Origin of the sequence: Lentzea flaviverrucosa, assembly GCF_003350445.1 — a bacterium.
In the GTDB taxonomy this organism is placed as follows: Bacteria; Actinomycetota; Actinomycetes; order Mycobacteriales; family Pseudonocardiaceae; genus Lentzea; species Lentzea californiensis.
Window position 1 is genome coordinate 115,343 of sequence record NZ_QQAU01000007.1, and the last position, 57,671, is coordinate 173,013.

General features: G+C 70.4%; 39 protein-coding genes (2 of these 39 running past the window's edge). 26 read left to right on the forward strand and 13 right to left on the reverse strand.

Annotated features, from left to right (window positions below; all coding sequences use genetic code 11):
- The 9 genes from DFR72_RS22760 to DFR72_RS22800 form a co-directional block, all read left to right on the forward strand.
- Positions 1-23 carry the final stretch of a FecCD family ABC transporter permease gene (locus tag DFR72_RS22760; RefSeq protein ID WP_090065219.1) on the forward strand. It extends 1,033 nt beyond the left edge of the window, so only the last 23 of its 1,056 coding nucleotides appear in the window; its start codon lies off the left edge, out of view; its stop codon occupies positions 21-23.
- A complete protein-coding gene (locus tag DFR72_RS22765; protein ID WP_090064764.1) occupies positions 20-1,084 on the forward strand; it encodes a FecCD family ABC transporter permease in 1,065 nt (354 codons plus the stop codon). The genes DFR72_RS22760 and DFR72_RS22765 overlap by 4 nt, the downstream gene beginning before the upstream one ends.
- A 29-nt stretch (positions 1,085-1,113) precedes the next feature.
- Positions 1,114-1,947, forward strand: a complete 834-nt coding sequence (locus DFR72_RS22770) for an ABC transporter ATP-binding protein (protein WP_090064765.1) — start codon at positions 1,114-1,116, stop codon at positions 1,945-1,947.
- A gap of 93 nt (positions 1,948-2,040) precedes the next feature.
- Complete coding sequence (locus DFR72_RS22775; RefSeq protein ID WP_211335492.1) at positions 2,041-3,069, forward strand: iron-siderophore ABC transporter substrate-binding protein; 1,029 nt, start codon at positions 2,041-2,043, stop codon at positions 3,067-3,069.
- 38 nt (positions 3,070-3,107) lie between these two features.
- Positions 3,108-4,904 carry an ABC transporter ATP-binding protein gene (locus tag DFR72_RS22780; protein ID WP_090064767.1) on the forward strand — a complete coding sequence of 599 codons (1,797 nt, stop codon included), beginning with the start codon at positions 3,108-3,110 and terminating at the stop codon, positions 4,902-4,904.
- Between the two features lie 29 nt (positions 4,905-4,933).
- Entirely contained in the window at positions 4,934-15,736 is a 10,803-nt protein-coding gene (locus DFR72_RS22785) for a non-ribosomal peptide synthetase (protein ID WP_211335493.1), read from the forward strand.
- Positions 15,723-17,414, forward strand: a complete 1,692-nt coding sequence (locus DFR72_RS22790) for an ABC transporter ATP-binding protein (protein WP_211335494.1) — start codon at positions 15,723-15,725, stop codon at positions 17,412-17,414. The genes DFR72_RS22785 and DFR72_RS22790 overlap by 14 nt, the downstream gene beginning before the upstream one ends.
- Positions 17,411-18,373 carry an alpha/beta hydrolase-fold protein gene (locus DFR72_RS22795; protein ID WP_090064768.1) on the forward strand — a complete coding sequence of 321 codons (963 nt, stop codon included), beginning with the start codon at positions 17,411-17,413 and terminating at the stop codon, positions 18,371-18,373. The genes DFR72_RS22790 and DFR72_RS22795 overlap by 4 nt, the downstream gene beginning before the upstream one ends.
- Positions 18,374-18,417: 44 nt before the next feature.
- Positions 18,418-18,801: a VOC family protein gene (locus tag DFR72_RS22800; RefSeq protein ID WP_090064769.1), complete on the forward strand. Its 384-nt coding sequence runs from the start codon at positions 18,418-18,420 to the stop codon at positions 18,799-18,801.
- On the opposite strand, the gene DFR72_RS22805 is transcribed toward DFR72_RS22800, so the two are convergent.
- Positions 18,787-19,119, reverse strand: a complete 333-nt coding sequence (locus DFR72_RS22805; protein WP_090064770.1) for a YciI family protein — start codon at positions 19,117-19,119, stop codon at positions 18,787-18,789. The genes DFR72_RS22800 and DFR72_RS22805 overlap by 15 nt on opposite strands.
- 170 nt (positions 19,120-19,289) lie before the next feature.
- Between DFR72_RS22805 and DFR72_RS22810 the strand changes: the two genes are divergently transcribed.
- The 5 genes from DFR72_RS22810 to DFR72_RS22830 all read left to right on the forward strand — a co-directional run bounded on the left by DFR72_RS22810 (position 19,290) and on the right by DFR72_RS22830 (position 26,126).
- On the forward strand, positions 19,290-20,363 hold the full coding sequence (locus DFR72_RS22810; RefSeq protein WP_090064771.1) for a hypothetical protein: 1,074 nt from the start codon (positions 19,290-19,292) through the stop codon (positions 20,361-20,363).
- 1 nt (position 20,364) lies between these two features.
- Positions 20,365-21,501 carry a toxic anion resistance protein gene (locus tag DFR72_RS22815; RefSeq protein WP_090064772.1) on the forward strand — a complete coding sequence of 379 codons (1,137 nt, stop codon included), beginning with the start codon at positions 20,365-20,367 and terminating at the stop codon, positions 21,499-21,501.
- A gap of 85 nt (positions 21,502-21,586) precedes the next feature.
- Positions 21,587-23,182, forward strand: coding sequence for a VWA domain-containing protein (locus DFR72_RS22820; RefSeq protein WP_090064773.1), 1,596 nt, complete (start codon positions 21,587-21,589; stop codon positions 23,180-23,182).
- Positions 23,169-23,741 (forward strand): hypothetical protein, encoded by a 573-nt coding sequence (locus DFR72_RS22825; RefSeq protein ID WP_342768666.1) that lies wholly within the window; start codon positions 23,169-23,171, stop codon positions 23,739-23,741. The genes DFR72_RS22820 and DFR72_RS22825 overlap by 14 nt, the downstream gene beginning before the upstream one ends.
- A 132-nt stretch (positions 23,742-23,873) precedes the next feature.
- Complete coding sequence (locus DFR72_RS22830; RefSeq protein WP_090064774.1) at positions 23,874-26,126, forward strand: hypothetical protein; 2,253 nt, start codon at positions 23,874-23,876, stop codon at positions 26,124-26,126.
- 199 nt (positions 26,127-26,325) lie between these two features.
- Here DFR72_RS22830 and DFR72_RS22835 read toward each other — a convergent pair whose 3' ends face one another.
- A complete protein-coding gene (locus DFR72_RS22835) occupies positions 26,326-27,027 on the reverse strand; it encodes an AfsR/SARP family transcriptional regulator (protein ID WP_143086676.1) in 702 nt (233 codons plus the stop codon).
- 142 nt (positions 27,028-27,169) lie between these two features.
- On the opposite strand from DFR72_RS22835, the gene DFR72_RS22840 reads away from it, so the two are divergent.
- The 9 genes from DFR72_RS22840 (at position 27,170) to DFR72_RS22875 (ending at position 41,411) form a co-directional block, all read left to right on the forward strand.
- The gene (locus DFR72_RS22840) at positions 27,170-29,497 is read left to right on the forward strand and encodes a glycoside hydrolase family 3 protein (RefSeq protein WP_090064776.1); all 2,328 of its coding nucleotides are present in this window, start codon (positions 27,170-27,172) and stop codon (positions 29,495-29,497) included.
- Positions 29,498-29,506: 9 nt separating this feature from the next.
- Positions 29,507-30,130 (forward strand): TetR/AcrR family transcriptional regulator, encoded by a 624-nt coding sequence (locus tag DFR72_RS22845; RefSeq protein ID WP_090064777.1) that lies wholly within the window; start codon positions 29,507-29,509, stop codon positions 30,128-30,130.
- A gap of 311 nt (positions 30,131-30,441) precedes the next feature.
- The gene (locus DFR72_RS22850; protein WP_090064778.1) at positions 30,442-33,126 is read left to right on the forward strand and encodes an AfsR/SARP family transcriptional regulator; all 2,685 of its coding nucleotides are present in this window, start codon (positions 30,442-30,444) and stop codon (positions 33,124-33,126) included.
- 105 nt (positions 33,127-33,231) lie between these two features.
- Positions 33,232-33,405, forward strand: a complete 174-nt coding sequence (locus tag DFR72_RS22855) for a thiazolylpeptide-type bacteriocin (protein WP_094030699.1) — start codon at positions 33,232-33,234, stop codon at positions 33,403-33,405.
- The gene (locus DFR72_RS22860; protein ID WP_090064779.1) at positions 33,402-35,819 is read left to right on the forward strand and encodes a lantibiotic dehydratase; all 2,418 of its coding nucleotides are present in this window, start codon (positions 33,402-33,404) and stop codon (positions 35,817-35,819) included. Before DFR72_RS22855 ends, DFR72_RS22860 begins: the two co-directional genes overlap by 4 nt.
- Positions 35,816-36,895 (forward strand): lantibiotic dehydratase C-terminal domain-containing protein, encoded by a 1,080-nt coding sequence (locus DFR72_RS22865; protein ID WP_090064780.1) that lies wholly within the window; start codon positions 35,816-35,818, stop codon positions 36,893-36,895. The genes DFR72_RS22860 and DFR72_RS22865 overlap by 4 nt, the downstream gene beginning before the upstream one ends.
- Before the next feature lie 5 nt (positions 36,896-36,900).
- Positions 36,901-38,382, forward strand: a complete 1,482-nt coding sequence (locus tag DFR72_RS45645) for a hypothetical protein (protein WP_170176356.1) — start codon at positions 36,901-36,903, stop codon at positions 38,380-38,382.
- Positions 38,379-39,893, forward strand: coding sequence for a YcaO-like family protein (locus tag DFR72_RS22870; RefSeq protein WP_170176357.1), 1,515 nt, complete (start codon positions 38,379-38,381; stop codon positions 39,891-39,893). Before DFR72_RS45645 ends, DFR72_RS22870 begins: the two co-directional genes overlap by 4 nt.
- Positions 39,894-39,911: 18 nt before the next feature.
- The gene (locus DFR72_RS22875; protein ID WP_090064782.1) at positions 39,912-41,411 is read left to right on the forward strand and encodes a thiopeptide-type bacteriocin biosynthesis protein; all 1,500 of its coding nucleotides are present in this window, start codon (positions 39,912-39,914) and stop codon (positions 41,409-41,411) included.
- On the opposite strand, the gene DFR72_RS22880 is transcribed toward DFR72_RS22875, so the two are convergent.
- Genes DFR72_RS22880 through DFR72_RS22900 form a run of 5 tightly spaced genes read right to left on the reverse strand, consistent with a single transcriptional unit; the run spans position 41,397 to position 48,561 of the window.
- The gene (locus DFR72_RS22880; protein WP_090064783.1) at positions 41,397-42,383 is read right to left on the reverse strand and encodes an acyl-CoA dehydrogenase family protein; all 987 of its coding nucleotides are present in this window, start codon (positions 42,381-42,383) and stop codon (positions 41,397-41,399) included. The genes DFR72_RS22875 and DFR72_RS22880 overlap by 15 nt on opposite strands.
- Positions 42,380-43,921, reverse strand: a complete 1,542-nt coding sequence (locus DFR72_RS22885) for an aldehyde dehydrogenase family protein (RefSeq protein WP_090064784.1) — start codon at positions 43,919-43,921, stop codon at positions 42,380-42,382. Before DFR72_RS22885 ends, DFR72_RS22880 begins: the two co-directional genes overlap by 4 nt.
- Positions 43,922-43,945: 24 nt before the next feature.
- Positions 43,946-44,869, reverse strand: a complete 924-nt coding sequence (locus tag DFR72_RS22890) for a 2Fe-2S iron-sulfur cluster-binding protein (RefSeq protein WP_090064785.1) — start codon at positions 44,867-44,869, stop codon at positions 43,946-43,948.
- Positions 44,866-46,635 carry an NAD(P)H-dependent oxidoreductase subunit E gene (locus tag DFR72_RS22895; protein ID WP_090064786.1) on the reverse strand — a complete coding sequence of 590 codons (1,770 nt, stop codon included), beginning with the start codon at positions 46,633-46,635 and terminating at the stop codon, positions 44,866-44,868. The genes DFR72_RS22890 and DFR72_RS22895 overlap by 4 nt, the downstream gene beginning before the upstream one ends.
- Complete coding sequence (locus DFR72_RS22900; protein WP_090065223.1) at positions 46,636-48,561, reverse strand: molybdopterin oxidoreductase family protein; 1,926 nt, start codon at positions 48,559-48,561, stop codon at positions 46,636-46,638.
- 145 nt (positions 48,562-48,706) lie between these two features.
- On the opposite strand from DFR72_RS22900, the gene DFR72_RS22905 reads away from it, so the two are divergent.
- Positions 48,707-49,366, forward strand: coding sequence for a hypothetical protein (locus tag DFR72_RS22905; RefSeq protein WP_090064787.1), 660 nt, complete (start codon positions 48,707-48,709; stop codon positions 49,364-49,366).
- A gap of 43 nt (positions 49,367-49,409) precedes the next feature.
- Here the strand turns inward: DFR72_RS22905 and DFR72_RS22910 are convergent, their stop codons facing one another.
- On the reverse strand, positions 49,410-50,060 hold the full coding sequence (locus tag DFR72_RS22910; protein ID WP_143086677.1) for a hypothetical protein: 651 nt from the start codon (positions 50,058-50,060) through the stop codon (positions 49,410-49,412).
- 126 nt (positions 50,061-50,186) lie between these two features.
- A complete protein-coding gene (locus DFR72_RS22915; RefSeq protein ID WP_090064789.1) occupies positions 50,187-51,164 on the reverse strand; it encodes a 2-dehydropantoate 2-reductase in 978 nt (325 codons plus the stop codon).
- 98 nt (positions 51,165-51,262) lie between these two features.
- Here DFR72_RS22915 and DFR72_RS22920 point away from each other — a divergent pair, with 98 nt between their 5' ends.
- Positions 51,263-51,988, forward strand: coding sequence for a GntR family transcriptional regulator (locus DFR72_RS22920; protein WP_090064790.1), 726 nt, complete (start codon positions 51,263-51,265; stop codon positions 51,986-51,988).
- Positions 51,989-52,254: 266 nt separating this feature from the next.
- Entirely contained in the window at positions 52,255-52,455 is a 201-nt protein-coding gene (locus DFR72_RS22925; RefSeq protein WP_090064791.1) for a hypothetical protein, read from the forward strand.
- On the opposite strand, the gene DFR72_RS22930 is transcribed toward DFR72_RS22925, so the two are convergent.
- The 4 genes from DFR72_RS22930 to DFR72_RS22945 all read right to left on the reverse strand — a co-directional run.
- Positions 52,446-53,471 (reverse strand): TerC family protein, encoded by a 1,026-nt coding sequence (locus tag DFR72_RS22930; protein WP_170176374.1) that lies wholly within the window; start codon positions 53,469-53,471, stop codon positions 52,446-52,448. The genes DFR72_RS22925 and DFR72_RS22930 overlap by 10 nt on opposite strands.
- A gap of 25 nt (positions 53,472-53,496) precedes the next feature.
- Positions 53,497-53,937 carry a hypothetical protein gene (locus DFR72_RS22935; RefSeq protein ID WP_090064793.1) on the reverse strand — a complete coding sequence of 147 codons (441 nt, stop codon included), beginning with the start codon at positions 53,935-53,937 and terminating at the stop codon, positions 53,497-53,499.
- Position 53,938: 1 nt separating this feature from the next.
- Positions 53,939-55,432 carry an Nramp family divalent metal transporter gene (locus tag DFR72_RS22940; RefSeq protein ID WP_245983373.1) on the reverse strand — a complete coding sequence of 498 codons (1,494 nt, stop codon included), beginning with the start codon at positions 55,430-55,432 and terminating at the stop codon, positions 53,939-53,941.
- A 154-nt stretch (positions 55,433-55,586) separates the two neighbouring features.
- Positions 55,587-57,671 carry the 3' portion of an acetate--CoA ligase family protein gene (locus DFR72_RS22945; RefSeq protein ID WP_090064795.1) on the reverse strand. 63 nt of this gene lie beyond the right edge of the window, so 2,085 of the gene's 2,148 nt are visible here — the last part of the coding sequence; its start codon lies beyond the right edge, outside the window; the stop codon is at positions 55,587-55,589.

A 57,671-nucleotide genomic window follows, 5' to 3' on the forward strand; every position in this document is an offset into this window, starting at 1 on the left:
TCGGGAAGTTCAGGCAGGCATGACCACCGCACCGGAAGCACCCGAAATGCACCGCGGCGTCCGCGTCGGCGCCTGGTCCTGGGTCTGGCGGCCGTGGACCGTGCTCGTCACGGTCGTGCTGGCGGCGCTGACGTTCCTGATCTTCTGCGTGTCGATCGCGGTCGGCGACTTCACCATCGAACTGCCCGCGGTGTTCAGGACGCTCATCGGGCAGGGCGAGCGGGTCGACGAGTTCGTGGTCATGGACCTGCGGATGCCGCGGGCCCTGGTCGGGGTCATCGCCGGCGTCGCGCTCGGCATCTCGGGAGCGCTGACCCAGTCGATCGCCCGCAACGCGCTGGCCAGCCCGGACGTCCTCGGCATCACCGGCGGCGCCAGCGCAACGGCGGTCTTCGTCGTGACGGCCAGCGGCGGCTCGGCGATCGGCAGCGCCTTCGGGCTCTCCACGGCCGCGCTCACCGGCGGGCTGGTGACCGGCCTGCTCGTCTACTTCATGGCGTGGAAGAAGGGCATCGACGGGTTCCGGCTGATCCTCATCGGTGTCTCGGTCAGCGCGGTCATGCAGGCGCTCACGACGTGGCTGCTGGTGCTCGCGGACATCCGCGACGTCGCCCGCGCGCAGCGGTGGCTCGTCGGGTCGCTCGACTCGCGGTCGTGGACCGAGGTGTGGGCGTCGCTCTGGATCATGGCGGTGCTGGTCGTCGTCGTGTTGGTGGTCGCGTTCCAGATGCAGCCCATGCACTTCGGTGACGACGTCGCCGCGGGGCTCGGCGTGCGCTACTCGGCCGTGCGCGCGGTGCTCCTGCTCTGCGCGGTGCTGCTGGCCGGTGTCGCGGTCTCCGCCGCAGGTCCGGTGCCTTTCGTGGCACTGGTCGCGCCGCAGATCGCCATGCGGCTGGTGCGCTCCCCCGTGCCTCCGGTGGTCGCGTCGGGGTTGTTCGGCGCGGTGCTGCTGATCGGGTCGGACCTGATCGCGCGGACGGTCCTGCCGAACGACCTGCCGGTCGGCATCGTCACGGCGATCATCGGCGGTCCGTTCCTCGTCTACCTGCTGGTGCGCTCGAACCTCAGACGCGCGGCCTGAGGTAAGCCTGCATTAAGTAAGGTTGACCTATGACCGCGCTGCGCAACGATGCCGCCCGACTGGGGGCCGAGGGCGTCACGGTCGGGTACGCCGACCGGGTCGTGCTCGACAACCTGGACGTCGCCATCCCGACCGGGGTGATCACCACGGTCATCGGGCCGAACGGCTGCGGCAAGTCGACGCTGCTGCGGACGCTGGCGCGGTTGCTCAAACCGCGCCAGGGCACGGTGCTGCTCGACGGCGGCGACATCGCGCGGCTGAGGACCAAGGACGTCGCGAAGAGGATGGGCCTGCTCCCGCAGACCCCGATCGCGCCGGAAGGACTGACGGTCGCCGACCTGGTCGCCCGCGGCCGGCACCCGCACCAGAGCTGGGTGCGCCAGTGGTCGAGCGACGACGCGGACGTCGTCGCCAAGGCGCTGCACATGACCGGCGTGGCCGATCTCGCCCACCGCCCCGTCGACTCGCTCTCGGGCGGCCAGCGGCAGCGGGTGTGGATCTCCATGACCCTCGCGCAGGGCACCGACCTGCTGCTGCTGGACGAACCGACGACCTATCTCGACCTCGCGCACGCGATCGACGTGATCGACCTCGTCGACGACCTGCACGAGGGCGGCTGCACGATCGTCATGGTCCTGCACGACCTGAACCTGGCCGTTCGGTACAGCGACAACCTGATCGTGATGAAGTCGGGATCGATCGTCGCGCAGGGACATCCGAGCCAGGTGATCACGAGCGAGTTGTTGCTGGACACGTTCGGCCTGCAGGCGAAGGTGATCGACGACCCCGTCAGCGAGCGTCCGCTGATCGTGCCCATCGGCCGGACCCACGTGGTATCGAAGAGTGACCAAGAACCAAGTTAGCCTGCCCTAACCGGTGATAAGGTTCGCCTGTCCTAATTTCCCCCGCCGCGTGGGCAGCGAAGAACGAGGTGCCGAATGGGCCAGAGAACGACCATGACCTGGAAGCGACTGACCGCTGTGGCAGCAGCCGCGGTGGTCGGTGCCAGCGTCCTCGCCGGGTGCGGTTCTTCCACGCCTGCCACGACCCCGGACGCGGGCAACGCCTCCGGTGGCTCGTTCCCGACCAAGGTCGAGCACTTCTTCGGCACGACGGAGATCAAGGAAGCGCCCAAGCGCGTCGTCTCCCTCGGCTACACCGACGAACAGACCCTGCTCGCGCTGGGCGTCGTCCCGGTCGGCATGGTCGACCAGTACCCGAACCCCGACGGCAAGAAGCCCGACATCAACACCCAGTGGCCGTGGGTGAAGGACAAGTGGGGTTCGGTCACGCCCGAGGTCATCATGAAGAACGGTGACACCGAGCCGAACTTCGAGAAGATCGCCGAGCTGCGCCCGGACCTGATCGTCGCGGTCTACTCCGAGGCGACGCAGGAGTGGTACGACAAGCTCACCAAGATCGCCCCGACGGTCGGCCGCACCAAGGAGGAGAAGGAGCCCTTCTCCGCCAAGTGGCAGGACAACGCGCTGCAGGTCGCGAAGGCGGTCGGCAAGGGTGACGAGGGCGCCAAGGCCATCAAGGCGATCGACGACAAGATCGCCGACGCCAAGAAGGCGAACCCGGCCTGGGCGAACGAGACCGCGGTCGTCGCGTCCTGGTACAAGGACGCCATCGGCCCGTTCGCCACGACCGACGTGCGCGCGCAGGTCACCACCGGTCTCGGCTTCAAGCCCAACACGAAGGTCGACGAGCTCGCGGCGGGCAAGTTCTTCGTGTCGCTGTCCCCCGAGCGCATCGACGTGATGAACGTCGACCGCATCTTCATCATCAACGACGAGGCGGACCTGAAGGCGCTCAAGGGTTTCGAGCTCTTCAACAACCTGCCCGCGGTCAAGGCCGGCAAGGTCCACTACATCCTCGACAGCGAGGGCGCGGCCGTCGGTGCCGCGATCTCGCAGGCGACCCTGGCGTCCATGCCGTACGCGGTGGACGAGCTCGTGAAGGCCGCCAAGTCCGTCGGCTGATGTTCTGACACAACAGTTCCAGCGAAAGGCCTCCCCTCGTGACCACGAGCGTCTCCGGCGCGCAGACGAAGATCCTGCGCACGGCGTCCGGGCGGGAGGCCTCTCGCTGGGTGTACGACCACTGCCGTTCCGCCCCCGGTCTGCCGATCGCCACGATCGTGGCGACGGTGGCCGGGGCGGTGCTGCAGATCGTCCCGGTGTTCCTGCTGGGCACCGTCGTGGACGGCGTCGTGCAGGGCCGCGACGCGTCGATCCTCTGGACGATCGGCATCGCGACGGTCGTCTCGGCGCTGGCCGGCGCGGCCATGACCGCGGTCTCGACCTACCTCGTCGGCCGGGTGGGCGCGGAGATGCTGGCGCGCCTGCGGGAAGGCGCGGTGCGCGCGGTGCTCGGGATGCCGAGCGCGCGGATCGAGGAGGTCGGCCGCGGTGACGTGCTCTCGCGCGTCGGTGAGGACGTCGCCGTCATCTCCAAGGGTTTCCGCACGGCCATTCCGACGATCTTCTCGGCGGTCGTGCTGGTCGTGATCGCGACCGCCGGCATGTTCGGCCTCGACTGGCGGCTCGGTCTCGCCGGCGCGTGCGCGCTTCCCGCGTACTGGCTGGCGTTGCGCTGGTACCTGCCCCGGTCGCAGCCTCTCTACCGCGCCCGGTCCGAGGCGCAGGCCGATCGCGCGCAGGCGTTGATCAGCGGCCTCGACGGCATCGCGACCGTGCGCGCCTACCGCCTGGAGAACGCGTTCCGGGACAAGGTGACCGCCGAGTCGTGGCGGGTGCGCAACATCGGCATCGAGGTCTTCCGGTTCTTCGGCCGGTTCATCGGCCGGGAGAACCGCGCCGAGTTCATCGGGCTCGGCCTGATCATCGTCGTCGGCTACCTCCTGGTGACCAACGGGCAGTCGTCGCTGGGCCAGGTCTCCGTCGCGGCTCTGCTGTTCCACAAGTTGTTCGTCCCGCTCGGCCTCATCATGGCCTTCTTCGACGAGGCGCAGAAGTCCGGCGCGGGCCTGACGCGACTGGTCGGCGTGACCACCGAGTCCGACGGCGACGAACTCGTGCGCAGCGCGGTGGCGGTCGACGCGAACGCTCAGCCGCTTCCGGTTTCGGTGCGCGGCCTTTCCTTCCGGTATCCCGAATCCGAGCACGACGTGCTGCGGGACGTCGACCTGGAGATCCCGGCGGGAACGTCGCTCGCGCTCGTCGGCGCGACCGGTGCGGGCAAGACGACCCTGGCGGCCCTGGTCGCCGGGACCGGCACGCCGCTGACCGGCTCCGTGCACATCGGCTCCTCCGACCTCGCCGGTCTGGACGAGGCGGGGGCCCGCGCGCTCGTCAGCATCCTGACCCAGGAAGCGCACGTGTTCGCCGGTCCGCTGGCCGAGGACCTCCGGCTGGCCGCACCGGACGCGACCGACGACGAACTGATGGACGCGCTGCGGACCGTGGGCGCGGATTCGTGGGTCGAGGCGTTGCCGCAGGGCCTGCGGACCGATGTCGGCGAGGGCGGCGAACGCCTCGACGTGACCAAGGTCGCCCAGATCGCGCTGGCCCGCCTGGTGCTCGGCCGCTCCCCCGTCGTCGTGCTGGACGAGTCGACGGCCGAGGCGGGCAGCCAGGGTGCCGCCGCCCTGGAACGAGCGGCGCTCGCGGCGTGCCGGGGCCGCACCACGCTCCTGGTCGCGCACCGCCTGACCCAGGCGATCGCCGCGGACCGCATCGCCGTCCTCGACGCAGGTCGTGTGCTGGAACAGGGGACACACGAAGAACTTGTGGCGCGTGACGGGCGTTACGCCGCCCTTTGGGCCGCTTGGCGATTCGGAACGACAAGTACTTAGGTTAGGCTTCCTTCACCGATCGTGAAGGGATGGCTGAGTCGTCGATGGAACAGATGGCCGAGCACGACGTACTTCTTTCGACCGCCCGGATCACCTCCGTTCGGCGCCGTGCCGGTGAGTACCCCCAGCGGACCATCGCCGTCGCGAGTGCCGTCGCCCTGCACCACTGGGCCATCCCCGGTTTCACGGTCGACGGGTTCGAGCTCACCCCCGCGACGTTGTTCAGCGACCTGCTCGTGTGGGCCGACAAGGGCCAGAACTCCGCTGTCGTCGAACGACCCGAAGGCTGGGCGATCCCCGTGCCGGACGGCGTCGACCTGGCTGCGGCACAACGGGCCCTGGACGACCTGGCCGAGTTCCCCAACCGTGCCATCGGCACGCTGACTTCCCAGACGGCCGGCGAGCGGCTCGCGGACCTGACCCGCTGGAACGACAACGAGTTCCAGCGCGACCGGCCGAGCGTCGTCGAGCTGTTCCGCGAGCAGGCCCGGCAGCGCCCGGACGCCGTCGCGATCAACGACGGCGAGCGCGCGTTCACCTACGGCGAGGTGCTGTCCCGCTCCAACCAGCTGGCGCACCACCTGCTCGAGCGCGGCCTCACCGCCGAACAGGTGGTCGGCATCTCCCTGGACCGCTCCGCCGAGATGATCGTCGGACTGCTCGCCGTGCTGCAGGCAGAGGCCGCGTTCGTGCCGTTGGACCCGCAGTGGCCGGCCTCCCGCCGCGAGTCCGTGATCGCCGACGCGCAGGCCGTCCTGCTCCTGGGCAGTGGCCGGGAAGGCGAGCCCGAGGCTCTCGCGGTCGACCTCTCCGAGTGGGGTTTCTCCGGCTACCCCGCCGATCCCACCGACGTCACGATCCGCGGCGCGCAGCTCGCGTACGTGATGTTCACGTCCGGCTCGACCGGCCGCCCCAAGGGCGCGATGATCCGCCACGAGGCGATCAGCGAACGCCTGCTGTGGCAGGTGCACCAGATCCTCCACTTCGGACACTCCGACGCGTCGCTGTTCAAGGCACCGCTGTCGTTCGACATCTCCATCAACGAGATCTTCCTGCCGCTGGTGTGCGGCGGGCGGACCGTCGTCGTGCGGTCCGGCGGCGAGCGCGACCCGCACCACCTGCTGCACACGATCGACCGCCACCGCGTGACGTTCGTGTACCTGGTGTCGTCGATGCTGGACGTGCTGCTGAACATCGCGGGCGACGGCGAACTGGCCAGCCTGCGGCACGTGTGGTGTGGCGGCGAGGTGCTCACGTCCGAGCTCTACGACCGGTTCCGCACGAAGCTCGACATCCCGATGTACCACGGGTACGGCCCGGCCGAGGCCACGATCGGCGTCTCGCACGTCATCTACCGCGGCGAGGCCGAGCGGCTGTCGACGTCGATCGGCAAGGCCAACCCGAACACCGATCTCTACGTCCTCGACGACGAGCTGCGGCCGTGCCCGGTCGGCGTCGGCGGCGAGCTGTACATCGGCGGTTTCCTGCTGGGGCGCGGCTACGTGAACGCTCCGGGCCTCACGGCGTCGCGGTTCGTCGCGAACCCGTTCGCCACCGACGGCTCGCGCCTGTACCGCACCGGCGACCTGGCGCGGTTCGCGCCGGACGGGTCGCTCGACTTCCTCGGCCGCGTCGACAACCAGGTCAAGATCCGCGGCATGCGGCTGGAGCTGGAGGACGTCGAGATCGCGCTGGCCGAGCACCCCGGCGTGCGCCACACCTGTGTCGTGGTGCGCAAGAACTCCGCCGGCGGCAACTACCTCGTCGGGTACGTGGTGCCGTCGGACGAGAGCCTGACCTCGGACGCCGTGAAGCAGTGGGCGACCGAGCACCTGGTCGAGTACATGGTTCCCGCGCACGTCGTGGTGATGAGCGAGTTCCCGTTGACCCCCAACGGAAAGCTCGACCGCCGCGCGCTGCCCGAGCCCGTGGTGGAGACCGGTCCGGTGACCGCCGCCGCCACCGACGACGAGGCCGTGATCTGCGCGGCCGTCGCCTCGGTGCTGCGCGTCGAGCAGGTCGGCGCGGACCAGGACTTCTTCGAGCTGGGCGGCGACAGCATCCTCGCGATCTCGTTGCTCAGCGCGTTGCGCGCGGAGGGCGTGTTCGTCACCGCCACCCAGATCTTCGTCAACCGCACCCCGCGCGCGCTCGCCGCCGTCGCGACCCGTGACGGTGCCTCGGTGGTCGACCACGACGACGTGCCCACGGGCCCGGTGGCGGGTCTGCCGATCGTGCAGTGGCTCGGTGAGACCACGGACGCGATCGACGGGTTCGTGCAGTCGGTCGTGCTCAACACCCCGGCGGAGCTGACCGCCGGCGCGCTGACCCAGATCCTCGACGCACTGGTCGCGCGGCACGACATGTTGCGCGCCAAGCTCGTCCGGGGTGAGCGCTGGTCGTTCGACATCCCGGCCGACGGACATGCGTTGTGGGAGCAGAGCGATGCTCCGCTGGAGGAGTGCGTGGCCGCGGCCACGGAAGGGCTGAACCCGGACGCGGGCATCATGCTGCGCGCGGTGTGGCGGTCAGAGGCTCGTCAGCTCGTGATCGTGATCCACCACGTGGTGATCGACGGTGTCTCGTGGCGCATCCTGTTCGACGACCTCGCCCAGGCCTGGCAGCAGGTCTCCTCTGGTGCGGCGGTGGAGCTCCGGCCGGTCGGCACCTCGTTCCGGCGCTGGACCCAGTTGCTGGAGCAGGCCTCGTTCTCCGCGGACCGCGCGTACTACGAGCGCGCGCTGCCGGGCGTGGACCAGTTGCTCGGCCGGCGTGAGCTGACCGAAGCCGATGTGGTCGCGAGTGAGCGGGTCCGCACCGTGACGGTCGGTTCTCGTGCCACCGCGGCGTTGCTGGGTGACGTGCCGGCGTTGTTCCACGCCAAGGTCAACGACGTGCTGCTGACCGGTCTCGCGGTTGCACTGGCCCGGTGGCGGCGTGACAACGGTCAGGACCAGACGTTCGCGCACGTCGAACTGGAGGGCCACGGCCGCGAAGGCCGGTTCGTGCCGCGCGACCCCGACCTGTCTCGGACGGTCGGCTGGTTCACGACGTTGTTCCCGGTGACGGTGGACCCGGTCGACGTCGACGACCTCGGCGCAGCTCTCAAGCGCGTCAAGGAAGACCTCGCACGGGTGCCGAGCAACGGCGTCTCCTACGGCGCTCTGCGGTACCTGCGCGACGAGCGGTTCGACGCATCGCGCCCGCAGGTGCTGTTCAACTACCTGGGCCGGTTCGCCGGTGGCACGACCGGGGACTGGCAGCTCGCGGAGAACGCCGGTCAGCTCGGCGAGAAGCGCGACCCGGCGATGCGGCTGCCGCGCGCCCTGGAGTTCAACGCCTCCGCCGAACCCGGCACCGACGGCGAACTGGAACTGGTCACCGTCCTGTCGTGGCCGTCGGGGGTCTTCACCGACTCCGACACCGCGAAGATCGGCGAGTACTTCGTCGCCGCGCTGGAAGGTCTCGCGGCCCTGACCGGGGGCGGCCACTCCCCCAGCGACTTCCCGCTGCTGCCGCTCACCCAGGCCGACGTCGACGCGCTGGACTCCCCCGCGTTGCGCGAGATCCTCCCGCTGACGCCGCTGCAGGAAGGCCTGTACTTCCACTCCGTCTTCGACGACGACTCCGCGCACCGGTACGTCGAGCAGCAGCTGCTGACGCTCACCGGCGCCGTCGACGCCAAACGGCTCGAGGCGGCGGCGACGCGGGTGTTCGACCTGTTCCCGAACCTGGCCGCACGGTTCGCAAGCCTCGCCGACGGCAGGGTCGTGTCGGTGCTGGAGTCGGGTGTGCGGCCGGTGTTCACCACGGTGAACGGGCAGGGCATGTCCGGCGAGGAGATCAGCGAACTCGCCGAACGCGACCGCGTCGCCGGCTTCGACCTCGCCACCGGTCCGCTGATGCGCTACACGCTGGTGCTCACCGCACCGGGCCGGTACGTGCTGGTGCAGACCGTGCACCACATCATCGCGGACGGCTGGTCGGTGCCCCCGATGCTGCGCGCGCTGCTGGCCGAGTACGACGCGCCAGGGTCGGTGCACGTGCGCGGCGGCTACTCCGACTACGTGCGGTGGCTCGTCGAGAGCGACGCCGAGGAGAGCGACCGCGTCTGGGCACGCGAACTCGAAGGCCTGCCCGGACCGTCGATCACGGTGCCGGACCACATGCCGTCCGAGCGGTTCGCCGACATGGCCCTGGACGCACCGTCCGATGTGGACGAGCGCGTGCGGGCGGCCGGCGTCTCGCTCAGCGTCGCCGTGCACAGCGCCTGGGCCGTGACGCTCGGCGGGATCCTGGGCAGCCAGGACGTCGTGTTCGGCTCGACGGTGTCGGGCCGCGACGCCGACGTGCCCGGCATCGACGAGCTCGCCGGCCTGTTCATCAACACCATTCCCGTGCGCGCCAGGTGGTCCGGCGGGACGACCGCCCGCGAGCTGCTGGACGCGGTGCGCGAGCACCAGACCGCCGTGCTGCCGCACCAGCACGTGTCGCTGACCAGGATCGGCCGGCTCGCCGGTGCCGGATCGCTCTTCGACACGCTCGTGGTGTTCGACGTCGCGACTGACGTGACCTCGTTGCGAAGCGAGTCGTTCGGCATCACGGACGTCGTCAACGAGGGCGCACCGCACTACCCGCTGACCCTGGTGGTCGCCCGCCGGCACGACGGCTCGCTGTGGTTCAACCTGGTGCACGACACCACGGTCATCCGTCCGGCGGGTGCCCGGCGGATCGTGCGGACGTTCGCCGACACCTTCACCGCCCTGCTGGCCGGTGGGGAGGTTCCGGCTCCGCGGAGCGTCGAGGGTGCCGAGGTCGAGCCCGCCACGCTGGCCGGTCTGGTCGACGCGGCCGCGGACCGTGCGCCCGACGCGCGCGCCGTGACGTTCTGCCGGATCGACGGCACCTCGGAAAGCCTGTCGTACGGCGAGCTGACCGAGGCGAAGAACCGGCTGGCGGGGATGCTCGCGAACGCCGGGGTCGGGCCACACCAGCGGGTCGCGGTCGCCGTGCCCCGGTCGCTGGAGCAGGTCGTCTCGCTCGTCGCGGTCGTGTCCGCCGGTGGCGCGTACGTGCCGCTGGACGCGGCGTACCCGGACGACCGGCTCGAGTACCTGATCTCCGACGCCGCCCCGCAGGTCGTGCTCGTCACCCCCGGCCAGCGCGACCGCTTCGCCGCCATCGTCTCGCGGGCCGGCGGCGCCGCACGGGTGGTGGCGATCGGCGACGACGTGCCCGGCGCCGGCGTGATCACCCCGCCGAACTGGGACCACCCGGCGTACGTGATCTACACGTCCGGGTCGACGGGCAAGCCCAAGGGCGCGGTGGTGTCGCACCGCAACGCGGTGACGTACCTCGCGAACATCCAGCCGGACGTGCGTTTCGGGCCCGACGACGTCATTCCGCTGTTCCACTCGTTCTCGTTCGACTCCTCGGTGCTGGAGCTGTGGGGCACGCTGACCAGCGGCGCCGAACTGGTGGTGCCCGATCGAGGGCTGACCCGCTCGCCGGTCGACTTCCACCGGCTGGTGCGCGAGCGCGCCCTCACCTACGTCGTCCAGACGCCGTCGGCGTTCTACCAGTTCATCGAGGCGGACAAGCACTGTGAACCGGTCACGTCCGTGCGCCGGTTCTCCATCGGCGGTGAACTGCTGGAGCTCAGCCGGTTGCGCGACTGGGTGGCCCGGTACGGCACCCGCGAGCCGGAGCTGATCAACACCTACGGCCCGACCGAGTCCACTGTGTACACCTCGCGGCACGTGCTCGACGACTCGGACTTCGAGCCCGGCCGTGCCGACGGCTGCCCGATCGGCACGCCCGTGCCGGGACAGCGGACCTACGTGCTCGACGACCGGTTGCGGCCCGCCGGGCTCGGTGTCGCCGGTTCGCTCTACCTCTCCGGCCCGCAGGTCTCGTACGGCTACTCGAACCGGCCGGGGCTCTCGGCGAGCCGGTTCGTCGCCGACCCGTTCGCGGGCGACGGATCCCGGATGTACCACACCGGCGACCTGGCACAGTGGAACCTGGACGGCGAGCTCGAGTTCCTCGGCCGCAGCGATGACCAGGTGCAGCTGCACGGTTTCCGCATCGAACTGGGCGAGGTCGAGGCCGCCGTCCGCGAGGTCGCCGGCGTGGTCGACGTGGCCGTGACCGTGGCGGACACCGACGACCACCTCGTCGCGCACGTCGTGGGCACGCCGCAGGCCGACGTCATGGAGGTGCTCTCCGCGAAGCTGCCCCAGCACATGGTGCCGCAGCGGGTCATCCAGCTGGACGAGCTGCCGCTGAACGTCAGCGGCAAGCTGGACCGCGCGGCGCTGCGGGCACGCGCCCGTGAGGACGAGGCACCGGTCGTCGCGGCGGACACCTCCGTGCTCGACTCGCTGGTCGAGATCTTCCGCTCCGCCCTGCCGGCGTCCGATGTGGACGCTGACACGGACTACTTCGCGGCCGGCGGCGACAGCATCATCGCGATCGGGGTGGTGAACCGGGCGCGGGCGATGGGCGTGAGGTTCTCGCCCCGCGACATGTTCCTGCACAAGACCCCGCGAGCGCTTGCGGAGAAGTTCGCCGTGCAGCGCGCGGAGCAGCAGGCCCCGGTCGTGGAGGAGATCTCGGACGGCCCGGTCGTGCCGACGCCGATCGTGTTGCGGCTGCGAGAACTCGGCGGGTCGCTCGACGGCTTCGCGCAGGCGAGGCAGCTGGAGTGCGCGAGCCTGGACGACGCCCGCCGCGCGGCGAACGCGGTCGTGTCGGCGCATCCCGCGTTGCGGCTGCGCCTGAACACGGACCAGGGCGTGTGGTCGCTGCGGACCGAACCGGCGGCGGAGGTCGACGTCGTGGTGTCGGCGGACGACCCGCAGGAGGCCGCCGAGGCAGCCGCGGGCAGGCTCGACGCCGAAGCCGGTGTCATGGCGGCGTTCACGTGGCTGGAGAACAGCCGCACGCTCGTCGTCGTGGTGCACCACTTCGCGGTGGACGCCGTGTCCTGGATGATCCTGCTCGAAGACCTCGCCGTCGCGACGCGGGGCGACGAGCTGGCGCCGGTGACGACGTCGTTCGCCTCGTACGCCGCGGCTTTGACGCTGGACGCCCAGTCCGGCGGCGACCTGCGCCGGTGGATCGAGACGCTCGACGCCCCGGTGCTCACACCGCGGGTCGGTGAGCGGCGCGAGGTCACCGTCACGCTGGCCGCCGACATCACCGGCAACGTCGTGCGGACCGCGCCGACCGCGCTCGGCGTCGGCCTGACCGAACTGCTGTGCGGCGCGCTGCGGACCGCGCTCACCGAGATCCAGAGCACGCCGACGGACCTGGTGATCGACCTGGAACGGCACGGCCGCGTCCCTGCCGCCGAGCACCACGACTACACCCGCACGGTCGGCTGGTTCACCGCGATCGCTCCCGTACGGCTCAGCCCTGCCACCGATCCGGTCGCGGCGGCCCGGGAGGTCGTGGCGCGGCAACCGGACGAGGTCGCGCACGTCGGGTTCGGCCAGCTGCGCTACCTGAACCCGCAGACGGGACCCGTGCTGGCCGCGCTGCCCCGGCCGCAGGTGCTGTTCAACTACCTCGGCCGCGCCAGCGAGTCCCAGGCGCTGCACGTCGATCCCGAGAACCGGCCGAGCCCGTACGCGGTCGAGGTCAACTGCTGGGTCGACGCCGCCGGCTCGCTGCGCGCCACGTTCGGGCTGACCGAGGACGTGTCGGACGAGATCGCGGCGCGGTGGCTGATGGCGCTGGAACGGATCGCGGACGCCTCGGTGACCGTGCGGCGCACCGCGCCGGTCTCGCCGCTGCAGCGCGGCCTGTACTTCCAGGCGGAGCTGGCCGGGAAGTCCGGTCAGTACGTGGCGCAGAGCTTCTTCACGTTCGACCGGCGGCTCGACCCCGGCGCGCTCGGCAGGGCGTTCGCCCACGTCATCGCGAAGCACCCGGTGGTCGGCGCGGGCTTCGAGTCCGACGAGAACGGCACACCGGTGCAGGTGCTGGGCATCAGCGGCGAGGTGCCGGTGCGCACGGTCGACGTGCTCAACGACAACGCCGTCGAGGCGTTGCGAATCGAGGACCGCGCCACGGGCTTCGACCTGACCTCACCGCCGCTGGTGCGGCTGACGGTCCTGCGGCTGCCGAACGGCCGGGACAGCCTGCTGTTCACCAGCCACCTGCTGCTGTGGGACGGCTGGTCGCGCGCGATCGTGCTGGACGACCTGTTCGACGCCTACCGCGCGCTCCTCGCGGGCGAGACCGTCGACTCGGCGCCCGCCACACCGAGTTTCGAGAGCTACACCCGTGCACTGGCCGCGAAGGACGCCGAGGCGGCGCAGAGGTTCTGGGCCGGTCACCTCGCCGACCTCCCCGGTCCGACGCTCCTCAGCGAGGGGTCCACTTCGGACTCGTTGCCGGCCAAGATCGTGCGGGCGTTGCCGGTCGAGGCGTCGAACCGGGTGCGGGAGGCCGCGCGCCGGTACGGCGTGACGGTGAACTCGGTGGTCACCGGTGCGCTCGGGCTGGCGCTCGGCCGGGAGACCGGTCGCGGTGACGCGGTGTTCGGCGTGACGGTGTCCGGGCGTGAGGAGGAGGGCACCGAAGGCATCGTCGGCGTCCTGCTGAACACCGTGCCGATGCGGGTGACCGCGCGGCCGCACGACACCGTGGGCGAGTTCCTGGCGTCCGTTCAGGCCTCGCGGGTCGCGACGATGGAGCACGAGCACTTCGGGCTCGGCGAGATCCAGCGCGCGAGCGGCCACGACCAGCTGTTCGACAGCCTGTTCGTGCTGCAGAACTTCCTGGACGACGACACGTTCACCGAGTTCAACGAGAAGAACGGCATCACCGGCCACGAGGCGGAGGACTCGACGCACTACCCGTTCACGTGGGTCGTGACGCCGGGCGAGGAGCTCACGGTCAAGCTCGAGTACCGGCCGGACGTCACCGATCCCGCGTTCGCGCAGCGGTTGTTCGACGGGTATCTGCGGGTGCTCGACGAGCTCACCCGCGCGGACGGCCTGCTCGGCGCGGTCGGCGGTTCGGTGGTGACGCCAGAGCTCAACCCCGCCAACGACTTCGGCGACCTCACCGTGGTCGACCTGTTCGACCAGGCGGCCGACCGCAACCCGGACCGCGTCGCTCTCGTCGCGCACGGCAGGACGATGACGTTCGCGGAACTCCGCGACCGCAGCCGCCACCTGGCGGGAGTGTTGTCCGGCAAGGGCATCGGCGTCGAGACCTCGGTCGCCATCGCGGTGCCCCGGTCGCTGGACTGGGTCGTGGCGCTGTTCGGCGTCCTGCGCTGCGGCGCGGCGTACGTGCCGCTGGAGCTGGACCACCCGGACGAGCGGATCGCCGCGATCATCGACGACGCGCAACCGGCGTTGATCATCACGACGAGCGCGGTGGCGCCACGGATCCAGGGCACCACGTTCAGGCTGGACGAGCCGTGGCCGGACGCCGAGCCGGTGACCACGTTCGCGCCCGGTGACCCGAACAGGCTCAAGCACGCGGCCTACACGATCTACACCTCGGGTTCGACCGGCAAGCCCAAGGGCGTCGTCACCGAGTACGCCGGCCTGACCAACATGCTCGTCAACCACCAGCGCCGGATCTTCGAGCCGGTGCTGGCCGAGCACGGGCACCGGACGTTCCGGATCGCGCACACCGTGTCGTTCGCCTTCGACATGTCGTGGGAGGAGCTGCTCTGGCTCGCCGACGGCCACGAGGTGCACATCTGCGACGAGGAGCTGCGCCGCGACGCGACGGGGCTGGTCGAGTACTGCCTCGCACACGAGATCGACGTCATCAACGTGACGCCGACCTACGCGCAGCAACTGGTGGCCGAAGGGCTACTGGGCGCCGAGCACAAGCCGGCACTGGTGCTGCTGGGCGGCGAGGCCGTCACGCCGACCCTGTGGCAGCAGCTCGCGGACACCCCGGGCACGATCGGCTACAACCTCTACGGGCCGACCGAGTACACGATCAACACGCTGGGCGTCGGCACGTTCGACTGCGTCGACCCGGTGGTCGGCGTGGCGATCGACAACACCGACGTCTACGTCCTCGACCCGTGGCTGCGGCACGTGCCGGACGGCGTCGCGGGTGAGCTCTACGTGTCGGGCGTGGGCATCGCGCGCGGCTACCTCGGGCAGCCGGGACAGTCCGCCGAACGGTTCGTGGCGTGCCCGTGGGTGCCCGGAGAGCGGATGTACCGGACCGGTGACCTGGTGATCCGGCGCCCGGACGGCAACCTGCTCTACCTGGGCCGCACGGACAAGCAGGTCAAGATCCGCGGCCACCGCGTCGAGCTGGGCGAGGTCGAGGCGCGGTTCGCGGCACATCCGGGCGTCCGGTTCGTCGCGGCCGTCGCGCAGGCCGACCCGCAGGTCGACGGCGCGTACCGGCTCGCGGCGTACCTGGTGCTGGCCGACGGCGGCGACATCCCGTCGATCGCGGCGGAGGTCGGGGCCGGCCTGCCGGACTACCTGCGGCCGTCGCACTACGCGGCGGTGGACGCGATCCCGCTCACCGTCAACGGCAAGGCGGACACGGCGGCCTTGCCCGAGGCCCGTCCGCTCGGCACCCTGACGACCAAGGCCGAGGACCGGGAACTGACCGAGACCGAGACGCTCGTCCGCGAGATGTTCGCGGAGGCGCTCGACCTCGACGAGGACGAGGTGGGCATGGCGAGCGGCTTCACCGACCTGGGCGGGCACTCGATGCTCGCGGTGCGGCTCATCGGACTGCTCCGCCGCGAGTTCGGTCCCGTCGTCACGATCCGCGACCTGCTGTCCCTTTCCACTCCCGAAGCGATTGCGCGGCACGTTGACGAACACTGAAGTGCACACCGGCAGGGAGATCCTGAGGATCGCCCTGCGCCGCAACCGCGGCGCCATGACGTCCGGGACCCTGCTGATGGGGTCCTACCAGGCCGCCGAGACCGCCGTGCCGATCCTGCTCGGCGTGATCGTCGAGTACGCGCTGCGCGGAGGGCAGGTCAGCTCGCTCGGGCTGGCGCTGCTCGCGCTCGGTCTCGTCATGGCGACGGTGTCGTACTCGTGGCGGTTCGGCATGAGGATCCTGCAGAAGGCGAACACGACCGAGGCGCACCGGTGGCGGGTCGAGGTCGCGGACCGCGGCCTGCAGCCGGTGGCGCGCGAGGTCGACCTGAAGTCCGGCGAGGTGCTCACCGTCGCCACCGAGGACGCCGACCAGACCGCGGACATCATCGAGGTGGTGCCGCTGCTGATCAGCTCGCTGGTGTCGGTGGTCATCACGGGTGTCGTGCTGGTGGTGATCAGCGTGCCCCTGGGCGTGCTGGTGTTCGCCAGCACGGCGGCGATCCTGAGCGTGCTCAGCGTGATGTCGCGGCGGATCGGCAGCAACACCCAGGTGCAGCAGGCGAAGGTGGCGCGGGCCGGGGCGAAGGTGTCCGACCTGATCGCCGGACTGCGGCCGCTGCACGGGTTCGGCGGCAGCTACGCGGCCTTCCAGGCCTACCGCCGGGTGAGCACGGAGGCGAAGCAGCAGTCGATCGTCGTGGCGCGGGTCAACGGCGTCTACGCCGGGCTGGCGCTGGCGCTCAACTCGTTGCTGGCGGCGGCGGTGACGCTGTGGGCGGGCCTGCTGACGTTCCGGGGCGAGATCTCCATCGGCCAGCTGGTGATGGTGGTCGGGCTGGCGCAGTTCCTGATCGAGCCGCTGAAGCTGTTCTCGGAGATGCCCAAGTACGTGATGATCGCGCGGGCCTCCGCCGAACGGATGGCGCTGGTCCTGGCCGCGCCCGCGCGGATGACCCCCGGTGTCGAGGAGGTCGTCTCGGAGACCGGGCTCGAGGTCTCCGGAGTCACCCACGGAACGTTGCGGGACCTGACGTTCTCGGTGCGGCCCGGTGAGTTCGTGGCCGTCGCCGCGTACCAGCCGCAGGCCGCGGCCGAACTGGCCGCCCTGCTGTCCGTCGAGGTGCCCCCGGCGTCGTACTCGGGTGTGGTCCGGCTGGGCGAGCACGAGGTCGCGGCGCTGACGATCGAGAGCGTGCGCACCCACCTGCTGGTCAACCCGTCGCACCACGAGGTGTTCGCGGGAACGTTGCGGGAGAACGTCGATCCGTCCGGCACCAGCGCGCTGGTCCAGGAGGCGGTGTCCGCCGCGATGCTGACCGACGTCGTGGCCCTGCACTCCGACGGCCTCGACTACGCCGTGCGCGACCGGGGCGCGAACCTGTCCGGCGGGCAGCGGCAACGGCTGTCGCTCGCGCGGGCGCTGGCCGCGAACCCGGAGATCCTGGTGCTGCACGACCCGACGACGGCCGTCGACGCCGTCACCGAACAGCTCATCGCCCGCAACCTGACCGAGTTGCGCCGCGGCCGGACGACGATCGTGATCACCAGCAGCCCGGCGCTGCTCGACGTGGCCGACCGGGTGATCGTGCTGGACGGCGGCACGGTCGCGTCCGAGGGCACGCACCGCGAACTGCTCGGCCGCGACTCCTCCTACCAGCTGGCGGTGGCCCGATGACCAGGTTCGAGTGGCGCGGAGGCCCGGCCTCGCTGCGGTTCGAGAGCGTGCTGGACCCGGTCGAGCTGACGCACGAGGAGGACGACCTGTGGTCCGCCGAGGTCGAGATGCCGGCCCGGCTGCGCGTGACCTACCACTTCGTCTCGGAGGGCGAGGAGCACGCCGACCCGTCGAATCCCGCCGGGGCGGGCCCGAACCGGTCGATCTTCACCACGCCGGACCTGGAGCCGCAGCCGCACTGGCCGGTCGTCGGCCCGGACGAGGTGCTGGACGTGCCGGCGCTCCGCATCCGGTGGAACGGTTCGCTGGGACGCAAGACAGTTCGCGTGCACCAGGGCGGCGAACCGGTCGTGCTGCTGCTCGACGGCGACGACTGGATGTACGCGCACCCCGCCGTCGCCGCGTTCGAGTCGGCGGTGAAGAACGGCGAGATGCCGCCCGCCACGCTGGTCTTCCTCCCCACGCCTCGTGATCGCGACGCCGAGTACAGCTCTCCTGAGCTGTGGCAGGCGATCCGGGACGAGCTGCTGCCGTTGCTCGCCTCGAACGGCGTGACCGTGGACCTGTCGCGGTTCGCGGTGGCCGGGCAGAGCCTCGGCGGGCTCAGCGCGTTCCAGGCCGCGCTGGACTTCCCGGACCTGGTGACGCGGGTGGCCTGCCAGTCGGGGTCGTTCTGGTACGCCCGCGACCTGCCCCGGTCCGGGCTCGCGCTGGACGGCCCGGCCGGCGGTGACACCGCGGAAAGGCTGCGGTCCCGGCCTGATCTGTCCGGACTGCGGGTCGCGTTCGACGTTGGCGAGCACGAGCCGAGGATGCACCGGCACTGTTCTGCGGTGGAAGAGCTCGCGGCGCAGGCGGGTGCGACGGTGCGGACGAACCGGTCTCCCGCCGGACACGACCGGGTCGGCTGGCGGCACGCGCTGGTGCGCGACGTCGCCTGGCTGCTCCAGGACCTCTGATGATCGTCCAGCCGTCCACGAGCTGATCCGGCAGGCTGGGCGCCATGACGACACCCCCGGTCATCTCGGTGATGCTGATCGTCCCGGACGCCGACGCGGCCGTTGCCTGGTACAAGAACGCGTTGGGCGCTGCGGAGCTGTGGAACCTCGGCGGTGTCGCCGGTCTGCAGGTCGGTGGCGCAGCGTTCTTCGTCCACCAGGTCAACCCCGACAACCCCGCGGAGTCCACTCCCGGGCACGTCACCAGCGTCCGGGTCGAGCTGTTCACCGACGACCCCGGCGGCGTCGTCGCCAGAGCAGTGGCCGCGGGAGCTGGTGGTTCCCCGGTCGTGAGTCACGAGATGCCGTGGGGCACCCACCGGCAGGGCGGCTTCACCGATCCGTTCGGCCACAAGTGGTCCGTGGGCGACCGGTCACCCCTGGGCTGACTGGAGGGGCCACACCTCGACGACCCCGTGCGCGACGGCGCACGGAGTCCCGGCCACCATGCGCACAGCCTCCTCCACCGAGTCGGCCTCGATGATCGCGAACCCCGCGATCGGCAGCTCGGACCTGAGGAACGCCCCCGCCTTCGTGGTCGTGCCGGTGTTGCCGGGGTTGCGGACCTGCACTGGCTCCCCGGCGATGCCCATCTCCACCCCCTGCGCGCGCAGGCGTGCGTCGTGCGCGTGTGCCTCGTCCCGGACGGCCGCTGACGTGCGGTCGTAGTCGGCACGCTCTCCGTAGCCGATCGTCACGAACTTCATCGTGGAACCTCCTCGATTCGTGCTCTTCGGCGATACCGACTCCCGGACCGCTCGGAACTCATCGGTCCGTTCATCGACTGTTCACCTCACGGTTGCGACCACTCACCCCGGCACGGCGTCGAAGTGACGAAAGATCTGTTGTCTGACAGGGCTTTTCGTAGAGGTGGACAGTGAAGAGAACGCTCGGCATCGGTCTTGCGGTCGTCCTGCTCGTGGGTGTCGTGACGGCCGTCGTCCTCGGACAGGGCTCCGGCGAACAGGGCCGGCTCCAGACCGTCCGCGGTGTGATCGGCTCGGAGAAGCTCGCCTTCTTCGCCGACCAGCGCGTCAAGGACGTGTTCGCGAAGCACGGCCTCGAGGTCGAGGTCGATCCGGCCGGGTCGCGGCAGATCGCGACGGCCACGGACCTGAACCCGTACGACTTCGCGTTCCCGTCCTCGGCGCCCGCCGCCGAGAAGATCCAGCGCGACCGCAAGGCCGCGCGGACGTACGCGCCGTTCTCGTCGCCGATGGTCATCGCCACGTTCGACCCGGTCGCCGACCTGCTGACGAAGGCCGGGGTGGTGAAGTCCGGGCCGGGCTACCAGACGTTCGACGTGCAGGCGTACCTCGAACTCGCGGCCAAGGGCACGCGCTGGGACCAGCTGCCGGGCAACACGGCCTATCCCGCGCGCAAGAACCTGCTCGTCACGACGACCGATCCGCGTGACTCGAACTCGGCGGCGATGTACCTGGCGATCACGTCGTTCGTCGCCAACGGCGGGGTGGTGTCGTCGCCGGACGCCGAGGCCAAGGTGCTGCCCGCGGTGTCGAGGCTGTTCCTGGACCAGGGATACACGCAGAGCAGCACCGAGGGCCCGTTCGAGGACTACCTGTCCTCGGGCATGGGCAAGACGCCGCTGGTGCTGGCGTACGAGGCGCAGTTCGCAGACCGGGTGGTGCGGGGCGACTCGTCGGTCCGGCCGGACATGAAGCTGCTGTACCCGGCGCCGACCGTGCTGTCCAAGCACACGCTCGTGCCGTTGCGCGAGGCCGGCGACCGGGTCGGGCAGCTGCTGCAGAGCGATGCCGAACTGGGCAGGCTCGCCGCGACGTTCGGCTTCCGCACAGCGGATCCCAGGCACTTCGACGACGTCGTCAAGGAGAAGAACCTGACCGTGCCGCAGACGATCGTGGACGTGGTCGAGCCGCCCGCGCACGAGACCCTGGAGCGGATGCTCGAGGCGATCGCGAAGCAGTACTGACATGACCGATTTCGTTCTGACGCCACCGGATCCCGTCGAGCCCGTGCCGGTCGACCGCGCGGCCGGGCTCATCCCCGTCGCCGACAGGACCGAGCTGTCGTCACGGGCCGAGGCCTTCGTGTCGGCCCTGGGCGCCGTCGACCCGCGGTCACCGGACTTCAGCCGGATCGCCGACGAGGCACTGGTGCTCGGCGAGGCGGAGATGCGGCTGGCGGCGCAGATCGCTGGTCGGCTGCTCGACCGCACGCTCGCGTCCGTCTCGTCACCGCACGGCGCCCAGGTCTCGACGAGCCTGACCGAACTGCGGCGCTCCGTCCGCGAACTCGATCCGCAGGACCTGAGCAAGCTGACCGGCCGCAAGGTCCTCGGCTTCCTCCCCGGCGGCAACTCGGCCCGCGGCCTGCTGGCACGGCTGCGCGCGGCCGACGAGCCGCTCAACCGCATCGTGCTGAGGCTGCGGTCCGGCCAGGACGCGCTGAAGCGCGACAACGCCGCCATCAAGGGCGAGCGGCAACGGTTGTGGGACCTGATGACCAAGCTGTCGCAGGACGCCGCCCTGGCCGCCGAGATGGACGAGGCGGTGCAGCGCCAGGTGGCCGTCCTCGACTTCGCCGAACCCGAACGCGCCCAGGCGTTGCGTGCCGACGTGCTCTTCGGCCTGCGGCAACGGCATCAGGACCTGCTGACCCAGCTCGCCGTGTGCGCGCAGGGGTACATGGCACTGGACGTGGTGCGCCGCAACAACGACGAACTGGTCAAGGGCATCGAACGGGCCGTGAGCACGACCGTCACCGCGTTGCGGATCGGCGTGGCGGTCGCGGCGGCGCTGGCCGGGCAGCGCGAGGTGATCGACCAGGTCGACGCCCTGCGCGGCCTGACCGACTCGATCCTGCGCTCCAACGCGACGCTGATGTCCCTGCAGGGCGAGGACGTCCAGCGCATCGCCACGACCCCGGCCGTCGGCGTCGAGGCGGTGCGGACCTCGTTCGACCAGATCTACGCGGCGATCGACGCGATCGACACGTTCAAGGCCCGCGCCGCCGACTCCATGTCCAGCACGGTCTCCGCGCTGGACACCGAGATCCGGCGCGCCCACGGTCACCTGACCCGCGTGCGGGAGACCGGGGACCAGCCGTGACCGGTCAGCGCGCCGCCGCACCGGCACAGGCACTCAGTCCGCCAGCTCCACCCCCGAGCCATCAGCGCGACTCCCAGGAGCCAGCATGATCCGCCGTCTCATCCCCGCGGTCGCCGTCGTGGCGCTGCTGGCGGGATGTTCCGACTCGCCCGATCCGGCCAGACCGGTCGGTGACGCCGCCCCCGGCACCCTCCGCGTTCTCGCGGGCAGCGAACTGGCCGACCTCCAGCCGATCCTCGACGAGGCCGCCAAGGCCACCGGCATCAGCGTGAAGTTCAGCTTCAGCGGCACCGTCGAGGGTGCCGAGAAGGTCGCGAGTGGCGCGGCCGAGCAGGGCTTCGACGCGGTCTGGTTCTCCTCCAACCGCTACCTCGAACTCGTGCCGGAGGCCCAGAAGCGGCTCGGCACGCCGGCCAAGGTGATGTCGTCGCCCGTCGTGCTCGGCCTGCCCGCCGCGAAGGTGCGGGAACTGGGCTGGGACGCCAAGCGCGTCGGCTGGGCGGAGATCGCCGAAGCCGCGGGCGCGCAGAAGTTCACCTACGGCATGACCGACCCGTCCGCCTCCAACTCCGGGTTCTCCGCGCTGGTCGGTGTCGCGGCCGCGCTGTCCGGGTCGGGTTCGGCACTCGACGCGGCACGGATCGACGCGGTCGCGCCGCAGCTCGAGCAGTTCTTCTCGGCCCAGAAGCTGTCGGCGGGCTCGTCCGGCTGGCTGTCGGAGGCCTACCAGCGGCGCGCGCAGGATCCCGGCGCCAGGGTGGACGGGCTGATCAACTACGAGTCCGTGCTGCTGTCGATGCCCCAGCCGCTGACGCTGATCTACCCGAGCGACGGCGTGGTGACGGCCGACTACCCGCTCACGCTGCTCACGTCGGCGTCGTCGGAAGCCCGTGAGGCGCACCGGAAGCTGTCCGACCACCTCAGGAGCGCGGACGTCCAGCGCAAGATCATGGAGACCACGCACCGCCGGCCCGCCGTGCCACAGGTGCAGCTCGACGGCAAGTTCGCCACGAAAGACCTCGTGGAGCTCCCGTTCCCCGGCAGCCAGTCCGCTGTGGACGGTCTGATCACCACGTACTTCGACCAGCTGCGCCGCCCGTCCCGCACGCTCTACGTGCTCGACACCTCCGGCTCGATGCAGGGCGACCGGATCGACGGCCTGCGCCAGGCCCTCACCGGGCTGACGGGCGCCGACGAGTCGCTCGCCGGCAGGTTCAGCCGGTTCCACGGCCGTGAACAGGTGACGCTGCTGCCGTTCAGCAGCAGCGCGCAACCCGCGTTGAAGTACGAGGTGCCGCAGGACGACCCGCGCCCGGTGCTCGACCAGATCCGTGCCACCGCCACGAGCCTCGACGCGTCCGGCGGCACGGCGATCTACAGCAGTCTGCGCGGCGGGTACGACGTGCTGCGCCAGCAGATCGACGCCGACCCGGACCGGTTCACGTCGATCGTGCTGATGACCGACGGCGAGAACACCGGCAGCGAGGGCATCACCGACTTCCAGCTGTTCCACCAGAGCCTGTCACCGAACCTCAAGGACATCCCCATCTTCCCCGTGCTGTTCGGCGAGAGCGCCACGACCGAGATGGAGCAGGTGGCGAAGATGAGCGGTGGCAAGGTGTTCGACGCCCGCAGCCGCTCGCTCTCGGCCGCCTTCAAGGAGATCCGTGGCTATCAGTAGGTACCTGGCCTCCTGGAAGAACCTGGCCGGCTGCGTGGGTGGCCTGATCGGCCTCGCCCTGCACTTCGCCGGACTCGCCGGGTCGTACTGGATCGTCGTCGTGATCGGCCTGTACGGCGTGGGGGCCCTGGCCGCGCCGCCCGAGCGGATCACCCTGGTGACCGATCCCGAGGAGGAAGCGGGCGCGCTGCGATCCGAGTTGGACGCGCTGGTGCAACGGGTGCGGGGCCTGCGAGTGCCGGACGAGGTCGCACCGAAGATCGCCGAGATCGCCGAGGTCCTGCGCGGCATGCTCGACCGGCCGCGCGCACTGCGCGCCGACCCGGACGCCCTGCACGCCGTCACCCGGCTCGTCGGCACCGACCTGCCGCTGTCCGTGCAGACCTACCTGAACCTGCCGTGGTGGTACGCCGCCGCACGGGGCTCGGGCACGGAACTGCTGCGGCAGCTGGACTTGCTGCACGCCGACTCGAGGAGGACCGCGGAACGGTTCCACGCGGCCGACGCGCAACGGCAGGCCGACCACACCCGCTACCTCGAGGACCGCGAGTCCGGGTAGTCCGATCCACTGTTCGCATCCCCGAACCAGAACCTTCGGCCCTGAATGCGTGCCGACCGCGTACGTGCCGGTCGCCGTCCTCCGCTAGGTTTCCCCAGTCCTGGCTGGAGAAGTGCATTCGAGGGTGAAGCGGTGCTGGTGCCGGAGTCGGCGTTCGAACGGGCGAGATCGGGGTCTGGGCAGCTCTTCGCGGTCACCCGGCCGCCGGGTGCGGAACGGACGCAGTACCTGGTCCAGGCCGTGGAGCAGGCTCAGGCGCAAGGGCTCGCCGTGGTCTGGACGACCTGCCGCGCGGACGCTCCGCCGTACTGGCCGTGGCACGCGGTCCTCGCCGGTCTGGGCTGCGACGCGGCGGTGCTGGACGCCGAACCCGAGGTGTGCGCGCGGAAGGTCACCGATGCGCTGGCCGAGGAGCCCGCGCTGATCATCATCGACGACCTCGGCCTGGCGGGCGAGGAGGCGTTGCGGCTCACGCGGTTCGTGGCCGGCAGCGTCCAGCGCCTTCCCGTGGTCCTCGTCGTCACGGCTCCCGACTCCACCTCCTCGGACGAGACGGACCGTCTCGTCTCACCTCCGCCAGAACGAGACGAGACGGTCCGTCTCGTCCAGCGGGCGCACGCGGTCCTCGCCGAAGGCCGGATCACCGAGGCGCGTGATCTGCTCGACCAGGCCGCGCGTGACGGTGACCCGGAGGCGGCACTGGGTCTTCCGGGCATGTGGGTCAACAAGTACCGCGGCAGAGCCGATCGCGCGCTGGCGATCGCCCGTCTGCGCGAGGCGCTGGCCGCACGGCCGCCCGAACCGCTGCGCACCAGGCTGATCACCAGGCTCACGGCCGAGCAGGCCTACGACCGGCGCGAGACCGAGTCCGTGCTGCGGGCGCTGGAGAAGGCCAGGAGCACCGGCGACCAGCTCACCCTGGCCGAGGCGCTGTCGTTGGCACACCACGCGTTGTGGTCCCCGGAGCACACCGCCTTCCGGCTGGCACTGGCCGGCGAACTGATCTCCGTGGCCTCGGCTGCGGGCCTGGACCTGTTGGCGCTCAGCGGTTTGTGCCGTCGCACGATGGACCTGTTCTGCCTGGGCGATCCGCACGCGGAACGGTCGCAGGCCGAACTGGCGCGGCGCGCGTCCGGCCATCCGGGCCTGCTCTTCTTCCACGCCGCGATGGACGTGATGCGGACGATCCGCGCGGGCCGGTTCGCCGAGGCCGAGCAGAAGTCCCTGGCCTGCCTGCGGATCGGGGTCGAGGCGGGTGACGTGGACGCGGAGACGTTCCACAGCACGCACCTCTTCGCGATCCGGTGGCTGCAGGGCCGCGGCGGCGAACTGGTCGACCTCGCCGAGCAGGTCACGCACTCCCCCACGTTGCCGGACCTGGAGTTCAGCTTCGAGGCCGCGCTCGCGTTGCTGGCGCTGGAGGCGGGTCAGCGGGATCGCGCGCGGTCGGCGTTGCACCGGCTGACCATCAACGGGCTCACGGCCGTTCCGTTGTCCAGCACCTGGATCACGTGCATGTTCTGCGTGGTGCACGTGGCCGCGGCGCTGGGCGAGGCGGACATCGCCCGCGAGGCCTACCGGTTGCTCGAACCGTTCGGCCCGCTGCCCGTCGTGCCGGCCACCGCGATCGTCTGCTTCGGGTCGGCCGAACTGCTGCTGGGCATCGCCGCCACTACGTTCGGCGATGCCGCTCTCGCCACCGGGCACCTGGAACGCGCTGTCACCACCAACATCCGGCTCGGCAACCTGCCGATGACCGCGTACGCCCGCGCCACCCTCGCCCAGACCGCCGGCGGCGAGCGGGGCAGGGCGTTGTTCGACGTCGCCATCAACGACGCGAACGCGATCGGCATGTCCGCACGTGCCGCGATGTGGGCGCAGGCCCGCGACGGACTGTCCGGCCGGATCCTGATCCGCAAGGAGAACGGGTGGTGGGTCGTCTCCCACCAGGGCAGGGAGACCCGCGTCGAGGACCTCGTGGGCATGCGGTACCTCGCGCGGCTGGTGGCCGATCCCGGCACCGAGATCCCCGCGCTCGAACTCGTCGGCGGTGAGGACAGCGGCAACCAGCAGGTGCTCGACCCCGTCGCCCGCGCCGCCTACCTCACGCGCATCCGCGACCTGCGGGCCCGGCTCGACGACGACCCGACGCCGCGCCTGGAGGCCGAACTGGAGGCGTTGCTGAGCCACCTCGAACGCGAGACCGGCATGGGCGGGCGCACCAGGAACTTCGCGGGCCCGGCCGAACGCGCCAGAACCGCCGTGCGCAAGGCGATCCGGCGTGCCATCGACACGATCGCCACCACTGAGCAGCCCACGGCCGACGCACTGCGCGACGCCGTGACCACCGGCTACCGCTGTTCGTACCGACCCAGCCGATCTTGACCACCGCACGGCAGCCGGTTCACCACCGCGGGCTCGCAGGATGGGGCGCAAGGGGAGGTCCGGTTCGGACCGGGTCGTCGCTCGCACCCCCCAGGGCGAGCGACGACCCACCTCCGGTGAGTACCTCCGAGGGGGAAGTGCTGACCGGTCGCCGAAGTGCCGTGACCCGCACCCCCGACACGGGCCACGGCACTTCGGCTCAGCCCGCCAGCACCGCGGCCTCCCTGCGGCGCAACGCGGTGCCGGGTTCCATCCCGAACTCCTCGACGAGCAGCGCCCGCACCCGCCGGTACGTCCGCAGCGCGTCGCCCGCCCGGCCGGCCCGGTGCTGGGCCTCCATCAGCAGTTCCCACAACGACTCCCGCAGCGGGTAGAGCGCGACGAGCCGTTCGAGCTGCGCGATCGCCTCGGCGTGGCGGCCGTCCAGGCACAGCGCCGCCGCGTGGTTCTCCTCCGCGAACGCCAGCGCCTCCCGCAGCCGCACCACCTCCGCACCTGCCCAGCCCTCGACCGGGCAGTCCGCCAGCGGATCACCGCGGTGCAGCGCGAGCGCCTCCGCGTACCGGCCGCACCGCAGGTGCTCGTCGAACTCCTCGACGTCGACGACGACCTGCGTGACGTCGAGCAGGTAGCCCGGTTCGCGCGTCCGCACCACACCGTCCGCGCCGGCCAGTTCGAGTGCCCGGCGGACCTTCGCCACGTGCCCCTGCAGCGTCTTGGTCCCCGTGGGCGGCACGTCCTCGCCCCACAGGCCGTCGACCAGCGCGGACCTCGACACCAGACGGCCCGTTCTCAGCGCCAGCAACGCGAACACGGCCCTTCGCCGCGCACCCGTGAAGTGCACCGGCCCGTTCGGCCCGCGGACCTCCAGCGGCCCGAGCAGCCGCACCTCGATCTTCATCACCACTCCCCTCCCCTTGGACACAAGAAGAGGCGTGCCACGGGTGTGCCGCGCGACGGCACATCACGGTGAGATAACCGAACGACAACGGCAGGACATACCGACCGAGTACTCGGTCGGTGCTTCTGGTCTGCTCGACGGCATGGACATCGAGAAGGCGATCGCCCGGCTGGACCTGCCGCGGAAGGTCCGGCTGCTCACCGGTTCCGCGCTGTTCGCGCTGCACCCGGAGCCGGAGATCGGCCTGGCGTCGCTGAAGCTGTCCGACGGCCCGACGGGCGTTCGCGGCGCCGAGCTCAGGGGCGGCACGATCGCGTGCGTGCTGCCGAACGCGACGTTGCTCGCCCAGCACTGGGACGTGGCGCTGGCGCGCGAGGTCGGCGAGGTGCTCGCGGACGAGGCGGCGGCACAACAGGTCCACGTCGTGCTCGGCCCGACGATCAACCTGCACCGCACGGCGCTCGGTGGTCGCTTGTTCGAGGCCTACAGCGAGGACCCGCTGCTCACCGGCGTCATCGCGGCCGCGTACGTGCGCGGTCTGCAGGACAAGGGCATCGCGGCGACGCCGAAGCACTACGTGGCCAACGAGTCCGAGACCGAGCGGCGCACGGCGAGCATGGTGCTGGACGAGAAGACGTTGCGCGAGGTCTACCTCCTGCCGTTCGAGATCGTGGTCGAGGACTCCTCGCCGTGGGCGGTCATGGCGGCCTACAACAACGTCAACGGCATCCCCGCGACCGAGCACACCGAGCTCGTCGAGGGTGTGCTGAAGGGCGAGTGGGGGTTCGACGGCCTGGTCATGTCGGACTGGTTCGCCACGAAGTCCACGGCGGCGAGCGCCAACGGCGGTCTCGACCTGGCCATGCCCGGTCCCGGCGGCCCGTGGGAGGACAAGCTGGTCGCGGCCGTGCGGGCGGGCGAGGTCGCGGAGTCGGTCATCGACGACCACCTGACCCGCCTGCTGCTCCTGGCGTCGCGGACCGGGGCGTTCGGCGAGCAGCGCTCGTGGCCCCGAGACCTGCCCGCACCCGGCAGCGCGGTGCGCCGTGAGCAGCTGCGCAGGTTCGCGGCGGGCGGCATGACCGTGCTGAAGAACTCCGGTGTGCTGCCGTTGCCGGAGTCCCGGGTCGCGCTGATCGGCCGCCACGCGATCGCCACCGTCGCGCAGGGCGGTGGCTCCGCCGGCGTCCGGCCACCGCACGTCATCAGCATCGCGGACGGCCTGACGTCGCGGCTCGGCTCCTCGGTGTCCGTTGTGGACGGTGTGGAGGTCCGGGCCCGGTACGCCGCTCCCGGCGCCGGGGTGCTGAGGGACATCCGCGCCACGACGTACGACGCCGGCGGTCAGGTGCTGGCCACCCGCGAGATGGAGATCGCCGAGCTCGCGGCGTACGGCGGCTGGGCGCAGGGCGCCGCGTCGATCGAGGTGTCCGGCGAGGTCGTGCTGGACGGGCCGACGCGGCTGCTGGTCGGCGTGCGCGGCTTCGGCGACTGGACGATCGACGTCGGCGGACGGCAGCACGCCACGATGCTGGCCTGGGCGAACGGCATCGTCGAGGAGGCACTGCTCAAGCCGCCGCACTGGACGACCGAGGTGCTGCTGTCACCGGGTGACCGGATCACGACCCGCGTCCGCGAGGCCAGCGCGCTCGTCGGCCTGATCACCCAGCCCGTCCCCCGCGCTCCCGCCGACGCGATCGGTGCCGCGGTGCGGGCCGCGCGCGAGGCCGACGTGGCGGTCGTGGTCGTCGGGCTCACCGAAGAGCAGGAGACCGAGGGCTTCGACAAGACCACACTCGCGTTGCCCGGCGAGCAGGACGCGCTGGTCGCGGCGGTAGCGGCGGCCGCGAAACACACGGTCGTCGTGGTGAACGCCGCCACGCCGGTGCTCATGCCGTGGCTCGCGCAGGTCGACGCCGTGCTGTGGGCCGGACTGCCGGGCCAGGAGGCCGGTGACGCCGTCGCAGCGGCATTGCTCGGCGACATCGAACCGGCCGGGCGCCTGGTCACGACGTTCCCGCGTTCCGACGCCGACGCCCTGCCGCTGATCCCGTCCGACGGCGAGCTGGTGTACGCCGAAGGCACCGGGATCGGGTACCGGGGCGCGTCCGAGCCGCTGTTCTGGTTCGGCCACGGACTCGGCTACACGACCTGGGAGTACGGGGACGCTCATTCGTCCACTGTGGACGGCGTGCACACCTCGGTCTCGGTCGAGATCACCAACACCGGCGACCGCGCCGGCCGCGAGGTCGTGCAGGTCTACCTCCGCCCGCGCGACGAGACGGTCCGTCTCGTCGGTTTCGCGGTGGCGGACGTCGAGGCCGGGCAGACCGTGCGGGTCGAGGTGCCGTGCGATGCGCGGGCCCAACGGGTCTGGGCGGACGGCTGGCACCCCCTGACCGGCGGCGAGGTGCTGATCGCCCGCGGGCTCGGCGACGTCCGCGTTACCCTGCCCGCTGATCAGGAGTGAGGTGACGCCGTGTCGGTCCCGCCCCGGTACCGGGCCAAGTCGCGGGTGGACGTCTCCGGCGAGGAGTCCAGGGCCAAGGCCGTGGCCGTCGCGACCGAACTGTTCGCGCTGACGGGCTTCAAGGGGACGTCGGTCGCGGCCGTGGCGGCGAGGACCGGGTTGTCGCAGTCCGGCCTGCTGCACCACTTCCCGAGCAAGGCGGCGCTGCTCACGGCGGTGCTGGAGGAACGCGACCGGCAGGACGGCGACTTCCTGGCCGGGAGCGGGGGTCCGCCGCTGGGCTGGGCGGCGTTCGACGCGCTGACCGCCCTGGTGGCGCGCAACTCGGCGCGGCCGCACCTGGTCGGCCTGTTCGTGCGGCTGGCCGCCGAGGCGACCGAACCCGGCCACCCCGCGCACACGTGGGTGCAACGGCACTACAGCGGGCTGCGGCGATGGCTGACCGATGCCGTGCGCACAGGGCAGGAACAGGGGGAGATCGCGGCGGCGGCTCCCGTCGATTCGGTGGTGCGCACGACGATCGCGGTGATCGACGGGTTGCAGCAGCAGTGGCTGCTCCAACCGGACGAGGTGTCGATGACGGCGGAGTTCGAGGAGTTCACCCGAACGCTGCGAGCCCGCTGGGCGGGCTGAAGGTCGACCGCAAGGTGGTGGCCCGGTTTCAGTCTGGGGGACCCGTACCGGGCCACCGGTCTTGCGGTAGTTGGCCGACGTGCGCGGTGACTTTTCACACGCCGGCCGGGTTCTGGGGGAACCGGACCCGGCAACTGCGCCGACCCCCACTCCCAGGAGTTCTCGGGCCTGGCGGCGCAGGTACCGGATCTGGACACAAAGATGACAGGAGGCGTGCACAGATTTCGCCCAGGCCGTGCACAGACCGTCAGGAAGTGCGCGAGGATGGTCGTGCCACCCCAACGCCTGGATCATCGAGGAGCGATCGACCTGTGGAGTTCCTGCTGCTCGGCTCGCTGGCGGTACGGCGGGCGGGCACGGTGCTGGAGCTGGGCGGCCCCCGGCAGCGCGCGGTGCTCACCATGCTGCTGCTGCACGCCAACGAGGCCGTCAGCGTCGCACAGCTGACGGACGCGGTCTGGGATTCTCCGCCGGTGTCGCCCGAGTCCAACCTGCGCACCTACGTCGCCGGGTTGCGCAAGGTCCTCGGCGACCGGCTGAAGACCAAGGCGGGCCACGGCTACCAGCTCGTGGTCGAGCCGGGCGAACTGGACCTCGACTCGTTCGACCGGCTGGTGCGCGAAGGGGAGGACGCGCTCGCGGACGGCGACACGGACGCCGCGGCCGGCCTGTTCGGCCAGGCGCTGGCCCGGTGGCACGGCATCCCGACCGCCGAGCTGAACGCGGGCCCGTTGCTGCGCGCGGAGTTCACCCGGATCCAGGAACGCCGGCTCACGGCCGTCGAGCGGTTCGCCAGGGCGTCGCTGGAACTGGGCCGGTTCGACGACGTGATCGACCGGTTGCGGCGGGAGACGGCGCTGCACCCGCTGCGCGAGGAGCTCTGGGCGCTGCTGATGCTGGCGCTGGACCGCTCCGGCCGCCGCAACGAGGCACTCGAGGCGTACGCGACGGCCCGCAAGCACATGATCGAGCAGGTCGGCGTCGAGCCCGGTGCGCGGTTGCGCCAGTTGCAGCAGGTGGTCCTCGAAAGCCGGGTGCCCTCGCCCGCGGCTTTGAACGCGCACCGCCAGCTGCCGATGGACATCGCGGAGTTCACCGGGCGCGAGTCCGAGCTGCGGCGGCTGTGCGAGCCGGGACCGCAGACCACCGTCGTGATCTCCGCGATCGAGGGCATGGCCGGTGTCGGCAAGACGAAACTGGCTGTGCGCGCGGCCCACCGGCTCGTTCAGCGTTTTCCGGACGTGCAACTGTGGGCCGACTTGCACGGCTTCGACGCCGACGAGCTGCCCGCCGACCCGTCCGCCGTGCTGGAGAGCTTCCTGCGGCTGCTGGGCGTGCCCGGCGGGCAGATCCCGGAGTCGCTGGAGGAACGGGCGGCGCTCTACCGCGACCGGCTGACGGGCAAGCGCACGCTGGTGCTGCTCGACAACGCCGCCGGTGAGGACCAGGTGCGGCCGTTGCTGCCCGGCGGTTCCAGCTGCATGGTGCTGATCACCAGCCGCCGCACGCTGCTGCGGCTGGACGGCGCGCAGTCGGTCCTCCTCGACGTCTTCACGTCCGGCGAGGCACTCGCGCTGCTCTCCCGGATCGCCGGCGAGGACCGGGTGCGGGCCGATCACGAGGCCGCGGAACGCATCGCGGAGCTGTGCGGGCACCTGCCGATCGCCGTCGCGCTCGCCGCGAAACGGCTGGCTCGCCGTCCACAGTGGACGATGCAGGACCTGGTGGACCGGCTCGAACGGGGAGGAGGCCTCGGTACCAGGGGCGTGTTCGACCTCTCGTACCAGGCGTTGCCGGAAAACCAGAGGCGCCTGTTTCGCCTCCTCGGACTCCACCCGGGAGAAGACGTCACCGCCGACTCGGCCGCCGCACTCGCCGGGCTGACCGCGTACGAGGCGGGCGACCTGCTGGAGACGCTGCTCGACGAACACCTGCTGCAGCAGCACACCCCCGGCCGCTACAGCCTGCACGACCTGCTGCGCGCGTACGCCGTCGAACAGGTCATGGCCGCCGACGCGCCGCCCGCCCGTGCGCTGGCGCGGCGCCGGGTGCTCGACTGGTACGTGCACACGTCCTGGCACAGCGCGCAGCAGCTCAACCCGCAGCGCAAGCTGGAGATCGGTCCCGCGGACCCGGCCGTGCACCCGCGCACGTTCGCGGACCGCGACGCGGCCCTGCTGTGGTGCGACACCGAACGCGCGAACCTCGTCGCCGCGATCCGCGACGCCGCCCAGCACGAGCTGCCCGAGCAGTGCTGGAGCCTCGCTCAATGCCTGTGGGACTTCTTCAACCTGCGCAAGCACTGGGCGGACTGGATCGACACGCACGGCGTCGCGCTGGCCGCCGCACGGTCGGTCGGCGACCGCGACGCCGAGGGCCGGATGCTGATCACGCTGGGCATCGCGCTGCGCGAGGTCCGGCGGCACGACGAGTCCATCGACTGCAACCAGCAGGCGCTCGCGATCTTCCGCGCGACCGGCGACAGGTCGCGGCAGGTGCCGGCGCTCAACAACATCGGCATCGTGCACATGGTGCAGGGCCGCACCGAGGACGCGCTGGCGTGCTACGAGCAGTGCGCCGAGATCGCCCGGGAGCTGGGCGATCTGCACACGGAAGCCGTGACGCTGAACAACATCGCGCTGCTGCACGCCGACGCGGGCCGGTTCGACGTCGCGCTGGCGCGGTACCTGCGGGCGCTGGAGATCCGCACGGACATCAAGGACCCGTACAGCGAGGCCATCCTGCTCAACAACATCGGCGAGGTGTACCGGGGGCTGCTCGACTTCACCGAGGCCGTGTCGTACGTCGAACGGGCGCTGGAGACGTTCCGGGCGATCGGCGACCTCTACGGGCAGGCCGAGTCGCTGGACAACCTCGGGCTGGCGCTGGACGGCCTCGGTGATCGCCGTGGCGCGGAGAAGTGCTGGCTGGAGTCCGTGACGTTGTTCGAGGAGCTGGGCGAGCCCAAGGCCGACGAGGTCCGTTCACGTCTGTGACCGGCCGATCAAGCAAAGTGCGATCCGTGCCGTATCGCGTTTCTCCAGCCTGGTCCGAACAGCCCTCGGGCGAGTTCGCCACAACTGAAGACGTGAGGACACGGCATGAAGGATCTCTCTTTCGACCCTGACGACCTGGAGCTCGGCGACCTCGCGGTCACCTCCCTGCGCGACTCGGTCGCGTTGCCGGAGTCCGGTGCGTCCGGTGGCGCGTCGTCGTGCTCGTGCGGCAGTTCGTCGTGCAGCAGCTGTACCCAGCCTCCCGTACAGAACGCATGAGCGATCGCGTGCAGGGAGAAACAGCGCCATACGCACTCGTGCGCCTGGCGGCCCTGCCGCACCCGGACGGCGCTGCGGCGGCAGCGCCGTTCCGGCGGGCGGTGGAGGCCCTGGCGGCGGTGGAGGCCTCGCTGGTGTCGCTGGCCGGCCCGGTGTCGGACCTGTTGCACGACAGCGCCGGCACGCACCCCGACGCCTACCACCGCGCCGTCGTGCTGCCGTTGCGCCGCGACGTCCACAACGGACGGTCACCCCGCCCTTCGCTGCGCGCCGAGGCCGACTCGCTGGTGTCGCGCTTTCCGCGGCTCGGCGAGTGGCTGGCCGCGACGGACCGGCGGGCCGCGCTGACCGAGGAGGTCGAGCGGCTGCTGCCGGACGCGCTCGCCGCCGAACGCGAGGTGCTCGCGACGTTGTGCGGCAACGAGTCCCTGCGGAAGGCGGCCGTCTTCAGCGGCCGCGACCTGTGGCAGGGACTCGCGCGGGCGGGCGCCGGTGACAAGCGTTCCCGCAAGGCCGAACCGGCGGTGCTGCGCTACGCCCTGCGCGCGACGGCGAAGACCAGTCCCCTGTCCTGGTACGCGTCGGTCGGCTGGGCCACCTGGTCCCCCGACGCGCCCACGCCCGACTGGGGCACACCGGTCGCCGTCACGCGGGTCAACCAGGTGCTGCTGTCGCGGTTGACCGCCGCCCTGCTCGCCGACCGCGAGCACCTCTTCGACCACCCGCACCGCCTCGCCCCCGACGTGCACCTCGACGGCGGCCAGGTGAAGTTCCGCCGCGACGTTCCCGCTCGGGGCCCGTTGCGCGCGTACGTCGGCATCCAGGAGGACGTGGAACTGGCGTCGAGCGCGCCGCTGCAGTTCCTCGTCGGCCTCACGGGCGCGAACCCCAAGGGCATCAGCCCCGCCGAGCTCGCCAGCGCGCTCGCGACCCGGCTGCCCGACGGCGAGTCCCATCGCGCGCAGCACTACGTGGCGTTGCTGCTCGACATCAAGCTCCTCGTGCCGGTGCTGCCGATGGACCCGCAGGACCCCGCCGCCTGTCCCGCGCTGGCCTCGTGGCTGCGCGACACCGGACGCCCCGAGCTCGCCGACCGGGTCGTGTCGATCCACCGCGACACCCTGGCGTTCGCCGAGATCGGCGCCGCGCAACGGCCTGCCGCGCTCGCCGCCCTGTTCGCGGCCTGGGAGGAACTGGGCTCGGTCGCCGGGGTGGACCTGAGCGGCGTGACGCCGTTGAGCGAGGACGTCGTGCTGCCCCAGTCGAACCGGCTCGGCCGTGCGCACGGTTACGACGGCATGCGGTCGCTGGCCGGCCTGACCCCGTTGCTGATGCTGTTCGACCGGCACCTCGCGATCCGGCGGCACTCACGCGACCTGTTCGTCACGAACTTCGGCCGCGGCGGATCCGCCCGCCTCGCCGAGTGCGCGCCGCTGATGCACGAGGCCATGTCCGGCGCGCCGACCGGCGGGCTCGGGGCGAGCCGCGCGCAGGTCGCCGATCTGGTGCGGGACGGCGTGATCACCGACGAGGTCGTCACCGCCGCCGCCGACCTGCTGCCCTCGTGGATGAAGACCAGGCCGGTCTCGTACTCGTTCTTCGCCCAGCCTTCGCCGGACGGCCTGGTGGTCAACCACGTCTACGACGGGTTCGGCCGTTTCCCCGGCCGGTTCCTCGACCTGCTGCCGCCCGAGGCCTACGCGACCGTCCGGGCCACTTTGGACGGTGTGTTCCCGCGCGGGTTCGCCGAGTACCGGCCGGTGCAGGGCTTCAACCCGAACCTGCACCCGCTGCTCGGGCGCGCCGAGATCGGCGAGGACCCGCACTGGGCCGACCACACACCGGACGCGCTGGAGATCTTCCACGACCAGGAGAACGACGAGCTGCGGCTGCGGCGCCGGGACAACGGTGCCGTCCTGGACGTGCTGTACCTCGGTTACCTCATGCCGATCTCGCTGCCCGACCGCGTCGCCGCCCTGCACGCGGACCTGTCCTGCGGCGCGGCCGACCTCTCGCCGCTGCAGCCCGTCGAGGTCCGCGGTGACGTGCGGGTCGCTGATCGGCTGCGTTACCGCGACGTCGTGCTCGGCCGGCGTTACTGGGACTTCCCCTCCGCTGCCCTGGAAGAGGCGTTCTCGTCCGTCGCCGGTGCGACCGCGTTGCGCGCCCGGTACGGCATGCCCGCGCAGCTGTTCGCGGGCATGGGCGGCGTCATCACCTCCCGCGAGGACTTCGAGGCGCGCGTGAACGGCCCGAAACCGCAGTACGCCGACCTCACCAACGCACTGCACCTGCGTTGCCTGCCGCGCCTGACTCCCCGCTACGGCGACCACGTCCGGCTGACCGAGGCGCTCCCGGTGCCGTCCGGGCAGGTGCTGGAGGTCGTCGCGGAGACCTACCGGAGGGCCGGATGACCGACGTCGTCTGCTACTACCACGACCCGATCAAGGCACCGCTGCTGCGCGACGGCGTCCTGCCCGCTCTCGCCGCCACCGAAGCCGCCTTCTCCGACGTCACGGGTCACGTGGAACGCCACTGGCTGCACGGCCCGCACGTGCGGGTCGTGCTGTCCGGCCCGTCCGCGCCGACGGCTGCGTTGCTGCTGGCCACCCTGCTGCGCTCCTACCTGGCCGCGCATCCGTCCACTGTGGAACTCGCCGAGGCCTCCCTGCTCGCCCACGCCGAGTCCGCGGCCGTCGCCGAACTGCTCCTGCCGCCGTTCACCCCGTTCCACCCCAACAACTCCGTGCGCATCGAGCAGACCGACGACACGCGTCTGCGTTCGCTCCTGTCAGAGGAGCACATCGCCGTGCGCGCCGAAGGCCTCCGGCTGGGCGTTCCGGTCTTGCGCCACTCCCTCTCCGTTCCGCGCGCAACCCTGGCGCTGACCGCCATGGCCGTCCACGCCAGCCGCTACCCGGCCGGCCTGCGGTACGGCTACCACTCGTTCGTCTCGCACGTCGAGGACTTCCTGCTGGCCAACGACCCCGACGGCACCATCCGGTCCAAACTGGACTCGATCTGGACCGCGAACGCCTCTGCGGCGTGCGCCCTGGTCGAACAGGTGGCACTGGGCCACCCGACGACCCACCTGGAAGCGGCCTGGCAGACCTGGACCATCGCCCTGCGCCTGACCGCCCAGGAACGCTACGACGCGGGCCTGCTCACCGCGGATCCCAACCCACGCCACGGCGAACGCGCCTACGAGATCGGCGACGAGGACGCGATCCGGCGTTACAACTACGGCGAGCGGACGAAGTTCAGCGACTACCACACGGCGATGTGGACCGTGGACCTCTCCGACCCGGCGATCGCGCGCTCGATGGCCGTCTACCGCGTCGGCACCAACGTCCTCTACCAGTTGCTGGCCATCTGCGACGTCACCCCGATGGAGCGCTACGCCGCGGCCCACCTCCTCGCCAACGCCGCACAGCAGGTCCTCGGCACCACCTGGGCCGAACAGTTCGACGCACTGCCGAAGGTCGGGTGACGCGCGTGCTCGTGCGACTGCGCCCGGTCGTCCAGGCCACGCAGACCTCCGACGGCCTGCACCTGCGCGGCTGGGCCTCGAGCTGCACTCTCTCCGGCGGCTCCGGCCTGTGGAAGGTGTGGCAGCGCCTGGCCCCGCAGCTGGAGTCGGGACTTCCGCGCGCCTCCCTGGAGGTACCGGAAGGCACTGCCCCGGCCGTTCGGGCCGCGGTCACGCTGATCCTGGAACAGTTGTGGGAGCACGACATGCTGGTCGAGATGCCTTCGTGGGGTGCGGACGTGCCTGCTCCGGAGGTGGCGGCCTGGCTGGAGTCGGCAGCCGCGGAACCGGTGGAGGCCTGGCGCCGGCTTCGCGGGGCCGTGGTGGTCGTGGCGGGCCACGGGGCGCTGGAGGACGCGGCCGTCCGGGCGGCGGAGGCGGTGGGACTGGCGGTGGAGCGGTCGAAGGCCGGTGACCGCGAACTCGTCGTGTCCGCAGGAGATCTCGTTGTCGTGGCGGGTTGTGGAACCGATGTCGGCTACGTGCTGCCACCGACGGCAGAGGGCTTTCTTTCGGTCAACACTGAAGTCACTATGCGTACCGCTGCACGGCTTGGCGTGACAGGCGAACCACCCGAGGTCCTGGCCGCTCTCATCGGATCCTCCGCCGTGCACCGCGTCGTCTGCGCTCTCGCCGGCCTGCCGGACCCGGCCTCCGAACTCGCCACGGGCACCTACCCGATGGCCCTGGTCGCCCACGCAGACCCCCTCAGCGCCACCTACCACCCGCTCCTGCAAGGCGCTCCCCCGTCAGACCCGTGGCGAGCCCTCGAAGCCCTCACCGACCACGAGCTCGGCCCGGTCGACACCCCTGTGTTCGGACCCCTCCCCCAGGTCCCGGCGAACCTCGCCACCTCGGGAGACGCACTGGGCATCGGCACCACGGCCGACAGCGCCCGCCTCAACGCCGCCCTCAACGCCCTCAAGTCCGACGGCGTGATCGGCATCGACGAGACCCACGCCCGAGGCGCCGCCCTCCGCCTGGCCGCACGCCACCACCGGGGCGAACCGGCCGACGCCCACGAGTGGACCAGCGACCCGACCGCGCACAGGTGGTGGAAGGCGTTGACCTCGAGGTTCGGCATTCCCGCCGTGGTCCGGACCGAGCGCCTCGCACCCGGCATCCACAAGGCGGAGATCAGCAACGGGCAGCGCGTTCTCGCGTGGGCGGTCGAAGCGACGGCCGCGGACGCGGTGGCCTTCGCCGCCCTCGCCGCCACCGGGTACGCCCAGGCGGGGCGCACCGGCACCGCCCACCTCAACGGCGCCGCCCCGCTCAAGCCCGCTGACCACCCCGACTGGGTCACCCGGCAATGGCACTGGCCCGCCGACGTGCGGGACCGCGAAGAACGGCTCCAGCAGGCGATCGCGATGCTGCCCGGCGTCAGGATCCGGGCGCTCCGGCTCGACCCGGAACTCCGTGCCGCCGGCCTCAGGGCGTACCGATGAGCCGCGTGGACGGCGGCCTCGCCCTCATCGGCCCGACCGCCGGCGTCTGCGTCGACTGCGCGGAGACCGCACGGCTCGCAACGGCCAAAGCACCCCGCGACGTGCGGCTGAAGGGCTTGGTCGCACCGGCGTTCCACCCCCTGGTGGCCGCACTCGAAAACCAGCAGCACGACACCGTGATCGCGATCCGCACCGACCTGGGACTGGTGTCCACCCACCGGATCACGCCCGGCGACTGCTGTTCCCCGGCACCCGAGGCCAACGAGGACACCAGGACCCCCAACGGCGAACTCCGCACCCCTAACAGGAGCACCGGGTTGAAGGACGCCGTGGTCGACTTCCGGCACGGTCCGGTCACCGCGCTGTTCCGCACGGGAGACCTGCCGCTCGCCACGGTCACCGCGGAGCTCGACTCCCACACCGCCGGCTACGGCCGCACCACGTCGTTCGAAGAGGCCGAACGCGTGGCCGTCTTCGAGGCGATCGAACGCCGCAACGGCATGCGACCGCGCCACCCGGACCCGAGAGAAGCCTCGTTCGCCGAGCTGGGACCGGACCGGGCACTCGACCCGGAACGCCTGGGGCTCACCGACTTCGGCAACACCTACCATCCGGACCTGAAGATGCGCTGGGCGAAAGGCTGGTCCTACACCCGGCGCGCGCCCGTCCTGATCCCGGAGCAGGTCGCGTACTGGGCCGCGCACACACCGGCGGAGCAGCGGTTCGTGCACGAGACGTCCAACGGCTGCGGGCTCGGCAACAGCCTGACCGAGGCGGTGCTGCACGGCCTGTTCGAGGTGGCCGAACGCGACGCGTTCCTGATGGCCTGGTACGCCCAGACGCCGCTGACCAGGATCACACTCCCACCGGACCCGTTGCTGCACCACCTCACCGACCGGCTCGAAGAGCTCGGCTACGAGCTGCTGTTCCTCAACGCCACCAACGACCTGGGCATCCCGGCCGTGCTGACCCTGGCCAGGACCACGAGAGACGGCCTGCCCCAGGCGTTCTTCGCCGCCGGCGCCGGCCCAGACCCGGTGAAGGCCCTGCGGTCGGCCGCCGTGGAGGTCGCCGTGGACGTCGAGGCGTTCGCCGATCGCGCAAGAGCGAATCCCGAGAACTATCGAAGGGAACGCCTGTTGCGCCTCCTGCACGACCCGGCCCAGGTCCTGAGCATGGACGACCACGTCGCCGTCAACACCCTGCCGGAGGCGAGGGAGCGGTACGCGAACCTGGTCAGCGACGACCCGCCCGAGGTCCTCCCCGATCGGCGAAACCACACCGATCTGCGCGAGTTGCTCGACCGCTACACCGAAGAGCTCCAGGACATGGGCTTGGAGCTGATCGCGGTAGACCAGTCCGACCCGCACACCACGAACACCCTCGGGCTGCACTGCGCCAAGGTGATCGTGCCGGGCGCGCTGCCCATGACGTTCGGGCACCTGCACCGCCGGACGACAGGCCTGTCCCGCCTCGGCGGCACCGCCGGCCATCCCCACCCGTTCCCCTGAACCACCGTTGGAGCAGCTGTGACCTGGACCGGCCTGCACTGCAGGGTGAACTGGAACCGAGCGGACCTCGACGCCTTCATCGCCGACGCGCTGGCCCCCGTGATGGCCGGCCAGGAGTGGTACTTCCTGCGCTACTGGGAGACCGGCCCGCACCTCCGAGTCAGGATCAAGAACGCGCAGAACGCCGACAAACTCGAAGTACAACTGCGGGAACTCATCGCAGCACAAGACTTCCGGCAGGAACCGGGCGAGCCGAACTGGCTACCGCACGGTGACGTCCGCGAGGTCGAGTACGTCCCGGAGACCGAACGGTACGGGGGCCCGGGAGCACTGCCGATCGCCGAAGAGGTCTTCTGCCACAGCACGGACGTGGCGGTCGCCGTGCTCAAGGCGACCCGCACGGACAGCGCCCGCCTCACCGCCGCCATCGACCTCACGATCGCCACGGCGAAGGCGCTCGACCTGAACCTGCCCCAGGCCGCGAGCTGGTTGCGCAGCCTCGGTTCCGGCTGGCGCAACGTCCGGGAACAGGCGCCCGTGCCCACCATCGGCTCCCAGCACGCCGCGAACCAGCTCCTGGCCAAGCGAGGCCGTGACCTGGCCGCGCGCTGGCACCGCGAACCACGAGGCGCGGTGGCCCACTGGCGGACCACGATCAACGAGGCCAAGCAACAGCTCGACGGCTGGCTGCCGTACGTCTGGGCCTCACAGCTGCACATGCTGCTCAACCGCATGGGCATCACGCCCAACGAAGAGCGCATGATCTGCTGGACCACCGCGGCCGCCGCCATGTCCCCCAACGGCCTGACGGACTTCCACGACGACGGCGAGACCGCGCCGGACCGCCGTTACCTGGAGGCGAGCAAGTTCCTGCCGGGCTTCAGCGATCAGCTCCCCCGCAAGAACGCGGCTCCCCGCCAGTCGTGGCCGTCCACCACCTCACTTCCATCCACAGTGGACACGGACACGCTCAGAGCCCGCCGGACCAGCCGCGACCTCACCGGCGACCTGAACGCCGAACAGCTCGGCACCCTGCTGTGGAACGCCATGTCCCCCAAGGACGGCAGGTGGCCCTACCCGAGCGCCGGAGCCCAGTACTGCGCCAGGGTCCGGCTCATCGCGCTGAACGTCGACGGCCTGGCCCGCGGCCGCTACGAGGTCAACGAGGTCGAGCGCGCCCTGACGTGGTTCGGCGAGGCGCCGTCGATCGACGACCTCGAAGCGACCTCGATGTGGTTCGGTCCCGGCACCACCGAACTGGCCGGAACCCCAGCCGTTCTCGCTCTCTACATCAGGCTCGGCGCGCTGCGGCAGACGTACGGCCTGCGAGCGCTCAGGTTCGCGTTCACCGAGGCCGGGCACCTCGCCCAGAACCTCACCGTCACGGCGGCGAACCTGGGCATCCGCACGGGACTGGTCGGCGGGTTCTACGACGACATCGCGCACGACGTCATCGGGCTCGACGGCGTGAACGACGCTCTGGTCTACTTCCTGCCGCTGGCCTCAAATCTCGACTGAGTCCAGCAGGTCGTCCACCGCCGGCTCGATCGCGGCCGCCGCCCGAGCGTCCCGGAACCGCCGCTCGATGCCGAGATCACGGCGGAAAGCCGCGTCCCCGCACACCTTCATCGCCAGGTCCGTCACCGCGACGGCGGCCTCGGTCGCGGTGACCGCCAGCAGCCGGACGCGGTCGGCCGACCGTTCCGGATGCCACGTCACCGCGGACAGCGTGTCGTTGTACAGCACCCGGAGCGCGTCGGTGCGCAACCGCATCCGGGCCAGGTCGGACCGGGTGCGCGGATCACCGCCGCCGAGGTGCCCGACGGCCGCCGCCAGCGAGCCCTCCATCAGTCCCAGCGACACCGCGGCCCCCAGCACCATGAACCACGGGAACGCCAGCTCCTCCGACCACAGCCGGTTGGACGCGGGCACTCGCACGGGATCCGCCTCCACGCAGGTGGCGACGGTGCCCCGCAAGCCCATCCCGGCGTGATCGGCCGGAACCAGCAGCCCCGGCGCTTCCGCGGGGACGAGCCACAACGCCGTGCCGCACGACCAGACGTAGCTGTCCGCCTCGCCAGCCGCGATCACCCAGCTCTTGCGGGCCCGCACCTGCACCACATCGCCGTGCGTCGACATCTCGCCGGACGGACCGAAAGCCGCCAGCGTCGACAGGTGCCGGCCCGCCGCGATCTCGGCCCGCGACCAGTGCGGGCCCGAGCGGTCGAGCACGGCGGCCGCGGAGTAGTGCGAGCGCAGCACGGAAGCCGTTGCGCCGCAGACCTTGGCGACCTCCTCGACCACCCTGCCGGCCGACCGGACGTCCTGGCCTCCCCCGCCGACCGTGCGGGAGATCGTCATGCCCAGCAGGCCCCGCGCGCCCAGGGCGTTCACGGCGGCGCGCGGGAACCTGGAGTGCTGGTCGACGTCCGCGGCGTTCGGCGCCACCACGGTCTGCACGATGCGGAGCAGGTCCGCCCGGTACGTCACGTGGGCGGGTAGAGCGAGTAGGAGGGGAAGTTGCCGTACGGCCGTTCGTCAGGCGGGCCCTCGGTGACGGCGTGGACCAGCAGCGAGCCGCCGACGAACGCACCGCGCCAGGAGGCGCCGCGACCGCCGAACACCTCGTCCCGGTCACCCCGCGACCGGGGCTTGTTGATGCCGACCTTGAACGCCTGCACGTCCTCGCTCAGCCGCCGCGCGGTGGCCTCGTCGTCACAGGCCAGCGACGCGACCAGAGCGCCGTTCGAGGCGTTCATGGCGGCCAGCAGCTCCGCCTCGGTGTCGACCAGCACGATCGTGTCGACCGGTCCGAACGGCTCGGCGTGGTGCAGCACCGACGAGCGCGGCGGGTCGAGGATCGCGACCGGCGCCAGGTAGGCGGCGGTCTGCTGGCCCGGCAGGAACCGGCCGGAGTCCGCCGATCCCCGGTACAGCGGCACGCCGCCTGCCCGGATCGCCTCGTCCACGACGTCGCCGAGCTCCTTGGCCTTCGCGTCGTTGATCAACGGCCCGAAGTCCAGCTCCGGCAGCTCGTCATCGGGTGCGGCGACCGCGAGCGGGTGCCCGAACCTCACGTCCCGCACCGCGGGCAGGTAGACGTTGAGGAACTTGTCGAACAGCGACCGCTGCACGACGTACCGCGGGTAGGCGGTGCAGCGCTGCTTGCCGTAGTCGAACGCCTTGCGGATCTGCGTGCCGAGCACGTCCCAGGAGTCGGTCTCCCAGACTCCCCAGCAGTTCAGGCCCTCCTGCTCCAGCACGTGCCGCCGGTTCGAGTCGACCAGTCGCGTCGCGATGGAGCTGCCGGCGTCACGACCGCCCACAAAGGACACACAGCCCAGGAACGACGACCCGACCAGAACCGGTGCGAGCTCGCTCCCGCTGCCGGACACGAGCGTCAGCGGCAGCCCCGACCGGACGGCCAGCGCGGTCGCCAGCGTCAGGCAGCTGACGCCGCCGTCCGTCGGCGCCTTGGCGATGACGGCGTTGCCCGCGAGCGCCTGCACCAGCATCGCGTGCATCAGCACGCTCATCGGGTAGTTCCACGAGGCGATGTTGCTGACCGGGCCGTTCAGCGGCGCACGGCCGGCCAGCATCGAGTCGATCTCCTCGACGTACCAGCGCACGCCCTCGATGCAGCGGTCGACGTCGGCCGTGGCGAGACGCCACGGCTTGCCGATCTCCCACACCAGCAGCAACGACAGCAGGTCGCGGTGCTCGGTGAGCGAGTCCAACGCCTCCGACACGCGGGCTTTGCGTTCCGCGAGCGGCACGTTGCACCACTCGACGTGCTGGTCGACGGCCGCGACGACCGCCCGTCCCGCGACGTCGAAGTCGAGGAACGGCGGGCCCGCGATGGTGGAACCGTCGACCGGACTGGTGGCGGGCACCGGTTCGCCGGAACGACTCCACTCGCCGCCGAAGTGGTTGAGCAGCCGGTCGTCGTGGAACGCTTCGGGTGCGACTTCGACGCACTGTGCATACACGTCGTGCCACGAGGTTCCTGGTTTGAGGATCAACGACATCGGAGCGCCCTCCCGGATGCTTGATCAGCGATTCTGCACGTGCTGCCAGCCGAAACGGCCCTTGATGCACAGGTTTCCGTGCGTGACCGTGCTTTCGTGCGGCGACGTGACCTTCACGATCTCGTTGTCCTGCACGTGCAGGGTGAGGTTGCACCCGACCCCGCAGAACGTGCAGATGGTCGTGGTCTGCGTCTGGGCCTCTTCGTCCCAGGTGCCGTCCTCGCGCTTGTCGTGCTCGCGCTTGAAGCTCAGCGCACCCGTGGGACAGACCTCGATGCAGTTCCCGCAGTAGACGCAAGCGCTTTCGGGCAGCGGCGTGGAGAACTCCGTGGAGATCCGCGAGTCGAAGCCTCGACCGGCCACCGAGATCGCGAAGGTGTTCTGCCACTGGTCGCCGCACGCGTCGACGCACTTGTAACACAGGATGCACTTGCCCAGGTCGCGGACGTACAGCGGATTGTCCACTTTGATCGGTTGCCGCACGGTGGCAGCGGTCTGGCCGTCGGGTTCGTCGTGCTCACCCGCCCGGCGGTCGTCCCGGTCGTCCGACGGCGGTGCCGGCGGGCCGAAGCGGGAAGGGTCGGCACCGCACGCGGACATCCACTCGTCCACGTGCGGCGTGGTGGAGAGGTCCGTCGCGGACCCGAGAAGTTCCAGCACCAGCTTGCGGCTGTGCTTCGTGCGCTCGGACTCCGTGTGCACGACCATGCCCGGCTCGACCTTGCGCGAGCACGACGGCACGAGCGTGCGGGCGCCCTCGACCTCGACCATGCAGACGCGGCAAGCGTTTGCCGGCTTCAGGGTGTCGCCGTAGCAGAGCGTCGGGATCGACTTCCCCTTGGCGGTGCAGGCGTCCAGGATCGTGGCGCCTTCCGGCACGCGCACGGACTCGCCGTCCAGGGTCAGCTCGACCAAGCGCTTCGGAAGGCCGATCTCGACGATCGTCATGATGCTGCCTCCTCGGCGTAACCCAGGCGGTCGAGGGCTGATTCGATGGCGTTCCAGGCTGTCTGGCCCAGCCCGCAGATGGACGAGTCGCGCATGACCTGCCCCACTTCACGCAGCAACTGGAGATCGGCGGCGGACGTGCTCAGCGGGCGCTTGCCCAGCAGGCGGTGCATCGCCTCCTCCTGGCGCACGGTGCCGATCCGGCACGGCACGCACTGCCCGCACGACTCGTCGCGGAAGAACGCGGCGATGCGCAACAGGAAGCTGCCCAGGTCGGCCGTGTCGTCGAGCACCAGCACGACTCCCGAGCCGAGCGTGGTGTTCGCCGCCCGCGCGTCCTCCATGGTGAGCGGCAGGTCGAGCTCGTCCGGGCGGACGAACCCGCCTGCCGCCCCGCCGAGCAGTACCGCTCGCAGCTCCCGGCCTGGCGGCACGCCACCCGCCAGGTCGAGGAGTTCCCCGAGCGTGGTGCCGAACGGCACCTCGTACACGCCCGGACGACTGACGTTGCCCGACAGGCAGAAGAGCTTCGGGCCCGCCGAGCCGGAGGTGCCGATGCGGGTGTAGGCCTCGCACCCCTCCGTGAGGATCACCGGCACGTTGACCAGCGTCTCCACGTTGTTGACCACCGTCGGTTTGCCGAAGAGCCCCGACTCCACCGGGAACGGCGGCTTCGAGCGCGGCTCACCGCGGAAGCCCTCGATGGAGTTGAGGATCGCCGTTTCCTCGCCGCAGATGTACGCACCCGCGCCACGCCGGATCTCGATGTCGAACGAGAAACCCTCGTGGCCCATGATGTTCTCGCCGAGGTAGTTGCGCTCACGAGCCCGTGCGATGGCGTTGCGCAGCAGGTGCAGCGCCCGCGGGTACTCGCCGCGCAGGTAGAGGTAGCCGCGCGAGCAGCCGGCGGCGAACCCGGCGATCGTCATCGACTCGATCACCGCGTACGGGTCGCCCTCCATCAGCAGGCGGTCCTTGAACGTACCGGGCTCGCTCTCGTCCGCGTTGCACACCAGGTAGTGCGGGCGCACGGGTTGACGGGCGGTCGCGTCCCACTTGCGTCCCGTCGGGAACGCCGCACCGCCGCGGCCCATCAGCTTGGCGTCGGTGACCTCGCGGATCACCCCGGACGGCCCCAGGAGGAGTGCCGTCCGCAACGCCGAGTAGCCGCCCGTCGCCCGGTAGTCGTCGAGCGACTCCGGGTCGACGACGCCGACCCGCTCGAGCAGCCGCAGGCCGGGGGATCCGGCCTGCGGCACCTCCGCGCGCTCACCGTCCACATGAGAGGGACCGGCGGCCGCCACCGCGATCACCTCTTCGGCGGTGGTGGGCGCCAGGAGCTGCTCCGCCGCCACCTCCCCCGCCTCGAACGCGAGCGCGACCGGAGCCTTCTCGCACACCCCGAGACACGGGCTGCGCAACCAGCCGCTCTTCGCCCCCGCCGGACCGAGCTCGCCGGTCAGCCTGTCGCACAGCGACTTCGCGCCGTTGACCTGGCAGGCCAGGTCGACGCAGACGTGCACGACCTTCGCCGGCCGTTCGGACAGCGAGAACAGCGAGTAGAAACTCGCCACCCCGTACGCCTCGGCCGGCGGGACGTGCAGGACGCGGCAGATGTGGTTCAGCGCGCCCTGGCTGATCCAGCCGACCCTGTCGTTGACCGCGTGCAAAGCGGGCAACAGCTGGTCCCGACCCATGCCGACGAACAGGTCCACGACGACGCGTTCGGCCTCGGACGGCTCGACGTCGAGCAGTTTGAGATCCACTCAACCCACCTTCACCGGAAGCTTCTCGATGCGGATTGCCGCGGCCTTGTACTCGGCCGTTCCCGCGATCGGGCAGGTCGCCTCGATCGTGAGCACGTTGACGTCGATCTCGTCCGGGAAGTGGAACGTCATGAACACCAGGCCCGGCGTCAGTCCGTCGTCGATCCGCACCGGCGCCTGGATCTGCCCGCGCCTGCTGGTGATCCGCACTTCCTCCCCCGCGGCGACCCCGAGCGCCTCGGCGTCCTGCGGGCACAGGTCCAGCGTCTCGCCCATGCGCAGCGGTGACTCGAACCCGGCCGACTGCACACCGGTGTTGTAGGAGTCGAGCCGCCGCCCGGTGGTGAGCCGGAACGGGAACTCGTCGGTCAGCTCGTCGACGGGCGGGCTGTGCGGCACCGGCGAGAACGTCGCGGGCATGCCGCGCTTGACCGGGTCCTCCTCCCACAACCGGCCGTGCAGGAAGCTGGGTTCGAGGGAGTCCTCGTCCGGGCACGGCCACTGGATGCCGCCGAGCGCCTCGAGCCGGTCGTAGGTCATGCCGGTGTGGATCGGCGACAGGCTGCGCAGCTCGTCCCACACGTCCTGGCCGGTCTTGTGCTGCCAGCCCGCGCCGAGCCGCGTCGCGATCTCACCCATGATCTCGATGTCGTCGCGCGCACCTTCGGGCGGGGTGAGTGCTTTCCTGACCCGCTGAACCCGGCGCTCGCTGTTGGTGAACGTGCCGTCCGTCTCGCACCAGGCCGCGGCTGCGGGCAGCACGACGTGCGCGAGCTGCGCGGTCTTGGTGAGGAAGATGTCCTGCACCACGACGTGGTCCAGGTTGGACAGTCGTTTGATCGTGTGCTCGCAGTCCGCCTCGGACTGCACCGGGTTCTCGCCGATGATGTACACGGTGGTCATGTCACCGCGTTCCATCGCCTCCAGCATCTGGGTGAGGTTCCATCCCTTGGAGGCCTTGAAGTTCGAACCCCACGCGTCGTTGAACTTCTTCGCGACGCCGGGATCGGTGATGTCCTGGAAGCCGGGCAGCCGGTCTGGGATGGCGCCCATGTCGCCGCCGCCCTGCACGTTGTTCTGCCCGCGCAACGGGTTCAGCCCCGCGCCGTACCGCCCGACCTGCCCGGTCAGCAGCGCCAGGTTGATGAGGCTCAGCACGTTGTTCGTGCCGTTGTGGTGCTCGGTGATGCCGAGCGTCCAGCTGAGCTGACCGCGATCCGCCTTGGCGTAGGCGTGCGCGAGCTCGCGGATGAGCGCGGCCGGCACGCCGGTCTCCAGTTCGGCGACCGGCAGCGTCCACGGCTCGACGGCCTTCACGAACTCTTGGAAACCCTCGGTGGCCCGCTCGACGAACGACATGTTGGTGAGGTTCGACGCGATGATCTCCCGCGCGATGGCGTGCGCCAGCGGGATGTCCGTGCCGACCTTGAGCTGCAACCACCCATGCGCCCACTTGCCGGTGCTGGTCAGCCGCGGGTCGACCACGTACAGCCGCGCGCCCTTGTTGACCGCCTTCAGCACGTGCTGGAAGAAGATCGGGTGCGCCTCCCGTGCGTTCGACCCCCAGAGCACGATCAGGTCGGCGTCCTCGATCTCCTGGTAGGAGGAGGTACCGCCACCGCTGCCGAACACCTTGGCCAGCCCGGCCACGCTCGGGGCGTGACAGGTGCGGTTGCAGCTGTCGACGTTGTTGGTCCCGATCACGGCCCTGGTGAACTTCTGGGCCATGTAGTTCATCTCGTTGGTGGCTCTCGCACAGGAGAACATGCCGAACGCGTCCGGGCCGCCGCTGGCCACGTTCCTGCGGAAGCCCTCTGCTGCCTTGTCCAGCGCCTCGTCCCAGGTGGCCGGCCGCAGGACTCCCGCGTCGCGCACCAGTGGCTGGGTCAGCCGCACGTAGGGCTCGGTCTTCTTCCGCCTGCTCATCGTCTGCACCTCCTGCTCCCATACTGTATGCAATCTTCGGTATGCGCTAGTCCCTGGAGCGGGATTTCGAGGGCACGGTGAAACGCTTCGGGCCCGAACCGCGATCGTCACCCTGATCAGGCAGCGGCGACGACAAGGGCGGGACATGACCGGACCAGAAGGCACGCAGTTCGACAACGAGGCACGCGTGCGCGGCTCCGGAACGGCCTACCAGGTGGGCCAGATCCACGGCGACGCCAGCATGGGCAACATCGACAACTCGCGTCGCACCACGGTCAGCCTGGGTACGTTCGGCGTGGTCGTCGGCGTGGTGATGACCCTGGTCGTCGGCTTCGCCGTGTGGAAGTTCGTCGTGACGGACGAGCGACCGGACGGATCACCGGCCGCGGAGGCGACGACGTCGAGCGAGACGAGGACCCCGCCGGACGGCGTGCGGACGAAGGAGGTCCGGCTGACCCGCGGCACCGGTGCGGACGTCGACGGGAACGATGTCGCGGCCACGCCCGGTCCCGGTGCGGTCGGGGAGATCGACCTCCACCTGGGCGAGTTCAACCTCCTGCGCGCCAACGGAGGCGGCTTCCACGACGACCGAGGACCCGAGCAGCAGGCACAGCAACGGTGCGCCGCGGCCGTCGCGGGCGGGAAGTACACCGCCGAGGCGATCCTCCCCGCCGCGCCGGGAACACAGCACTGCTTCGCCACCTCCGACGGCCAGGTCGGCTGGTTGCGCGTCAAGAGCGCGGAACTGGCGTCGGTCAACTCCGACGCCTTCACCGTCCTGGCCGTCCGGGTGTGGCGGCCTTAGGTCAGCGTGGCCTGGAGAACGCGTCCAGGCTCCAGCAACAGCGTCACGCCTTGACGAACGACTGCGCGAAGATCGGCGCCACCGAGGTCAGCTGGGCCTCGGCCGCCGCCTTGGTCTGGCCGGACGCCACCACGACGGTGATGAGCGTGCCGCGGCCCATCAGCGCGTGACACGACCACGGGACCAGTTCCGGATCCGGGTTCGCCTCGCAGTGCGCGTAGAAGTCGTCCACGCCCTCCGGCTTGGCGACCGCCTTGGTCTCCGCGGCGCCGCGGTTCTTGGCGCACCCGGCGAGCCTGGTCTGCACGGCGCCCACCAGCGCGGCCGCCGTGCGATCGGACATGGCGTGCACGCGCTGGAACAGGTTCACCCGTCCCGTCCAGACACGGGCCCTGGCGACCGAGGTGCCGTCGACGCTCATCTCGCTGGTCTCGCAGAGGGTGGTGACGACCTCGCCGTCCGCGCCGGGCTCGTCGTCGGTGGCCGGCGTGCTCTGCTTGACCTGGCCGCCGAGCGCGTCGAACGCGCCGGGTGGGGCGATCGCCGCCTTGGCGCGCTGGTCCAGTTCCGCCGGAGCAGGCGGCACAACGGTTGTCGTGGTGGTCGTGGCCGGCGGTGCGGCCACCGGCTCACCACCGCAGGCCGTGGTCAGGGCGACCACCGCCGCGATGGCAGCACAAATACGCATGTTCATGTTGCTCCCCCAGGTTTCGCGTGTTCGGGGAGGAGCCCAACCGGACCCGTCACAGGTCCCGGCGGTCCAGGTGCAACAACTCATGCGGGCCAGGGCGACCAGGTACCCATCTGTCGCAGCGGTAACTCAGGACACCAGCGACGTGCGCGACAACAGGTCGATCGCCGCGTAGACGTGCCGCAGCGTCGGCGCCGGCACACGGGTGAGCTCGGCGATCTCCACCACCGCGGCGATGATCGCGTCGATCTCCAGCCGCTTCCCGGCTTCCAGGTCCTGCAGCATCGACGTCTTGTGGTGCCCGACGCGGCGGGCGCCGTCGATGCGCTTGTCGATGGAGATCTGCGGGTCGCAGCCCGCGGCCCGCGCGATGGTCAGGGTCTCCGCCATCATCTGGGCCACCAGGTCGCGGCTGTCGGAGTGGTCGCAGATCTCCACCATCGTCGCGCGGGTCAGCGCGCTCAGAGGGTTGAACGCCACGTTGCCCATGAGCTTGATCCAGATGTCCTCGCGGACGTCCTTCTCCACCGGGCACTTCAGCCCGCCCGCGATCATCGCCTCGCTCAGCGCGACGCATCGCGGGGAGATGCTGCGGTCCGGCTCGCCGATCGAGAACCGCGTGCCCTCCAGGTGCCGGATCACACCGGGCGACTCGATCTCGGTCGAGCAGTAGACGACGCAGCCGATCGCCCGTTCCATGGGCAGCACGGCGGTGACCGACCCACCGGGGTCCACGGCCTCGATCCGTTGTCCCTCCAGGGGATGTCCGGTCATGCCGTGGAAGTACCACCACGGGATCCCGTTCTGCGCCGCGATCACGGCCGTGTCCGGGCCCATCAGCGGCGCCAGCAGATCGCCTGACGACGCGTACGAGTACGCCTTCAGACCGAGGAAAACGTAGTCGACCTCGCCCACCTCCGCGGGATCCGAGGTCGCATGTGGACGTGCGGTGAAATCACCGCGCGGGCTCAGCACCCGCACGCCGTGCTCACGCATTGCGGCGAGATGGGCTCCACGCGCGATCAAGTGGACTTCCACGCCCGCACGATGCAAAGCCGCACCGACGTAGGCACCGATCGCTCCGGCTCCGAGAACAGCGATCTTCATAGCACGCCCCGCTCGCTAATATTGCATACAGTATACGGACAACACGCCCACATCACCAGAAGTGCTTTTTGTATGCTAAAAGCTGTATCCTGCCCGGCATGACCTCTTTGCCCAGTGGCCGCCGGGCGCCCCGCGGCTCACTCAGCGCCGCGGCGACCCGCCGGGTCGAACGCCCCGCACCGCTGCGACAGGCCGTCTACGACGCCTTGCTCGAGCTGATCGTCAACCGCACCCTCGAGCCCGGCCAGCACCTGGTCGAGGCCGAGCTGGCCGAGTACCTCGGCGTGAGCAGGCAGCCCGTGCGCGAGGCCCTGCAGCGGCTCCAGACCGACGGCTGGGTCGACCTGCGCCCCGCCCAGGGCGCCTTCGTGCACACGCCGACCGAGGAGGAGGCCGACCAGCTGCTCGCCGTGCGCAGCGTGCTGGAGACCTACTCGGCCAAGCTCGCCGCCGAGCACGCCACCGCTGCCGACGTGAAGCTCCTCAGGAAGCTGCAGAAGGCCGGCGAGGAGGCCCTGGGCACCGAGAACGTCGAGCGCCTGGTCAAGGCGAACGCCGACCTGCACGCGGCCGTCGCGGCGATCGGCCGCAACAAGGTCCTGTCCGAGATGATCGGTCTGGTCGACCGCCGGGTGCGCTGGTACTACACCCCGATCGCCCGCCCGCGCAGCCGCGACTCCTGGAACGAGCACGCCGAGCTGGTCACGGCCATCGCCGACGGTGACGCGGAACGGGCCGGCGAGGTCATGCACCGCCACGCGGAGCAGACCCGCCAGACCTACCACGACCGCAAGGCACCCGAAGGCTCCACCGACAGCGACTGACTCGTCGCTCCCGGATCACCCGAAACGGTCATTTGGTACCGCACGGGTGATCCCCGACACGATGGCGGACGATTGCATACAAAACGCAGTATGCTGAATTGCGACAGGGACGGGGTCGACGACGACCCGCGAGAGGTTTCCCACCGGGTACCCGCACGACGGACATCCGGCGGAACAGATTCCGGACGCAGCCCTGTTCCTCCCGTGCCGCAGCACCTGTCAGGTCCCTGCGCGCCCTGGGAGCCACCATCGACAGGAGGAAGATCATGTCCCGCTTGAAGAACTTCGCTCGTTCCCTCACCGAGCCGCGCAACGGCGCCTCCGCCGACGGCCGTGCGCTGGGCCTCGGGCTTTCCACCGCGCTGGCGGAACAGCGCAAGGACGCCGAGGCCCAGGCGGCCGTGGCCAAGACGCTCCGCCCCGGTTTCGAGGGCAAGGACAGCGAAGGCCACACGATTCACGGCTGAGAGTCCCTGACCGGAGCGTCTTCTTCGCTCCTGCGCGCACTCTCGGCGTCCTCCACGGCGCAGCGGGCAGCCCGTCGTGAGGTGTGCAGGCTCCACACCGTCGTGACGGCGAGCGTCGCCACGATGACCCCGAGGGACACCACGATCGGGATCTCCGGAGCCCACGAGACACCGTGGCGGTGCATCGCTTCGAAGATGAGCTTGAACCCGATGAACGCGAGCACCACCGCGAGGCCCTTGCTCAGGTGCACCAGGCGGTCCAGGAGACCGCCCACCAGGAAGAAGAGCTGGCGCAGGCCCATCAACGCGAACGCGTTGGCGGTCAGCACCAGGTACGGCTCCTTGGTGAGCCCGAAGATCGCCGGGATCGAGTCCACCGCGAACAACAGGTCCGTGGTGCCCACGGCGACCATGACGATCAGCATCGGCGTCACGACGCGCTTGCCGTCGATGCGCGTCGTCAGCGCGGCGCCGTGGTACACTGTGGTCGCCGGCAGGAACTTCTTCACCGCGCGCAGGGCGGCGTTCTCCGGGACGTCGGCCTCGTCGGCCTCGTCGGTCTCGTCCTGCTTCAGCAGCTTCCACGCGGTGAAGATCAGGAAGGCGCCGAAGAAGTAGAACAGCCAGTCGAACCGCGAGATCGCCTGAGCTCCCAGGGCGATGAACACGGTGCGCAGCAACAGGGCCAGGACGATGCCGACGACGAGCACCTTCTGCCGGTACTCCCGCGGCACCGCGAACCGGGCCATGATGATCACGAACACGAACAGGTTGTCGACGCTCAGCGAGTACTCGGTGATCCAGCCGGCGAAGAACTCACCGCCGTGGCCGGGCCCGGCGAACACCGTGACGCCGAGTCCGAACAGGACGGCCAGGCCGACGTAGAAGAGCACCCAGTACAACGACTCGCGGAACGACGGTTCGTGCGGTTTGCGTGCCACCAGGTAGAAGTCGAACGCGATGACGGCGGCGATGCCGCCCATCGTCGCGATCCAGACCCAGACGGGAAGATCCAACATCCTTGGCTCCTTCGGCGGAAGGTCAGCGGGAGGCGGTGGCTGCCAAGCGATGTCGCAGACGCATCGCGATGCGCTCGTGCAGCCACAGGAAACCGATGGCCCAGCCGAGGCTCACGATGCCTTGGTAGGCGAGGAAACCGGCCAGATCCGTGGGCAGCCGGACCTGACCGGCGAGCACGAGGCTCACAGTGATCTCGTGCACCAGCCGAGCCACGGGAAACGCGACCAGCCAGTACAGAGCCACCGGAGCGAACCGGCCGGCCGGGAGCCGGCCCGCCGCCACCAGCAGGCTGAAGCCTCCGCCGAACGCGCCCAGCGGCAGGCCGAGCGCGACCGTGGTGACGAGCGCCCACCCGAGCGGCTGGCCGACGAGCGTGGCCAGCCCTCCCGCGATGAGCCCCGCGGCGAGACCGACGAACGCGCCGGGCACCGCTTCTGTGAGAAAGCCTTCGCGGATCGCCATCTCAGCCGACCACCACTCCGAACTTGACGAGACTGAAGAACAGCATGCCCAGGTAGAACACCGCGCCGAAGCCGATGATGATGTTGGTGATCAGCTTGGGGCGGATGGGTTTCGGCAGCATCCGGTTGTTCACCAGCAGGAGCACCACGCAGTAGGCGCCCATGGCGAACGTCGACAGGAACGCGAGCACGTCGAGGATCGCGCCCGGCCCGTCGGCCGGTCCGAACAGCAGGATCAGGATGCCGAAGGTGATGACACCCCACAGGAATCCCGCGTAGAGGTGCGACATCCGGAACCTCTTCGCGCCCTTGACGAAGTGGTACGTCATGTCCGCCTGGCCGCGCGAGAACGAGTCGAACAGACCGAGTGTGGCGTTCAGGCCGATCAGCGCGATGAACCCTAGGAACACCGCGCCGAGCACCGGTCCGCCCGCGGACGCGAAGGCGTCCGACATGGCGTTCAAAGCGGCTTCACGCTCACCGTTCTCGATGAGGTTCTTGACGTCCGGCGAGGTCCGTGAAGCCGACTGCGCGAGGACCGTGAAAGAAACCGTGACGAGCATCGTGATGCCCCAGAAGAGCAACAGCGCGTCGAACGTGACCCAGCGCCGCCAGCCCTTCCACTTCGCGAGCTCCGCCTTGTCCTCGGTGTCGAACATGAAGCCGCGGGCGGGCATCTTCTCCTCCTCGCCCGCGTGCCGCAGCCCCCGGACCTTCGGGATGTGCGCGCCCATGCCGGCACCGCTGTCGCGCAGGTGCAGCGTGTACCACATCTGCTGCATACCGGACGGGCCGGCGAACGCGATCGAGCCGACGATGATCGGGAACCACTCCGGTGACATGGCCTGCGCCGGGAAGTACCCGAACTGGAACATGCCGGACACCGTGCTGGTCAGGTCTCCCCAGGTGCCGACCATCGCCGCCACCACCGCGGTGCTGACGACGAGCAGTCCGATGAGGATGGACAGCAGGTTCTCGAGCAGGTTGTAGATGACCTTGGCGAGGCTGAACAGCACCCCGACCAGGATCAGGCCGACACACGCCGACACCGTCCAGGGTATGCCGGTGATCTTCTCCAGAGCCGCCGCTCCGGCAGACAGGTGACCTGGCCAGATGTACACGAGCACGGCCACCACGAAGAAGAACCACATGATCGGTTTGAACACGCGTGCGGCACCGAAGAAGATGCTCTCCCCCGTCGCCATCGCGTACCGCGCCATCTCGAGCATGACGACGGCCTGCAGCGTCACGCCGATGAGGAAGAGCCACCTGATGTCCGGTCCGAAGACCAGCACCAGGCGTGGCCACATGTAGGACTCGCCCATGCCCACGCCAAGGGCCACCAGGAACACCGTGGGACCGAGCAGGTGGATCGACGGTGGTGCGTCGGGGAGTTTCCTGATGGGCATCGCTTCCAGCTTGCCCGCGGCCCAGACCCGTTCCGTCTCGGGCGGGGTACTGGTTTCGGTGCGAGCGGCCAGATTTGGATCATCCACGGTTAACAACCTCCAGAGGACCGGCTGTCTTCGTTGACCTCCCTGGCGGGTTCGCGACCGTGGGCGTGTTCACGGTCGCGGACGGGCCATCTCTCCTTGGTACTGCCGCAAAATGGTCGTGGCCTCTCCCAAGGCCACGACCATTCGCGACTAACTACAGCAAGCCGGCGGCACGTGCCCACCGGTACTTCGCACCCAGTACCGCGACAGGCTTCTCCGTTGTGTACGGGTACGCAACCACTCCGTGCCGGTACAGGTACTCGCTCGCTTCCTCCACCTCGACGTCACCTGCGAGGGAAGCGACGACGGGCTTGTGGATCCCGTTCGCCCGGTACTCCTCCACGACGTCGACCACGAGCTCCGCGAACACCATCGGGGGCGTGACGATGGTGTGCCAGTAGCCGAGGATCAACGAGTGGACGCGGTCGTCGGCGAGACCGAGCGCGATCGTGTTCCGGTACGTCGAGGGCGGCTCCCCGCCGGTGATGTCGACGGGGTTGCCCGCCGCGCCGAAGGGCGGGATGAACTTCCGGAACGCCGCGTCCAGGTCGTCCGGGATGCTCATCAACGACAACCCGTTGTCCACACAGGCGTCCGAGAGCAGCACGCCCGAGCCGCCCGCGCCGGTGATGATGACGACGTTCTCGCCTTTGGGTGTGGCCAGCAGGGGGATTCCGCGCGCGTACTCCAGCAGGTCGTTCAGGCCGGGAGCGCGGATCACGCCGCTCTGTTTCAGGATGTCGTCGTAGACCCGGTCGTTGCCGGCGAGTGCGCCGGTGTGCGAGCTCGCGGCCTTGGCACCCTGGTCGGTGCGTCCCGCCTTGAGCACCACGACCGGTTTCTTGACCGAGACGCGTTTCGCCGTTTCCGCGAAGGACCGGCCGTCCTTGAGGTCCTCGAGGTGCATCGCGACGAGCTGGGTGTTCGGGTCGGACTCGAAGAACGTCAGCAGGTCGTCCTCGTCGATGTCGGCCTTGTTTCCCACACCCACGATCGCCGAGACGCCCATGCCCGCGGAACGGCTGAATCCGAGGATCGCCATGCCGATTCCGCCACTTTGCGACGTGAGGGCGACGCCGCCCTTGACGTCGTACGGCGTGCAGAAGGTCGCCGAGAGGTTTTCCGGCGTGTAGTAGTAGCCGTAGATGTTCGGACCGAGGATGCGCACGCCGTACTTGCGCGCGATCGCCACGATCTCGTTCTGCAGCTCGATGTTGCCCGTCTCGCCGAAGCCGGACGGGATCATGATCGCGCCGCCGACGCCCTTCTTGCCGGCCTCTTCGAGGGCGGCGGGCACGAACTTCGCCGGGATGGCGAACACCGCGACGTCGATGTCTCCCGGCACGTCGGCGATGCTCGCGAAGGCCTTGCGGTCGACGATCTCGTCCGCCTTGGGGTTGATCGGGTGGATCTCGCCCCGGTAGCCGCCGTTGACCAGGTTCTTCATCACCGAGTTGCCGATCTTGCCCTCTTCGTTCGAGGCACCGATCACGGCGACGGCGTTCGGCCTCATGATCCGGTTCATCGAGGCGAGGATCTCGTCCTGCGTGAACCTGTGCGGCTCCTTGGCGGCGTTCTCGTCCACCAGGATGCGGACGTCGACCGCGGTGGCGCCGGAAGGCGTTGCCAGCACGGGGTTGAGGTCGACCTCCGCGAGCTGCGGGAAGTCCGTGACCAGGTCCGACACCCGGTGGATCAGGTCGGCGAGCTCGGCCGCGTCGACACCCTCCGCGCCGCGGACACCGCGCAGGACCTCCGCGGCCGCGATGCCGTCGACCATCGACAGGGCCTCTTCGGGGCTGGTGGGCGCCAGCCGGAACGTGACGTCCTTGAGCACCTCGACCAGGATGCCGCCGAGGCCGAAGGCGACGATCTTGCCGAACGTCTCGTCGGTGGTGGCGCCCACGATGACCTCGTGGACCTCTTTCCCGGTCGGCAGCTGCTGCTGGACCTGGACGCCGGTGACGTCCGCGTCCGCCTTGTGGTTCCTGGCGTTGTGGATGATCGTGCGGTAGCCCTCGGCGACCTCACCGGCGTTGCGCAGGCCCACCAGCACACCGCCGGCCTCAGTTTTGTGCAGGATGTCCGGTGAGACGATCTTGAGCACGACCGGGTAGCCGATCTCCTCGGCGAACGCGACGGCGCCCTCCGACGACTTCGCCAGCGCCTCGGCCGGGGTCGCGATCCCGTAGGCGTCGCAGACCCGCTTGCCCTCCGGGGCGGTGAGCGACGACCGCCC

Excerpts from the sequence above, each read along its gene's own strand:
- DFR72_RS22915 (WP_090064789.1), bottom strand. The coding sequence starts at position 51,164 with ATGAAGATCGCTGTTCTCGGAGCCGGAGCGATCGGTGCCTACGTCGGT.
- DFR72_RS22820 (WP_090064773.1), top strand. The coding sequence starts at position 21,587 with ATGATCCGCCGTCTCATCCCCGCGGTCGCCGTCGTGGCGCTGCTGGCG.
- DFR72_RS22835 (WP_143086676.1), bottom strand. The coding sequence starts at position 27,027 with ATGAAGATCGAGGTGCGGCTGCTCGGGCCGCTGGAGGTCCGCGGGCCG.
- DFR72_RS22805 (WP_090064770.1), bottom strand. The coding sequence starts at position 19,119 with ATGAAGTTCGTGACGATCGGCTACGGAGAGCGTGCCGACTACGACCGC.
- DFR72_RS22765 (WP_090064764.1), top strand. The coding sequence starts at position 20 with ATGACCACCGCACCGGAAGCACCCGAAATGCACCGCGGCGTCCGCGTC.
- DFR72_RS22865 (WP_090064780.1), top strand. The coding sequence starts at position 35,816 with ATGACCGACGTCGTCTGCTACTACCACGACCCGATCAAGGCACCGCTG.
- DFR72_RS22795 (WP_090064768.1), top strand. The coding sequence starts at position 17,411 with ATGACCAGGTTCGAGTGGCGCGGAGGCCCGGCCTCGCTGCGGTTCGAG.
- DFR72_RS22785 (WP_211335493.1), top strand. The coding sequence starts at position 4,934 with ATGGCTGAGTCGTCGATGGAACAGATGGCCGAGCACGACGTACTTCTT.
- DFR72_RS22775 (WP_211335492.1), top strand. The coding sequence starts at position 2,041 with ATGACCTGGAAGCGACTGACCGCTGTGGCAGCAGCCGCGGTGGTCGGT.
- DFR72_RS22905 (WP_090064787.1), top strand. The coding sequence starts at position 48,707 with ATGACCGGACCAGAAGGCACGCAGTTCGACAACGAGGCACGCGTGCGC.
- DFR72_RS22920 (WP_090064790.1), top strand. The coding sequence starts at position 51,263 with ATGACCTCTTTGCCCAGTGGCCGCCGGGCGCCCCGCGGCTCACTCAGC.
- DFR72_RS22925 (WP_090064791.1), top strand. The coding sequence starts at position 52,255 with ATGTCCCGCTTGAAGAACTTCGCTCGTTCCCTCACCGAGCCGCGCAAC.
- DFR72_RS22910 (WP_143086677.1), bottom strand. The coding sequence starts at position 50,060 with ATGAACATGCGTATTTGTGCTGCCATCGCGGCGGTGGTCGCCCTGACC.
- DFR72_RS22840 (WP_090064776.1), top strand. The coding sequence starts at position 27,170 with ATGGACATCGAGAAGGCGATCGCCCGGCTGGACCTGCCGCGGAAGGTC.
- DFR72_RS22860 (WP_090064779.1), top strand. The coding sequence starts at position 33,402 with ATGAGCGATCGCGTGCAGGGAGAAACAGCGCCATACGCACTCGTGCGC.
- DFR72_RS22935 (WP_090064793.1), bottom strand. The coding sequence starts at position 53,937 with ATGGCGATCCGCGAAGGCTTTCTCACAGAAGCGGTGCCCGGCGCGTTC.
- DFR72_RS22855 (WP_094030699.1), top strand. The coding sequence starts at position 33,232 with ATGAAGGATCTCTCTTTCGACCCTGACGACCTGGAGCTCGGCGACCTC.
- DFR72_RS22885 (WP_090064784.1), bottom strand. The coding sequence starts at position 43,921 with ATGTCGTTGATCCTCAAACCAGGAACCTCGTGGCACGACGTGTATGCA.
- DFR72_RS22870 (WP_170176357.1), top strand. The coding sequence starts at position 38,379 with ATGAGCCGCGTGGACGGCGGCCTCGCCCTCATCGGCCCGACCGCCGGC.
- DFR72_RS22800 (WP_090064769.1), top strand. The coding sequence starts at position 18,418 with ATGACGACACCCCCGGTCATCTCGGTGATGCTGATCGTCCCGGACGCC.
- DFR72_RS22890 (WP_090064785.1), bottom strand. The coding sequence starts at position 44,869 with ATGACGATCGTCGAGATCGGCCTTCCGAAGCGCTTGGTCGAGCTGACC.
- DFR72_RS22900 (WP_090065223.1), bottom strand. The coding sequence starts at position 48,561 with ATGAGCAGGCGGAAGAAGACCGAGCCCTACGTGCGGCTGACCCAGCCA.
- DFR72_RS22770 (WP_090064765.1), top strand. The coding sequence starts at position 1,114 with ATGACCGCGCTGCGCAACGATGCCGCCCGACTGGGGGCCGAGGGCGTC.
- DFR72_RS22815 (WP_090064772.1), top strand. The coding sequence starts at position 20,365 with ATGACCGATTTCGTTCTGACGCCACCGGATCCCGTCGAGCCCGTGCCG.